Here is a 56583-nt window from a genome sequence, read left to right on the forward strand (position 1 = left end):
TAGCTTCTTCTTCATCGTAAAGTTGGTCAGCACCTCACCGCGAAGGGGCACTTGGTTTTCTTGCTTAACTTTGAATCCGTGCCGCTCAAAGAAAGCTCGCGTCGTTTTACTAGCCTGGACGACGAGCGCGGTGGCTCCACGCGTCCTTGCCTCTTCTTGCACCTGGGCAAGCAGAGCGCTGGCAATCCCCTGCCCCTGATAAGGCGGGCGCACAAAGAGCATCTCGATGAGAATCTCTCCCAACAGGGTCTGTCCCGAGCCTTCAATGAGATCAGCAAAACCCGCGCTAATACCATCCACGGTAGCCACAAAGGTATCTGCTTTAGAACGCTGAGCCGCCCACTGCGGCAGGTTATAGTCAACCGGCGCCCAGGCATCGAGCTGCGCCGGCGAATAATCGTTAGTAGCGAGTTCGTGAATAGACTGGTAGAAAATAGCGCGCGTGACCGCGGCATCGGCGGCGGTGAACGGGCGAATGACGAGCTTCATGTTTCCCTCTCGAAAGGTTTCTCCCTTGATTCTCTCTCACGATGACCGCTGCCCCTGCGGAACCGGCGAAATTTTCGGCGCATGTTGCGGTAGATTCCACCAGGCTTTTGCCGAGGGCGCTGGCATCGCTGCTCCAACCCCTGAAGCGTTGATGCGCTCACGCTTTACTGCTTTTGCAACGGGAAACGAGCCTTATCTGCTCGCCACTTGGCACCCCAGCACCCGCCCGGCGTCACTGGAGTTAGACCCTACTTTGTGCTGGTACCGCCTAGACATTCTGGCTACCTCAGGCGGCGTCTTCGACTCCACAGGCACGGTCGAGTTCGCCGCCCACTACCGCTCGCAGCCGGGTACGCCCGAGGACAAGCGCGTACGCGGCGTCCAGCGGGAGAACTCGCGTTTTGAACGGGTCAGCGGGGAATGGATGTACGTGGATGGAGAGGTTTTGTAAAGAAACAGACCAGACAGAAATTAATCTGCACAGGTGAACATTTCCGCAAGGGTCGTACTCTTTCGAAAGAGTACCTCATATGAAGTACTAGAAAAGTTCACGAGGTATCGTCTCAAAACGGTACCTCGTGAACTTTTCTGGTATCTCGCGCGGGAAAGGCAAACCCACGCAACGAACCTCTTTCTTAACTCTTCGCAGACCGAACCGGCAACTCCTCATACGCAAATTTCGCACCCGGGCACGCTTCTTCGGCTACCTCCACCAAGTTCTCAGCGGCTATTTCTAGGGACGACATGGCGTCCTCTCCTGCCGATTCCAGCACCACGCGCATAGGCGTCTGAGTGAGGGACTCGGCGCTCAAAAGGCAAAGGCTCGCTCCGCCGTCAAAATAAATGTAGGCATAACCGCGTACGGCGGCGTCCTCGGGAGAAGAGCTCTGCAAACTCTCAAAATAAGAACGCAAAGCAGTAGAAAGCGCACTCTCCTGCTCCTGGGGCACCGTAATCTCAGCGCCCACACGGCCCACGGCGTCCTGCCGGAAAATTTCGTGGGCGTATTCCTCACTACCGGCATATAAATTACTCATTGCTCACCCTTTCGTAAGTCTTCGTCAAGAGCTTTCAAATCCACGAGATCCACGCCGTCCCTACGCGGACGCGCGCCGCGAGCAAAGTTTCGCACCCACGCGTCGTCCTTGTATTGGGCGGGCACGCCGCCACCGAGAAGGCGTTTGGTAATCTGCGCTGTGATGTTCTCGCCCGTCACGGGTAGCGGAGCATGAGAGCCAGCGATGATGACGTTACCGCGACGTCGACCCTTGAACATCGCCGAATCGGCCACAGCGCAGGTATGCTCAAAAACTTCAGCAATCGCAGCAGCTTCAGCGCGAGCGCCCGCCAGATCCCGGTTGTCGCCGCAGTTAATGATGTAAAGCCCCTCCGGCGAGAGCGCTTCAGAAACTATCTGCGTAAATTCCAGAGTGGTCAGCGGAGTGGGGGTCACGTAGCCGGCAAAAACGTCGCGAATAATAATGTCCCGGGAGGACGGCGCGAACGTCTCAGTCACTTCACGAGCTTCCCCCACACGAATCTTGACCCGCGGCGCTTTAGGCAGCTCGAACCATTCGCGCACCAGCTCGGCAAGTTTGCCGTCGAGCTCAACCACGGTATTGCGGGAGTTCGGGTAAACATCGGCGAGATAACGCGCCATCGAACAGGCACCTCCGCCCAGGTGGGTGATGCGGAGTTTATCGGGGTCAAGCGTGGTTTCAACGTGCGCCTCGACTACAGCAACCAACCAGCGCATGTACTCAAAATCGAGTTCGCGCGGACACCCCACCACTACGTGCGACGATTCCATGCCATTGATTTCGAGTACCCAGCCGTCGGAGGTGTAGTCGTCAGCAATCAGCTCGGCAACTCCGGTTGAAATCTCGTATTTGCCCTCTTGAAGAGCGCTATTTTCTGGTTGCACCTTGGGTGTTTTTCTGCGTTTAGCCACGGTTTCTAGGGTACTTCAGGTTAGCGTGGAACTAGATACTTGCAGATGAGAGGGAGAATTATGGGTTTTGTGTGCAACGGGCGGTACGTGCTGGAACCGGCATCTGCCGACGACGCCGAAAAGTACGTGAATCTTCTGCACGATTGTATGGAGGAAACCTACTCAGCTATGGCAGATCCAGGGTTTATGGTGCGCCGCCGCGCTGCTAGAGACGAATCCATTGAGGAATTCATGGAAGAGGTCAATGGCCCCGGCGTGCGCTGTTTTCTCGCCTACGAAGTACCCAGTTGGACAAGCCAGGGCGGTCTTTCCTGTGCTGTAGGCGCTGATATTGAGTGGGACGCGCCCGTCGGGCTGGCGCTGTCTTCTTTAGGACCCCAGGAGTGGGAATCTGAGATGCCCGTTGTGCCGGTGGTAGCGGGAACTCGCGATTTGAGCCAGCTCTACACCCGCGCGTCTACCCACGGAACGGGGCTAGGTGAGGCGCTCTTGCGGGCGGTGCTTGCAGACGACGAGCCGGCTTACCTCTGGTACATCGGCGGTAACGAGCGTGCCAAGAGATTCTACGAAAAGTTCGGCTTCCAGGACGAAGGTATCTTTGGTGAATGCGGCGGCACCTGGGGCGTGCCCGACGGCGAACCCGGGCAGCCGTTGCAGACCGCGCGGATGTTCCGCGGCGACGTCGTCCTTCAGTAACCCCGCCACCTCCGCCGAGTTTGTATTAAACTTTCCTAACACACGCTCTCTATTCGCTTCCTGAAAGCGGCACACTCAAATCAAAAGCAAACACCACTGCTCTAGCCAGTTGCTTCTCCTGCACTGGGGTAAGGTAACCGACGGTTCGCCCCAACGCTGCGACGGGAATCGTCAATGTATTATCAATCGATACCGCACACTCGTGGTCGAGCCCATTGCGGGCGTCCAAAATGACTTCGCTCGAAAGCCCCTTAATAGTTGAGGTAATAGGGGCAATGGTTACTTTAGACATCACAAAGCGAGTGGGCTCACGAGTCAAGACGAGCGCGGGGCGAGTTTTGTCCACATGAACCAGGCATATTTCGCGCATTAGTCGCCCCATGGCTTTTGCCGGGCGCTCCACGCAACCAGGTCATCAAGGTCGTCTTCGGTACCGGCTTCTCCGAGCAGACGTACGTCGTGGATAGCTGCTTGACGGCGCCGTTCTGCTTCGAGGGCTTCAGTAACTATTGCTGCTCGGCTAGGAGCATCACCGTGGGAAACTGTTTTATCGAGAAATTCAACCAGGTCATCGGGTAACCGTACGGCAATTTGAGTAGTCATACCGAAAGAATACCATTTTGGGATTCACTCAAATAGAGCCCCACAGAGTTTGTATCAAACTTTCCCCGCTGTACTACGAAAATCCTGGTAGACAGCTAAAAGTTTGATACAAACTCCGAAGGTACAGAGAATCCAGAACCCTAGTCGCGCTCTTCCAGCGCCTTGTTCAAGCGTTCAACCTTGCCTGTAATCTCACCGGAATCATGGCCGGGACGGATGTCTGCCTTCAAAACCAGAGCGACGCGCGGGCCGTGCTTCGCGACCGCAAAGGTGGCGCGCTTGATGACATCCATGCACTCGTCCCATTCACCCTCGATAGTGGTGAACATAGAGTTAGTTTCGTTCGGCAAACCCGAATCTTGAACAATCTTCACGGCATCTGCAACCGCGTTGTGTACTGAACCGTCTTCGGGGCCGCCGCCTGTGGGCGCAATAGAAAATGCAAATAACATGTTTTTAGCCTATCGGCTCAAATCGCCTTGTGAACAGGGTAAGGGTCAAAATTACCTTCTGATTCACACTCGATATTCACTGTGAGTTATCAGACATACCACCCTATACGGTACAAAACCTGCCTCTAAAACACATAAAATCGCACATGTAGCCACGGCCAAATGCCGCGCCACCCACGCACAGCTGGGTGCCAGCCCAAAGATAAGTAGAAACGCATATGACTACCGGTATCTACCTTTCCGCAATGACCCAAAATTCAGGCAAATCCCTAGTTGCCCTGGGTCTGGCAGACTCCCTGATTAAGCGAACTGACCGCGTGGGTTACTTCCGCACCATTTTCAAGGGTGATTCAGAAGCTAACGATCCCATGCTGCAGCTTATTCGCCGTAATTTCGGCTTGAGCGCTCTTCAGGCGCGCGGCGGTGTTTCGCTAGAACGCTGCCGCGAGTTGCTGGCCGAAGGCAAGCATGACGAAATGTCCTCCACGATGGTTTCTGTCTACTCTGAGATGACTGATAACTGCGATGTCATCATCGTAGATGGAACCGACTTGCTGGCGCATAACGCCGCAACCGTAGAGTTTGACCTCAACGCACAGTTTGCCCGTGACCTAGGCATTCCCGTAGTGGCTATCATTGGCGCACAGGACTCCACCGTGAACGATGCCGTCAATGCAGTAGATGTTGCCCGCACCGAACTCACCGGCGCCAAGGTAGATACCATGGCGCTTATCGTGAACCGCTGCGCACCTGAGCAGCGCGAGGAGTTGCTGAACTCAGTCAAACGTGGGCCTTCGCAGCGCCCTGTGTACGTTATCCCTGAGATTCCTGAGCTGGCTGTCCCTTCGGTCAGCGAAGTAGTAGATGCCCTTGATCTCAACGCAGAAGGCGTAAATAGCGACAAGCTCAACCGCGACATTCACGACATGAAGATTGCTGCTATGACTGTCAGCAACTTCCTCGACCAGTTTGCTGACGGCGACTTCGTCATCGTTCCCGGCGACCGCGCCGACGTCGTTGTAGCATCGCTGGCCTCTGCACTTTCACCGAGCTTCCCTGCCCCTTCCGGCATGTTGCTGACCGGCGGTTTTGAGAGCATTTCGGGTTCGGTCATTGGCTCGCTGATTGAGCGCTCGCCCTTCCCCGTTTTCGATACTCCCCTCGATACTTTCAAAGCAGGACGCGCAGTTTCCCGCGTTACTAGCGCGCTCTCTAATGGCAACCCCCGTAAGGTGGCGGCTGCCCTGGGCGAATGGTCCCGCTCTGTTGATGCCGGCGAGTTGCTTGAACGTATGGAACTCGAACGCCCTGCGTCGATGACTCCCCTGCGTTTCTTGCACAACCTCATCGAAAAGGCACGCTCGGACCGTCGCACCATCGTGCTCCCTGAGGGTTACGACGTCCGTATCCTACGCGCAGCAGAAATTATCGCCCGCCGCGACTTCTGCAACTTGGTGTTGTTGGGCAACCCTGAAAAGATTGCCGAAATCTGCCAGAACGAAGGCATCACACTACCCACCGGTGAAGATGGCAAGTCATCGATTCGTATTATCGACCTCGATAACAATGAGTACGTCGAAGACTTCGCTTCCACTTACGCTGAGTTGCGTGCACACAAGGGCGTCACCATCGAAGCCGCTCGTGCCCGTATGCATGACGATCCCTCGTACTTTGGCACCATGCTCGTGTACAAGGGCATCGTGGACGGTATGGTTTCCGGCGCTGTCAACACCACCGCCAACACTATCCGCCCCTCACTGGAATTCGTCAAGACCCGCCCCGGTGTCAAGATTGTTTCCTCTGTGTTCCTTATGCTCATGGAAGACCGCGTTCTAATCTTCGGTGACTGCGCTGTGAACCCCAACCCCAACGCCGAGCAGCTCGCAGACATTGCCCGTGCATCGGCAGAAACCGCACGTCAGTTCGGTGTTGAACCCAAGGTCGCCATGCTCTCCTACTCCACCGGTTCCTCAGGTGCTGGCGAGGATGTCGAGGTTGTTCGCGAGGCAACCGAAATTGTCAAGAATTCAGAGCACGACTTCGCCGTTGAAGGTCCTATCCAGTTCGACGCCGCATCCAACATGTCCATCGCATCTTCCAAGATGCCCGATTCTGAGGTGGCAGGCCAGGCGTCAGTCTTCATCTTCCCCGACCTCAACACCGGCAACAACACTTACAAGGCTGTGCAGCAGACTTCCGGCGCTGTGGCTGTTGGTCCGGTCCTGCAGGGACTGCGTAAGCCTGTGAACGACCTTTCCCGTGGCTGCACCGTTGATGACATCATCAACACCGTAGCCATCACGGCAATTCAGGCGCAGACCCTCTAACTCTGACCGCGGCAAAAGAATACCGCCGCGTATGGCTTCTCAACAGACACACTCCAAACAAAGGAAAGTATCATGCTAGTTCTTGTTATCAACTGCGGATCTTCATCCGTAAAGTACCAGGTTCGAGATACCGATCAGCAAGGCGAAGGCAACCAGGTAATTGCCAAGGGCCTTATTGAAAACGTAGGAACCAAAATTCCTGACCACACTGCAGCGCTTGCCATCATGGCAGAGGAACTCAAGACGCCTTTGCACGGTAAGACTATCGACTCTATTGGTCACCGTGTAGTCCAGGGCGGCGACGTCTTTACTGAGCCTGTATTGATCGACGATCAGGTGCTTCAGCAGATCGACGACCTTTCGCCTTTGGCTCCTTTGCACAACCCTGCGCACGTCTTGGGCATTAAGGCTGCTACCGAAACCTATCCCGGTGTGCCTCAGGTTGCTGTTTTCGATAACGCTTTCCACTCCACCATGCCCGAGTACGTGTACCGCTATGCTGTGCCCGAGGAATTGGTAGAGAAGTACGGCGTTCGCCGCTACGGTGCGCACGGCACCAGCCACGATTATGTAACCGGTGTTGCCGCTGAATACCTCGGTGTGGAGCGCGATCAGTTCAACGCTGTAGTTGCTCACCTGGGTAACGGTGCGTCCATTACCGCTGTTGAGGGTGGCAAGTGCCTGGATACTTCTATGGGCTACACTCCCCTCGCCGGTCTGATTATGGGTACTCGTTCAGGCGATATTGATCCTTCAGTTTTGACCAACCTGATGATGCGCGACCCCGAGCTCACTCCTGAGCGCATGGACCAGATGCTCAACAAAGAATCCGGCCTACTAGCTATTGCGGGCAACAACGACATGCGTGCAGTAGTTGAAGCTATGGAGGGCGGCGACGAGCGCGCCAAGCTAGCTTTGGACATGGCGTCCTACCGCTTGGCTAAGTACATTGGTGGTTACCATGTTGCTGTGGGCGGCATGCAGGCGCTGATTTTCACCGCGGGTATTGGTGAAAACTCCTCGCCGTTCCGCGAGCTGACCGTGAGCCGTTTGGGTGCTTTGGGCATCAAGCTCGATATGGCAGCAAACCAGGTGCGCAGCGATGAGCCCCACCTAATTTCTACCGAAGATTCAGCGATTCCTGTACTGGTTGTTCCTACCAACGAAGAAAAGGCTATTGCTGAGGCAACCGAAGTTATCGTAGCTGGCTAAGGTTCACGAAGTACAAAATAAAGCCCGTTGGGGGCTAAGCTGGTGTAGAAGAATCACAACCGTCATCATCAAGGATGGTTCATGAGCGACACCCCCAACGGCAATTTTCCACCCGGCCCACCGCCACCCCCTCCGCAGCCGGAACAGCAGGGGCAGCCTGGACAATCTGGGCCGCAGAACTTTGGTTCTGTAGATCTACACCAGCCTCTACCGGATGATCTTTCGCAAGGCTGGCTACCGGAGGACATGCGTCAGCACCCGGTCTCACCCTTTCCTGAGCCCAGGCTTTTCCGCTTTCAGAGCCTCTTGCCGTTCAAGTTCATCAACGCGCTACGGCATCCGGGGGAAATTCCCTGGCTCCTAGCCGCCTACATGGTCACGCTCTTTGTGTACCTCGCTGGAGCTCTTTATCTGATTACCTTGTTTATCGCGATTTTTACCGTGGATGACTATGTGTTCTCTCCCGGTGAGCTTGTTCAGCAGTTGTTAGTGATTGGTCTTTATCTGCCCCTAGCTATTTTTTGGGTTCGAGCCCTGATGTACGCGCAGATGCGCATTACCGGCGTCCGTATTTCACCCACGCAGTTCCCTGAGGCGTACCAGATGCTGGTAGATGCCGCCCGTGCAGCAGGTTTACGCCGTGTGCCCGATGCCTACGTCGTGGTAGGTAACGGCCAGATTAACGCGTTCGCTTCTGGCCACGGCCACCGTCGTTTTATTGTAGTTTTCTCTGACCTATTCGAAATCGGCGGCAAGGCGCGTAACCCTGAGGCCCTTAAGTTCATTATTGGTCACGAGGTAGGGCATATCGCCGCAGGTCATGTGGGTTATTTCCGGTTGATTTTTACATCTTTTTTCCAGCAGATTCCTTACCTGGGTGCTACGCTTTCACGCGCACAGGAGTACACCGCAGACAATTTTGGTTTCCGCTTGGCTCCTGGCGGAGCTATGCAGACCATGGGCGTGCTTTCTGCAGGCAAGTACCTGGTCAATGAGGTTAATACTGACGAGCTGGCTAACCGCGCCGTCTTTGAGGATGGTTTCTTTACGTGGCTTGCGAATTTGAATATGTCTCATCCAGCGACGACGTGGCGTGCCCATGCACTGCGCGATCGTTCGGAACCCGGCCGTCTGGTGTGGCGTCCTAAGTTCAATCCGCCGTACCCACTGTCCATGATCCCTGCGGCTGAACCTGCTGCGGCATGGGCTGATCCGCTACAGGCAAGTGATTTCATGGCGACCTACCCTGAGCGCCCGGGCAATAATAACCACTTCGGCATCGTGGTCACCGACCAGAAACCTCCCGCACGCGAGAGGGACCGCCGTGTGGGCGATACGCTCTTCAACGGCTGGATTCCTCCGCAGATGCGCGGATTCTGGAACACCGGCGGTTCGCCACTGCCTCCGCCCCATGAGGATGGCGCGGGGCAGAACTCCCAGCACTCGATTTAGTGCCTTCCCGTTTGCTTCGTTCCATCAGCTACTTCCCGGACGCCAACACGGCTCCCCAGTGGATTACCCTGCTGGTATGGTGCGCGGTTGGTTTGGCTCTAGCCTTTGCCGGTTACGCAATCGCGAAGAAGAACAAGCACAAGGCTGAACCGATGGTGGTTGAGGTTTAGGGCTGAGTCAGCCCCCGACCCCTAACTGCTAGTCAAAGTGGGGTTCTGAAGTGTAAAAATGCACCCTAGAACGCCACTTTGGCTGTATCTAGGGGTAGAGATCGCGGGGATTCGTATAATGTAAGCCATGTTACTCGACAGAATTGGGGTTCTTCATGTTTTTGCGGTGGTGGCGACCGGACGATGCCGAGGCTCTGCTTGAAATTTATCGGCAAAATTCTGATATGAAACGCCAGATGTCAGCTTTGGATTCTCTCGCCGATGCCGAAAAATTTATTCAGCACCACTATCTTCCCGCCGAGAATCATGCGGTTTTCTGTCTCGACGATGGAGGAAAACCTGCAGGTTGTGTAGCCGTTAAATTTACTGCTCGCAATGACGACGGCGCGTGGGACCGCGGCTGGGTTTCTTACTGGAATGCGCCATTAGTGCGGAGCCGCGGGCTCATGAAAATAGCAGTGCGCGCGGTATGCGATTGGGCGTTAGGAGAATATTCAGCTGATTCTGATTCAACTCTGGTCGATACTGAGCTACTGTGCGAACTTAATTCGCCCCAGCTCCGTCGTCTGGAATTGGGGTAGCGAACAAATAATCCGGCGTCGGGCAAGGTCGCCGAAGCAGCCGGCTTTACGATGGAAGGCATCGAACGCGAAAAGTTCTTCTACGACGGGCAGACCTTCGACGCGGTCAACGCGGCGCGACTGCGTGGGGACATCTTACGGGTGAACAACCAGAAAAACGCTTTGGATAGTGTGCCTGTGGCATCGAGCGTTATGGTTCATCACGTGGAACTGTGGACCGCTGATTTTGAGAGTGTCCTTGCCGAATGGTCACCGCTGATGAATGCATTAGGGGCAAGGGTGGACGCCGAGTGGGAGAAGGGCATTTCGTGGAAAGGTACGGATGGCTCCTACCTTGTTTTGGAAGAATCCCCGGACGTGCGGGGCGGTCTGTGCCGCTCTAATCCGGGTATGAATCATCTGGCGCTAAATGTTGGGAGCCGCAAAAAGCTGGACGAAATCCGCCAAAATGCACTTGGTTGGGGTTGGCAGGAATCGTTCGCAGAAAAATACCCGCATGCCGGCGGGGATGAGCATACTGCCCTTTACCTTGAAAATTCAGAGGGTTTCGAGGTGGAGCTTGTAGTGGAAAATTAGGTTCTGGCGTCCTGCCATTCACCCCTAAAGTACAGTCAACGTGGCGTTCTGAAGTGTAAAAATGCACCCCAGAACGCCACTTTGGCTGTGCTTATCGGGGATTGCGCCAAGCAAAGTTAACTGGACGCGCGGCGTGCAACCCGCCGGTCGTCCCAGCGCCGTCATCAAGTAGAACCCGCGGTCTTATCCTACAACTTAGCCCCGAAGGAGATCATGAATACTTTTACAGTTACATTAGAGGGGCTCACCTCGGAAGCGCTAACGAGACGTCTTGAATCAGCGGGAATTCAGCCCAATACGCACGCTCAAACGCTTTTGGAACCGAAGTTTTTTGATTTCTCTAAGACCGGTAAATATCGGGTTCAGCTAGTCACGGTAGCGGACCTGGGATTTACTGAGCCTGCAAATTTGCCTGCAATCTATCGGCGCATCAGGGAACGTGGATTCGCATTATGTCCTCTTGAGCTCGCACCGTATTTACGCCTATCGTGGCGCACCCAGCCGACCAGTAGAAACTCGGCGCTGACGGGGCAACATAAGTCTCCAGATTCCGCGGTGAATGTCTCCACACCGCCACTTTCCTCCGATCCCTACGTGCCCAAGGGGTTCTACCTCCGCAACGTGGATGGCACACTATGGCTACGCGGTTATATTTGCGACGACGAACATGAGAATGCCTTGGACACGGTATTCGCAGTCTTAGCTACCTAGATGTTCATTTCGTCCCGGACGCGCCGGAAGGGAAACGTACACTCATTCGGTTGAATGCTCATCTTTTTGAGCGAGCATTCAACGTTTTGAGTGTACGCAGCCAGTACCCCTAAACCCTCTCCCCCGTCCTCTCCTCAAACTCTGCAGCGGTGGCGTAGGAGGTCTGTGTGCCTAGCCGGGTCACCGAATCGCCGGCGTACACGTTCGCCACGCGGATTGCCTCAGCGATGTCGCCATTTTTCATCCAGCTGTGACTGAAGCAGCCGATGAATGCGTCGCCCGCGCCGGTAGTGTCTTTGGCGTCCACTTTGCTTGCTTCGATGAGCCGCTCGTCCTCCTGGCTAATCCACAGCACGCCGCGAGCGCCGAGCGTCACGATTACGTTCTTGATACCTACGTTCAGGAGGACGTGCGCGGCGTTCGAGATATCGTCGAGGCTCTCCACGGGCATTCCCGAAAGTAATGAAAGTTCAGTCTCATTAGGCACGATGAACTCCACACCCTTCACTCGTTCAAGAGAAAGTTCGGGGGTTGCAGGTGCAGGGTTCAACAGGACGGGGATGCCTAGCTCCTCCCCCAACTCGACGACCGCGTACACAGTTTCGAGCGAAATTTCGAGTTGCAACACTATCAGCTGGCATTGGGCGATGTCCTCGCGGGCGTTCTCTAAATCCTCGCGCGAAAGCAGGGCGTTAGCGCCCTTGACGATGATAATTGAGTTGTTCGATTTTTCGTCCACGAAGATGGGCGCGACGCCGGAGGTTGCCTCGGTGCGCAGGATGTATTTGTCGTCGATACCGTTAGCGCGGAAGTTTTCGATGGTGTTTTCGGCAAAAATGTCGTTACCTACGCGCGTTACCATCAGCACTTCGGAGCCAAGACGCGCGGCAGCAACCGCCTGGTTCGCGCCTTTGCCGCCGCATCCGAGACGAAAATCGGGTGCCTCGATGGTTTCGCCGAGCTCTGGCATGCGGTGGATGTAGGAAATCAGATCGACGTTGTTTGATCCGATGACGGCAATTTTCATGATGTTTCCTCTCAGCTTTTCTCCCAATATCCTTCTTTGTGCGTTGAGGTGCAAGAAAGGGCCAACTTTTTTGCCGAAAAGTTGACCCTTTCTTGCGCCTCAACGCGCGAAGGAGCTAATCCCCACACCGATACACTGGTGTACATGCCCTTTCGCCTTCCTCAATTGAAGCTAGACCCGCTCATCGCGCTGATTCTCACCGCCGTGGTGATTGCAATCTTTTTCCCTGCGCGCGGGGATTTCGCCGAAGGGTTCTCGGTCGCCACTAAAATCGCTATCGCCTTCCTGTTTTTTCTTTACGGGGCGAGGCTTTCCCCGCAGGAGGCTGTCGCCGGTTTCAAACATTGGAAGCTGCACGCCACAATCCTCAGTTTTACCTACCTGGTGTTCCCCCTTGTCGGGCTGGCGCTGTTCCCGCTGAAATACCTTCTGGGCAACGAGCTTTACCTGGGTCTGCTGTACCTCATGCTGGTGCCCTCCACCGTGCAGTCATCGGTAGCGTTCACCTCTATTGCCCGCGGAAACGTACCCGGTGCGATTGTGTCAGCCTCGGCATCGAACCTGCTAGGAATTGTAATTACACCTTTGCTGGTCATGCTGCTGATGGGTTCTGGCGGCATAAAAATTAGCGGCAACGTGTTTCTCGATATCGCCATTCAACTCTTGTTGCCCTTCGTCCTGGGGCAACTGACCCGCCGCTTCACCGCGTCATTTGCCAAGAATCACCTGGTCAAACAGATAGATCGACTCTCCATCGCGATGGTTGTTTATGCGGCGTTTTCAGAAGGAATGGTGGACGGCATTTGGACGCGCGTGAGCTGGTGGCAGATTATTTTCCTGGTTGCTTTGGCGGTCGCACTGGTTGAAGCCATGCTTTGGTTCACCGGGTTTGCAGGCAAAAAGCTGGGCTTCACTCGCGAAGACTGCATAGCTATCCAGTTCTGTGGCACAAAGAAGTCGCTGGCGACGGGGCTGCCGATGGCCGCCGTCATTTTTGGTGGCGCAGGAGTAGGTTTACTGATTCTGCCGCTCATGGTTTTCCATCAGGTTCAGTTGATGATTTGCGCCGTTCGCGCCTCGAAATACGCGCGAGAATCAGCCTAAAAACTCCTAAATCCCCAGCGCCTGCACCGCCCGCACCAGCGCAATATGCGCCAGAGTATGCGGGAAGTTACCCGTCTGGCGATTTTCCACGAACGAATACTCGGAGCTCATCAGACCTAAATCGTTAGCGGCACTCAGGACAGTATCGAGAAGGGCACGACCGTCAGCCTCTCTGCCTGAACGAATGTAGTGTTCCGCCAACCAGAGGGATGCGGCAAAATGCAGGTTATCTTGATCTTCGAAACCGTCAAACCCACGCACGTTGATATAACGATAAATCATGCCCGATTCATGCTGAAGCTCGCGTTCAATGCGTGCGACGGTGCCCATCATGCGGGGGTCGTCCCATGTCACCATACCTATTTGCGCCAGTTGCAACAGCGAAGCATCGACGTGCGTACCCCCGTAGGTTTGCACAAACGAGTTCAGTTCAGTGTTGAAACCGTGCGAAAGAATATCCTCTGCAAGCCGGTCGCGGCACTGAGCCCAGAGTTCGACGTCGCCGTCCAACCCGTGCTCTTGCACCGCCGAAATTCCCGCATTGAAAGCCGCCCAGAGCATTGCCTGTGAGTGGGTAAATACATGGGGGTCACCCTTGATTTCCCACATGGACTGGTCAGGTTGGCCAATTCGTTCAGACGCCGAATTTAGGAGGGCTTTTTGAAGCGACCAGGACAGTTGGTCCTCTCCCACACCGTTTTCGCGAAGATGCGCAAAAGTGACGAGCACCTGCCCTAGCGCATCACCCTGGAAGCGGTCATCTGAGCCATTACCTGCGCGAACCGGCTGCGAATTTTCATAGCCTGGCAAGGCAAGACGGCGTTCCAAGTCGTCTTTCTCACCCGCCACGCCGTAAACCGAATGTAGGTTATAGGGGCTATTTGCCACCGCCCGCATAATCCAGTTACGCAACTGAGCAGTTTCACGTTCGTGACCGTGGGCAAGCGTTACTTCCATTGCCATGGCAACATCGCGCAACCAGGAAAAGCGGAAGTCCCAGTTGCGGCGTCCACCGACAGTTTCGGGCAGCGACGTCGTTGCAGCCGCCACCAAACCGCCGGTTTCGCGGGAAATCAGGGCGCGTAGCACCAGCAGTGAGCGCAGGCGAGCTTCGCGGTATGACTCATCATTTTGCGTTTGAATCTGCTCGGGGGTGCTGGGCACAATCGGATGCATAGCGGTCTGCGCCAGCTCGTGATAGGTGGCAAGGTCAATTTCGGGAAGCTGCGTATTGGTGATGGCTTCGCCTTCGCGATTTGTCGACGGGAGTCCGATGCTGGACGACGTCGTGCTTTCGGCACTTATCCCTTCATTCGGCACGGTGCGGGTGGCTGAAATCTCGTTTTCGGTTGCCTCTGCAATGGCTGGCGGAACATAGAGGTCTGACCATTCGGTCCACTGCGCGGTGGTGTAGGTGATGGCTGTGGAGTAGTCGATGGGTGCCGGCGGGTTGTGGTTGGAAGCAAAATAATTCAGCGAAAAAACGTAGTTCTGACCTGCTGAAACAGTGAAGGTATCGGTGTGGTTGCCGTACTGACCTTCTGGGATAGTGTCTCCGCGGAAGACTAGTGCGTGAGGCCCTGCCATACCTACCAGCATGGATTGGGAGACATCAACAGCGCCGGTGGAGTCTGCGGGGCCGTCATACTGGGTCACCCACGGCGTCGTCTTTCCACTATCGAATCGCATGTTTAGCTCTTGGAGCATGGTGACTTCGCCGGTGAGTCCTTCCACACTGCGAACAATCGCGGTTCCGCCGGCAAGGGGCATGAAATCTGTGACTCGCACGCTCGCTTCGCCCACGTGCCACACGGTTTGCAAGATAAAAGTGTTTTCGCGGTAGGAGCGTTCAGTACGGACTTCTTCTACAGGGGAAGGATTGACTGATTCCAGGGGTGCCAGAAGCCAACGTCCGTTTTCGCGATCGCCCAACAGGGAGGCGAAGACTGCCCCCGAGTCAAAGCGGGGTGCGCAGAACCAGTCGATTGATCCTGCGCGAGACACGAGCGCGGCAGTGTTCATGTCTGAAAGCAGGGCGTAATCCTCGATAAAAGAAGCCATGCTTTAACACTAACGTAACCCTAAAAGTAACTCGACTTAGTTTTAAAGATGAACGATGCGAAATCACCCCTTGAAATATACCCCCTAGGGGTATATGTTTAACACAGAACGACGAAAGGCAACAATGACCATCGAATCTCCCGACGCAATCGTCCCCGATTCCTGCGACTGCTGCGCCGAAGGCAATCACGGCTACTCCGCCAGCAAAGAGGCATATCTCAAACGCCTCCGCCGCATCGAAGGCCAAGTTCGTGGGATTCAGCGAATGGTTGATGAAGATAAATACTGCATCGACATCCTCACCCAGATTTCCGCTATCAATAAGGCAATGCACGCGGTATCCATCGGGCTCCTCGAAGAACACATCGCCCACTGCGTCGTCAACGCCGCCAACGAATCACGCGATACCGGCAACCCAGAAATTGTCCAAGACAAGGTCATCGAAGCCACCGCCGCCATCTCAAGACTTCTCCGCAGCTAACCTGCGCGGAGCACCCCAAAAATACAACAACCAAGGAGAAACACCATGTCAGCAACCGTTGTACACGCCACCGGACTCACCTGCGAACACTGCGCAGCATCCGTCACCGAAGAAGTTCAAGAAATCGAAAACGTCAACGAAGTCAACGTAGAAGTAGTCAAGGATGGGCAGTCCACCATCACCATCGACCACGACGGAGAGCTGGACGACGCCAAGGTTGAGGCTGCGATTGCCGAAGCCGGATACGAGCTCGTCAAGTAGGCGTTGCCCCCTAGCAGTAGCTCGCGCTGGGAATTGGGCGCCACGGGCGCTGTAACGAACTGCCGCTTAACGAGCAAGGCGCCCCAGCGCCGTAGCGAGTTTTCTAAGGCAGTTCGTCAGCGGCAGGGCACGGGCTAAGGCGTTCTGTGATACCCATGGCGCCCGATTCACACCGCCAAATCTTCACGAAAGGATCCACACATGCAAACCCAGGCCCCCGAATCTGAACGCATCCTCAATCTCGATATTAGCGGGATGACATGCGCATCCTGTGTTGGCCGCGTGGAACGTAAGTTGCGCAAGATCGAGGGTGTGGATCCTTCGGTGAACCTTCCCCTGGAGTCGGCGCGTGTGATTGTGCCGGCAAATGTCTCTGATGAGCAAATTATTGAGACCGTGAAAAATGCCGGTTATGAGGCGAAACTTCAGTCAGCCGAGGGCACCGCGGATAAGGAAGAAGCAGAGACTGGTCTTCGGTCTCTTTCTTCGTTCCGCAAGCGCATTTGGTTCACGCTTGTTTTTGCGGTTCCGGTTTTTCTGATTTCGATGTTTAGCACGTTCCAGTTTCCGCACTGGGGCTGGGTTGTAGCATTGTTGGCGTTGCCGGTGGCAACGTGGGCGTCTTGGCCATTCCACAAGTCGGCTCTAACCAACTTGAGGCACGGCAGTTTTACGATGGACACGCTCATTTCTTTAGGCGTGGCGTCGAGTTATCTTTTCTCGTTGTGGCAGCTTCTTACTGATCCGATGATGACCGTGCACGCCGGGATGGGCGGTCATGGCATGGATCATCTGCTTTATTTTGATTCGACCACCATGATTGCGCTGTTTCTGCTGATTGGTCGCTATATTGAGGCGCGTACTCAGCGGCAGTCGTCGGAGGCATTGCGTAAGCTTCTGAATCTTGGGGCGAAGAACGCCACTGTTATCCAGAATGGTCGCGAAATTAGTATCCCGGTGAAAGATTTGCGGCCCGACGACGAGTTCGTCGTTCGTCCTGGCGAAAAAATCGCTACCGACGGCGTCGTCATTTCTGGTCGTTCCGCCATCGATACTTCTCTGCTAACCGGGGAATCTGTGCCGGTAGAGGTGGCAGAGGGCGATACCGTTACCGGCGCCACGATTAATACATCGGGTGCGCTCACGGTGAAGGCAACTCGGGTGGGATCCGAAACCACGCTGGCACAGATGGGCCGCATGGTTGCTGAAGCGCAGTCGACCAAGGCGCCTATTGCCCGTCTGGCAGATAGAATCTCAGCGGTTTTCGTACCCGTGGTAATCGCTATTGCTCTTGCAACTTTCGTTGGCTGGTGGGTGTTCACTGGCGATACTAATGCGGCTTTTGTGGCAGCGGTATCCGTTATCGTTATTGCCTGCCCCTGCGCGCTCGGGCTCGCAACTCCTACCGCACTGTTGGCCGGTACCAGTCGTGGTTCGCAACTCGGTATTTTGATCCGTTCGGCGCAGGTTCTTGAAGACACGCGCGGGGTGAACACTATCGTTATGGATAAAACCGGTACTGTCACCGAGGGAAAACTTGAGGTGGTCGACGCCGTAGAATTCTCCGATAACCGCAATTTAATGGTTCGCGCGGCAGCGGCTGTCGAAGCTCGTTCGGAACACCCGATTGCGCAGGCTATCGCTACTTTTGGTCAAAAATCTGGCTCCCTCCCTGCTGTACAGAACTTTGAGTCCGCTCCCGGCGGCGGGGTACGTGGCAACGTTGAGCTAGACGGTGCAACCCACACCGTAGTGGTAGGTCAGCAGTCCTTCTTGGAAGCCGAAGGTATTTCACTCACTTCTGACCAGCAGGGGAAACTTCGCACCCAGCAAGAGCGCGGCTTCACCACGGTCATTGTGGCACTAGACGGTAATGTAGCCGGATTGCTTTGCCTGCAAGATACGCCTAAGTCAGACGCCATTTCAGCGATTGAAAAGCTCAAGGGCCAGGGATTACGCCCGGTTCTCTTGACGGGCGACGCCGAGCCGGTTGCGCGCGCCGTCGCCACCCAGGTGGGCATTGATCCGCACGATGTTTTCGCCGGCGTCTCCCCTGAGGACAAGGTGGAGAAAATTAAGCAGCTTCAGAGCGAGGGACGCGTTGTGGCAATGGTGGGTGATGGCGTGAACGACGCCGCCGCTCTTGCTCGCGCAGACCTCGGCATCGCGATGGGTTCAGGCACCGATGTTGCGATGGAAGCCGCCGACCTCACCATCATGCGCTCTGATTTGGAATCAATCCCCACTTCTATCCGTCTTTCAAAAGCAACCCTCAAGTTGATTAAGTCCAACCTGTTCTGGGCATTTGGTTATAACGTTGTCGCTATTCCTGTGGCGGCTGCAGGCTTACTCAACCCCATGATTGCCGCTGCGGCAATGGCGTTTAGCTCGGTCTTCGTAGTGCTGAACTCCATGCGCTTGAACCGTTTCGAGCGGAATTAGCCACCGCGCGTCGTCCACCGGGGTTTCTCTCGGAAAAGATTTTTAAAAAAGTTTTAAGAATTTCGTGAGGAACCCGGTGCCACCCCCCGTCTTATTCGTGACGGTACCCTTTTGACGCTTCGACCAATTACCTCATTAGAGGTACCGTCACCCTAAACTTCGCAGTATGAACCCCTGAGGAGCAACGGTTTGATAGATTATCGCTTCCCTAAAAGCGAATCATCGAGGAGCCGTAGCGAACATGCTGGTGGCACCACAACCATCTCATCGCAGGCACTCACACAAATAGCGAGCCTAGCTATCGACAACACTCACAATATTTCTTCTCCTCATCCCTATCCCGGTCAAGAAATCAACTCTCCGCTCCCGTTTCAGATTGAGACAGAGGGGCAGACCCGCGAAATCATCATTGTTATAGATGAGGGTACGAGCGAGCGCACCGTTGCTTTGCCCGTGGAAATCCATGATGATGAGCAACTACCCCAAGAACTTGAAAACGAGGTCAAACAGAAAATTCGCCAGACCCTAGAAACCACAGCTGGCGTCAAGGTATCAGACATAAAAATTGTTCAAACCATCCCGAACCATTAAATAAGTTCCCCTCTCTATGTAAAAATTGTGTAGATACGTATCGCAGGGTTAACCTGCCGGTACTGTGCACTTATCACGACTCAGGGAAAGGGGATGGGTGGCACCTTTTACTCGCGAAGTTTCTCACCTCTCGGACGCCATTCTTTGCGAACGCGCTGCCACCGGCGATTCAGCTGCTTTTCAGAGCCTGATTCGCCGCTATGCTCCTCTCATGCGAGCGTATGCGATTAGGCTGACCGGTAGCGCCTCTGATACTGACGACGTACTCCAAGAAACTTTCATTAAAGCGTGGGAGAAGATAGATACTCTTCAGAATCCCGAGAAGGTCAAAAGCTGGCTGATGACTCTCACCAGTCGTAAAGCTATTGACCTGATGAGAACCCGCAAGTTAACCGTTGATTTAGATTCAGCGGCAAATACCGCACATCCTGGGATAAACCCTGAGGATAACGCCATTACAGACTCGCAGATTGTTCATTTAAGTGAGCTGCTCAAAACATTGCCGCTAGAGCAGCAGCAGGTATGGGTCATGCGTGAAATAGGTGGCTCTACTTATAAAGAAATTTCTGAAACGTTGAAGATTTCCGAAGGAACCGTACGAGGAAGATTAGCGCGCGCACGTGCAGCTTTAGTCAAAGGAATGGAGGGATGGAACTAATGAATAACGATGAACCCACCCTCGATACTTTGAGCATGTGGTTGCAGGACCAGCAAGACGGGGTGCAGACCCCTGAGCACCGCGAACTCACCCGGCATATCAACGAGTGCCCTTCATGTTCTCAGCGGATTGCTGCCCTCAAACGGGTGGATCAGGTCAGCGCTGATTTGGTATCAACAGAGGTTGCCGTTCAGAAAAAAGATACGACGTGGCTTGATGACCTCATGGCTAACCTCGTATTTGAGACTTTGGCAGGTCGTTCCATCCCCTTAAGTGCGGAGTACGACGTCGATAATTTCTCGATTACCGAAGGCGCTATCCTTGCGGCAATCCGCGGCGTTGCAGATTCTATGGAGAATCTCATTATTGGTCGCTGCCGTTTAGTGGGCGATGTTGAAGAGCCCACTTCACCGATTATTGTTCAAGTGAGTGCTACTGTGCGTTACGGTGCAGTGATTGCTGAGGTAACAGATCGACTGCGGGAACTCATCACAGCTGAGGTTCACCGTGTATGCGAGCTGAATATCGAAGCAATCGACATTGAAGTACAGGATATTTTTGGCAGCCCTCTAGAAGCAGGCGAATAATGACTTCCACTCATCTGGTAATTGGGCCTGGTTCAGGCGAGGACGCAGAGGACTCCGCAGAGCTTTCGCCGTTGCGGCAAGCCATTTTAGCGACTGAGGGTGTGGCACGCATCTACCCTCCTGCCAATGTACCGAGCAAGATTGTGCGCGCGGTGGGGGTCGCGGCATCGAGCGTACGCGCGGTAATCGAAGACTTTTTGCCTTCTGCGGAGGAGGACGCCGTGGCACACCGTAGTGTTGCTGTAGCTGAGAATGATGAAGGTTCCTCGGAGATTCGCGATGAAAAAATCCTAGACTCTGCGAGCTCCGAAGTAACCAGCATCTCGGTACGAATTGGCACCACTGCGCAGGCAAATGTGCCGCAGACAGTGCGTGCAGTGGCTCAGGCATTACGCAAAATCCACGGTGAACATGTAGCTGTCACCGTGGACGTAGTGCATATCTAAAGGCGGGTCTTAGTCCCTGCGTTACTGCTTGGGGCGGGATTCCTTCTCACCAGTGTTAGCGGCGTCTTCAGCTTTTTGCTGACGAGCTTGTGCCTCGCGGCGTGCTTTTGCCTCAGCATAAAGCTTGGAGGACGAGCGGTTGATGCCGGTGCCCTGACCTAATTCGGGGCTGTTAGGCTTTTCCACCAGGATGAGCGTGGCGCACACTACCAAAGTCACCACAAAGACACCGCCGGCGAAAGTGAGCGCCAGAAGCACGTTGGGTTGGTTGTTGGTACCGCCGGTAGCGGTAATAAAGGTTCCCAAGAAAGTGATGATTGCCAGAACAGCTGCAATAATCAACGGGGCGGTTACCTGTTCTTTGAAACCACTCGGACGCTTTTCAGCCACTAAATCTCCTCCTGAAACATGTTCCGTACCAGTCTACGCGCCACGCCTGAATTCGGGCAGGGGTTGAGCCGGGGGCGGGTGCTAATTATCTGTGGTGTTGGGCGCTTTTGTGTGATTGCCCCGGAGCGTAATCGCGCCAATGAGCAGAAATACTCCGGCAATGATTGCTCCCCCACCGAGGGTGCCGAGGATTGCTTTATCGCCAATTTCGCCAATAACGACGAGCGCCACGGCAGAAATAGTCATAACCAGACCTTCAAGCTGCCAGTCTTTCCCCAGGTCCAAGATGTGTTTGGTGCGCATACCGAGCAAAATTTTCAGAATACTCGCAACCCCCAACGCCAAGGCAACAATCACAATGAACATGAATTCACTCTGGGCAATGAGCAAAAGAAGAACGGCAGCTCCCGCCAGCACCAAACCTGCCGAGGTCAGCGATTGCCCAGCAGCGGCATCGAAAAATCGAATCTTCTGCGCGGTAAATACCTGCGCCAGCCCAAGCGCCAGCAAAAAACCACCGGTCAGGATTTTCAGCGTGCCCAGCGTTGGCTCCTGTACGAACACGGTGATCAGACCAAAAATCAGGTAAATCGCAGCGGTAACGAATGCTGGCATAGCGAGCGCACGATGAGCACCTTGTTGATCTCCCGGCTGGACGCGCGGCGTAACTCCCGCATGCGGGGAAGAGACGTGTGCACGAGAGCGGTCTGAAGGAGTGGGGGTTTCTGAAAAATTATCTTGCGGTGAAGTCACAGGTTCTACCCTAGCGAAGAAAGCTGATGGTCTAAAAGGTAGAGGGCTTATTTATGAAGCTTAGCTTTCCCGCCTGGCACAGGCAGTCGAAATGTTTTATAAAAAGCCAAAATGTGTCTTTTCAGGTTCTCTTAACGTAAAGTTCAGTCTTTTTCCAGAAACATATTGCCCCTTGTGGGATAAACCACTTAGATAAGAGTAGTTGGGTTTTGAAATACTCAATTCACGCATATCAGCTAGTAAGGAACCCAGATGAAAACATCAGCTCTTTTCTCCCCTGCCCGCACCTGCAAAGCAGGCGTAGCGCTCTTCGGAACCACCGCAGTCCTCGCCGCCGGCGTCATCGGTTTGGCACCTGCGCAGGCAGAAGAAACGCCCGCCGCGCCAGTTGCCACCGCTACCGCAGAACCTACCGTGGTTGAATCAGCACCCCCCGTTGCCGAGCAGACCGTCGTAGCCACCGAAGCTCCTGCTGCAGCAGAAACTCCTGTAGCTCTCGAGGCCCCCGCAGCTCCTACCGCCGCAGAGCCCACTGCAACTGCTACGCCCGCTGAGTCCACCCCTGCAGCAGAAGCACCTGTCAAAGACGCCGCTGCAGCTACCGCGGCAGACCAGTTCAATCCTTCCTGGGCTCCCATAACCATTGCAGCAGGTGGAACCGGGACTGCCGCTTACACCGGCGATAACATTACCGTTCCTGCAGTTGCTCTCGCCGCCAAGCCTGAAGGCTGGCAGGGTTCCTACGACGACGCCAACAAGTCTTTCTCCTTCACCGTTCCCGCAGATTTGGCACCCGGTGAGTACACCGTGCCAGTAGCAGTGGGTTATGGGGACGGCAGCGTGGATAAAACCTCCATCGTTGTGACCGTAACCGGCGCTGCAGCAGCTACATCCGACAGCGAGAAGTACTCTCCCTCATGGGATAAAGGCACCATCACCCCCGGAGGAACTACCACTCTCAAGTACACTGGCGACGAAATTCTGACCCAGGCAGAAGCTAACGGTCAGATTCCTCAGGGCTGGAGCATTACCCGCGCTCCCGATAGCCGCGATTTCATTGTGACTGCCCCTGCCGATGTTCAACCTGGCTTTCAGCTGGTTCTGCCCATCACCGTAACCTATGGCGATGGCACCACTGACAGCGCAACCCTCACCGTAGACGTCGTCGCGGATGCCGTTGCACCTGCCCCCGTTGAGACTGAGCAGCCCGCCCCTGCCCCCGTTGAAACTGAGCAACCTGCAGCGCCTGTAGCTCATGAGACTTCTGCGCCCACTCAGCCGGCAGCTCCCGTAACTGAAACCCCTGCCGCACCAGCTCCTGCGCCTACCCAGGCAGCTCCTGCTGTTGCAACTCCCGCGCCGGCTCCCGCCCCCGCGCTTGCCCACACCGGCGCAACCAGCATTGCAGTTCTCTCCGGTGCCGGTCTGCTACTGCTAGTCGGCGGCGCGGCACTGCTGTGGGGACGTCGTCGTTCGGCATAAGCTAGTTGGCTCTTGCACCCAACACAGCATCGGGCAATGAGCTCATGTAGAAGTCTCCCAGGTAGCTGAACCTCCCCGCGAGGTTTAGCTCCTGCGTTTAAGCGCCGAGATCAGCAACAGGAGCCCGCGTTGGAGCGCCCGATCGCTGGCGGCGCCAAACCCCACCACAATACCGAATGCTCGTTCTTTTTCACTGGTTCCCGTATGCGACCAGTAGTCCCCCAGCGCGGCCGCTTTCACGCCGGACTCCTCCAGAATCTCTAACACTGCACGCTCGTCTGCCTCGGTTGCATAATCGCCAGAGAACTCCAGCACCACATGCAAACCGCCATCCATGGGGAGCACCTGCACCCAGGCGGGCATATCCCCGGTTGATAACGTGTCCAGGAGCAGATTCCGGCGCCCCTTATAGAGCCTCCGCATCCGCCCGATGTGGCGGCGCACCCCGCCATCGAGCATAAACTCAGCCATCGCGTCCTGCACCATGGCAGAGACGGGTGAGCCTAAATCTTCCCGCAGTTCCCACAGCGGACCGGTCAACGCATCGGGCGCAATCATGAATCCCAGCCCCAGCCCGGGGCTAATAGTTTTAGCGAACGACCCGAGGGTAATGACGCGGTCGAGCGCACCGGCACTTTCGCCGGCATCGCGGGCAAGAGCTGCAAGGGCAGGGAGGGGATCGCCCACGTAGCGCAGTTCCGAATCATAGTCGTCTTCCACAATGAAGGCGTCATTTTCTGCGGCCCAGTTCAGCAGTTCCAGACGGCGCGCCACAGGCATCGAGGCTCCCAGGGGGTACTGGTGGCTGGGGGCAACCAGTACGAGGTCAGGGCGATTTTCTGCTGGTAAATAGGCAGGATTCAGACCGTGATCATCTACAGGAATCGGCATAATTTCATGGTCAAAGGCCGCAGGAATTCGATGTAACGAAGGGTAGCCGGGGTTCTCCACAGCAATGCGTAGCGGGCGGTCATGAATTTCCCGTCGCAGGGCAGAGAGCACCAGGCGGAAAGCGTCACGAGCACCGGCAGTCACCATAATCGAGGCAGGTTCGCGCACCACCGACCGCATGAGCCGCAGGTGCTCGGCAAGCTGATATTGAAGTTCGGGGGAACCAGCCGCCGGGTGGGTTCGACCGGGGAGAGCAGCTGTATGGCGCCACGCCGATCGCCATGCCGAGGTAGCCAGCTGTGAGGTGTCGGGAATGCCCGGCCTCAGGTCAATGAACTGTCTCGTTGGCATAGTTTTGGGAATGGGACGGACACGCGGACTAGGAGACGGTTCCGGCATTGTGGGGCTCGTGGGTCGGGGTGGTGCGGAGGAATCAAACGCCACACTCACCGTGGTGCCGCCTTTTCCCGTAGACACATAGCCTTCACCCGCTAACTGCTCATATGCAGCGACCACCGAACCGCGCGAAACACCTAACCGCGCCGCCAGCGTGCGCGTGGCGGGCAGGGAGTCTCCTCCAGCTAACGTTTGGCTAACAATGAGCGCGCGAATTTGTTCCGCAATCTGAGAAGGCAGAGAAACAGTTGAATTTTTGTTGATCTGGAGCGGCAGTTCTGCCGAGGTGGATGAGCGAGCCATATCCTCAACCTACCGCGAGGGCGGGCGGGGCGTCGTCGTCTTTTCTGATGTTCACTCTCGGGTGGTCTAAAATTTTTATTGCTTTTTGGCTCTTTATTAGACCAATTTTTAGCGGCACTGTGGTGGTATGACTGAAAATAACAACGAAGTAACCGGATCCCCCCTCGTCAAGCGTGGCTTGGCAGACATGCTCAAGGGCGGCGTCATCATGGACGTCGTCACCCCAGAACAGGCAAAAATTGCCGAGGATGCCGGCGCAGTAGCCGTCATGGCACTCGAACGAGTTCCCGCAGATATTCGCGCACAGGGCGGCGTGGCACGCATGTCCGACCCAGACATGATTGAAGGCATCATCGACGCCGTTTCCATTCCCGTGATGGCAAAGGCACGCATCGGTCACTTTGTTGAAGCGCAGGTTCTCGAAGCGCTCAAAGTCGACTACATCGACGAATCAGAGGTGCTATCCCCTGCTGACTACGTCAACCACATCGATAAGCAGAACTTCAAAGTTCCTTTCGTTTGCGGTGCAACCAATCTCGGCGAAGCACTACGCCGCATCGCCGAAGGTGCCGCTATGATTCGCTCCAAGGGTGAAGCCGGCACCGGCGACGTTTCCGAAGCTACCAAGCATATTCGCACTATCAAGTCACAGATTGCTGAGCTTCAGGCGCTCTACGCAGTTTCCCCCGATTTGCTCTACGTCAAGGCCAAAGAACTCGCCGCGCCCTACGACATCGTGCTCGAAGTAGCCAAAACCGGCAAGTTGCCCGTCGTCCTCTTCACCGCAGGAGGCGTAGCAACCCCCGCCGACGCAGCCATGATGATGCAACTCGGCGCCGACGGCGTGTTCGTAGGCTCCGGCATCTTTAAGTCCGGAAACCCCGAAGCACGCGCCAAAGCAATCGTCAAAGCAGTTGCACAGTACGACGACGCCCTCGCAGTTGCCGACGCGTCCCGCGGCCTGGGCGAAGCAATGGTCGGCATCAACGTAGCTGACCTGCCTGCGCCTCACCGCCTTGCTGAGCGTGGTTGGTAAATTTCGCGGGTGCGAGCTAGCGAGCACGCAAAGAGCGGAATTTACCTGCGAGCATAGCGAAGCGGCGAGCAGTAAGAAACTGTGAGCGAAGCGAACTCCTATCTTGGGCTATGAGAAAGGGTTCGGGAGGGACTGCTCTCTTGCTCGGTTGGGTTATAGCTTTGTAGGTCATGCAGGCGCGGGAGTGCTCCCTTGCTCGCGCTGGGCGCTCACTGCGGACAGAGCCCTCGCTGACCTATTTCCCTTTGCAATTTTTACAGCGGCACGTTTCGTAACACCCTGCTCCTCAAACGCAGCATTGAGCTACGTTTTTTGTAATTACACAATTTTCTGCATTGAAGGTCCTTCACATGAGCAAACTTACCGGCGCCGGCAAGACCGTGGGCGTTCTCGCACTTCAAGGCGGGGTTTCCGAGCACGCTGAACTGTTGCAAGCTCTCGGTGCGGACGTGTTTTTGGTGAAAAAGGCTTCTCAGTTAGAGGGCTTGGATGCGCTGGTTCTTCCCGGCGGAGAGTCCTCCACGATTGATCGTTTGACGCGCATTTTGGGACTGCGCGATGCACTTATCGATGCTATTTCTGGAGGACTGCCCACGCTTGGAACGTGCGCCGGGCTGATTATGCTCTCGCGCGAAATCACTGACCCTGCGCCCGGTCAGCAGTCCCTGGGACTATTGAACGTGACCGTTGACCGCAATGCCTTTGGCTCGCAGGTTGCTTCTGCCGAAACAGTGCTCAATTGGAAGAGTCCCTCTGGCAAATCGCACCCCGTCAAGGCGGCGTTCATTCGGGCACCGCGCGTCGTTTCTGCAGGTGAGAGCGTAGAAATTACCGCCCACTACAACGGTGAGATTGTGGGCGTGCGCCAGGGCAATCTGCTGGGCATTTCGTTCCACCCCGAACTGTGCAATGAGACGGCGGTGCATGAGGAGTTGCTGGGGTTGATAAAGTAGGGACCTGCTCCCTGCTGTAGCTCCTATCGACGTTGCGCTACGCCCCGAGCTTGTATCAAACTCCGCGCCAGCCAGTTTTTCAGCAGTTTGTGCCAAATTAATGAAAGCGCACCGCACGTCATACGGTCTGTTTTTACATTTCTGGTTCGAACTTTTGGGGTGCAGTTAGAAGACGACAGAAATCCCCTCCCCGCTGCCCCGCAGAAATAATAGGACTTGTGTCTGCGTTCTGTGTGCAATGTAAAATCATTCAGTTCAAAACCGTAGGAGTGTTATGCATACTATCCTTCGATGTCTGGGGATTATTAAGACAGGATATTTTCAGAGGTTTGGTCATTGATTTTCGGTTATTTTCTATATCTCCTTATGAATAATTCTCATTTTGGGCAAGCCTCTATTAGCTATTCCTGAAATTCTTTGTGTAAGAACAAAAAATAATCAAGATTATAATAAAACTCGATGCAGTTACATGGACTTCTTCTCACTGGACCATAAGTTTTCAACCTGATCTTCTATCAGTTTCCAAAGGGTCAAAAAATCAGGGTCAATGTAGGACTCGAACGAACGCTCTTCCAATTTTAGATCGAAAAAATCAGGAATATTTTCATCTTTTTGAATTAGATCAATTTCAGGCTTACCAGATATCAAACGGTTTTTGTTTATATGACAAATCGCACTATTCACCGTATTTACTATTTCAAAATATGTATTCCTAGTAAGAGAAAATTTATCATCATCACCCACTAAGCCAGTAAATTGCTGCCTATTTGACAAGAAGTCTGGAATTTCACTATATTTTGAAGTAATTATATCGAATTCATCTACACCGCGAGTTGCCCATCCCGCACCGCCTTCGAATAAACAAAATGAACTCTTGTTAAAATTAGGTGAGGTAAAATACATCAAACGAGTCTTAGAATCTACAATTACAGATTTAATGACTTCTCTCAACTCGCTGACAGGCTTCTTATCTATTTTAGTTTGATCTCTACTTGTATAAAATATCTCATTCTCATGAACCCCTTTTTTGAGGAGTAATTTATAGACAAAATCTACAAATAATTTATCCGCCCCGGCATGTGACATAAATATTTTGTGATCCGTCTTCACCTCTACATCGCGTGAACTAGATTTTAGCTTTAAAGAAGCAGAACGGATGAAGTCATCGCGGACATCCTGAGGAGTCTGACTAAATTTATTTATCTCTTCATTTAATTCATTAATGAAAATTTTATTTGCCTGTGAAGATTTTCTTTTATTTTCTTTATCTATTTTATTAACTAAAGTTTCTCTCTTTCCAATTAAATCCCTAACCATTTGACGCACCTTTTCTAGCAAAAGGGTAAATCTCTTGTCATCTTCATCAAAACCTTGTCTATTAGTTGTTGCAATATCAGGTAAATTATCATCATCCAAAAGGTCAAAAGAAACTTCACCTTCAATATAATTTATATATGTTTTCTTAAGGTCTAGTAATGGGATAATATTTTCCATCGCCAATTTCCCACGAACATATAAACGAATTTGGTTACTATTTAGCTGGCGCGTAGAATTATTTCCAACATTCTTTTCTATCAGCTCCTTCTTTAGCGTCGAATGCATGCCAATCCAGCCATCTAAAGAATACTGTATTCCAGATTCTTCAAAATTACCTCTCAACATATGAGACTTCTCATCGTAAACATTCTCAAATTTTCTCCTTTCTTTACACTCCGATCCCTTGACTGGAACAATTATTTCCTCGCTAGAGTTAAATAATTCAGTGATACCTTCTGGAATTTCTTTCTGTGGCATAAAAGAGCTTAGAAATAGCATATTTTTAAATTGAATATTTTTTTCCACCAGTTTGAATTTTTGAAAATCATATTTACTTTCTTTTTGAACATAAACCCAAATATTTTTAAAATTAGGATTATCCAACGAAAACTGGTTAGCTAAAATACTCTGGAGGTTTTCAAGTTTTCTATCCCCAAACCCAGTCAAATTTATATTACTGATCCGTACTAATGTTCCGGAATTATTTTCATTCAGTTTTTCATATAAATTACTTTCTTCGAAATCTTCCACTAAAGCTATTTTTGGATGAACATCATTCTTTGTTATATTTTCATCTATATCCATTACCCAATTTTCAATCTTCCCATTTTTTACTTTTGTGCTAATCGAATATGAATTTGAAAGATACAGTGCCGCAAGTTTTCCAATTCCTTTCCTGCCCATCGGTTTATCTACTATCGGGGTGTCATGATTCCTTTTATCATGTCCAACCGTTAGATAATTGTTTAAACGGTCGGAGTTCATTCCTATTCCGTCATCTAGAATTTCTACTGTAGCTTTATCTTTTTCTTGGCTTAAATCAACGTAGACCCATACGTTTCCCGCACCCGCATCAAGTCCATTCGCCACCAGCTCCGAAATTGCAGACCAGGGGTTTGAATATAGACTTTTACCTAGCATCTTCATCATTTGCCAGGTAAAAGAAAATTCTTTTTCAATCTTATTCATAATTAATTTCCTTTAAATTCTAAATAATCATTTACAATAGTGTTTTCCAAACCAATAGATTTAATCAATTGGGATTGGGAAGTTGAACGATTTTTATTTCTTAGATATCTATATGATTTTCTTAATTCTTTTATAGTTGATTTATACTCATCTTTTGTCAGACCTTTCTGTTTTTGAAGAAATTTATAAAATTCATACTCTTCGCCAACATATGGTTCTTTTTTGCTATGATTACTGATTGTCTCTACTACTGCTTTAGCTAATAATGGCGGTACAGCATTACCAATCATTTGTTCTATTTCTGAAATATTCCCGACCCAGTGATATTCTTTTGGAAAAGTCTGAATTCTCGATCTTAAATCATAGGATAAAGAAACAACTTCATCATCTTTATTAGTATTCCCTATATGCTGCACATAGGTTTTAGGCTTAGGCCTATTAACCCCTCTAATCGTAGGGGAAGGTTCGTACACAGAAAATACTCCTCTTCTCTCATAGGATCTTGGATGAAGATAATAATCTGTAAGAGATATATCTGGCATGTATTCTTTTACCGTTAAAGGAAATATTGTTTGTCGCATTTCAAAATTTTCAGATATATCAAAATCAGGTTGATTTAAAGCGCCAATTAAAAATAGTCTTTTCCTTCTCTGCGGCACCCCATAATAATTAGCATCGAGGATAGTTTCTGTTACTCCATATCCCCCTTCTAAAAAATTTTTCTTCGCTTTTTGATATGAATTGCTTTTCCTAGCATTTGGAACATTTTCCATGATGAAATACTTGGGTTTTAGTATGCTGACTATCTTTGAGAATTCGAGGGTAAGATTTGCCCTCTCTCCTTCCACCCCTTTGCCAGCAGAAGAAAAATCTTGACATGGAGGGCCGCCAACTATCACATCGAAATCATAATCGGATATTAATGAAACAATATTTGAAACTGAACCTATATTTTCCTGCAAGAAGATATTCTCAAAATTATTTCTATAATTTTTGGCTGCAATACCCCAGTTATCAACCCCTAATGCTACCTCTGCATTTGCATATTTTATGCCTTGACTAAACCCGCCCGCTCCAGCAAATAAATCTATATACTTCAATCTATCTTCCATTTATATATGTAATTTTTATTCTAATATTTATAAATTATAAACATTTAGAGAAATTATTGAAAAAAATGATTATTTTATAGAGATGACTTAAATAATCATTAGAACCACCGCACCCATGGCAGGAACTTAGGAGAAATTATTGCTAATATTCTCTGCGCGAGGGAAAGCTAAACGAAAATTTCCTCAAGATTTCCGCCTCGTCTTGGAAAACATTCTTATCTATAAGATCATCATTATGATATCCACCATACTCACTTAACCCGCACCTTCCATCCACCTTTACTAAAAGGACTATACTGACTTCCTGGGTCGAAGATACCTCATCGAATCACAAGAACAAGTCATAAGACCCAGCCAACCCATATTCTAAGGCCATCGTGCGCTTGATATGGGGCACCAAAACAACCCGATTCCGTTCACCGCAACAACACCCACCACCACGGCACGAAACTTTCTAATTCCCGACGGCGAGGGTTCCGCTGGCGGGCGACCAGAAAGCCCCTTTGGGTCATGCAGCTGCCAAGGGTTGAGGTCGAGCGGCTCGTCAAACTCGAGATCGTCGTCGAAATCTTTGTCAGTCATATGCTTCTGCGCAACATCCCTAAATAAGATGCGGCAGAATCAGCAGCATGCCCAGGCTCCACGAAATGTGCAAAACACAAGCGGAAACAAGGGAGCCTGTACGGCGAGCTTCAAGCGCGGCAGGCACGCCAACGGCAATTGCCGCAAGTGCCAGCAGGGGTACGCCCATCGCCGCGGTAACCGCAATGTAGAGCACCAAACTGATTAAGGCGCGGGCACGCCAGGTGCCTGGCAAATAATCCATGGCTATACGTCGGAAAAAGACTTCTTCACCCACACCGTTGATGGCGGTAGTAAGAATTGTTACCCACAGCAGACCATAACGCGCATTATTCAAAAGCGAATCCACAGGTCCTGCCAGCACAGGAATATAGCGCACCAAAAATGCGCCTGCCAAAAAGATAAGCAAAAGACCAATGCCAATACCAAGACCTCGAAGGGCATCCTTGCCAGCGCGTTGTACCAGAAAAGCGGGATGAGACCGCGGGCAAAGAGCCCAGGTAATGAAGTAAACAGCGGCCACCGCAAAGGTAGCAACGTAGAAAACGAGGCCACCATCGGGGGCAGCCGAAGCAATCCCTAAACCTATAGCGGCGGCAAGAGCTGGTATGAGAACAGCTCCCAGAACTTGCTGTGGACCGGGTCGGTTGGAAACCTCGGAGAGGGATGTATGGGGAGTCGTCACAGTGCTAAAGTCTTTCTAAGTTTACTTATCTATTTAACCTAAGGATATGTTAGTGAAAGACCGGAAAGATAGAGTAGCGCTTGTAACGGGTTCAACCGGTTACATCGGCGGCCAGCTCATTATCGAATTACTCAAAAATGGCTGGACAGTTAAGGCTCTCTCGCGTGATCGAGCTAAGGCCGAGCATCAATCCTGGGGAAAACACATTGTGCCCGAGGGTTCTACCGCCAGAAGCGGTCAGGTAGAGGTTATTGAGGGAGACCTCGAAGATAAAGAGGCTCTCGACCGCGCCTGTGCAGGCGTGAACGTCGCATGGTATCTGGTGCATTCTATGAGCGAGGGTTCTGACTTCCGTGTTCAGGATAAGAAAATGGTCGAAAAGTTCGTGGAGTCAGCTAAACCTGCCGGCATTGAACGCGTGGTGTATCTGAGTGGTCTTCACCCAGAAAACGGTGAGCTCTCAGAGCATCTAGCTTCTCGCGTAGAAGTTGGCGACATTCTCTTGAATTCGGGCATCCCCACCGCCGTTCTGCAAGCGGGAATTGTGATTGGTGATGGCTCGGAGTCTTTCTCCATGCTTCGTCACACCGCCGAGCGTCTGCCCGGCATTGTTGGTCCTGGCTGGATGCGCAACAAAGTAACTCCGGTAGGTATAAAAGATGCTCTCTTTTACCTTCGCAAAGCAGCAGATTTCCCTGCCGATATCAACCGCACCTTCGATATTGGTGCCCGTGAGACGGTTCCTTATATTGAGATGATTCGCCGCTATAGCGAAATTGCTCTCAAGGTTCCCCGCGTTATCTTCATTGCCCCGGTGATTACGCAGAACTTAGCAGCTACCTGGATTTCTCTGATTACTCCCTTGAATAAGAAGATGGCTTTGCCTCTTATTCAGAGCTTGGAACATAATACGGTAGTAAAAGAGCGAGATATCATCGAGCTTGCCGGGGAACCCGAGGGCGGTATTTCTTCATTTGAGGACGCCGTCAAGGCTGCCCTCCGTACCGTTGATACAGGCTTATGGGCGCGCACGGCCTGGGGCACAACGGGAGCGGTCGTCGCTACTGCAATAGTTGGTTCTTTACTCACCGATCCTGAAAATCGTTGGTACAAGAATCTCAAGAAGCCAAGCTGGCAGCCTCCTGCCCTGGCTTTCCCCATTGTGTGGACTGCTCTTTACGCTGATATCGCTGCTATCAGTTCCCTCGTACTTGCAGATGCGCAGGAAAAGGCGCGCGCCGGTGAGCAGGACGGCACGAAAGAAGCTAAATCTTACGCGGTAGCCTTAGGGGCTAATTTGGTTCTCAATGCGGCATGGAGTGGACTCTTCTTCCGCTCCCGCAGACCGTGGTTGGCAGCAGTAGAGTCGATTGCGCTAGCAGCTAGTTCGATTGATCTTGCACGACGCGCGGGGCAGTCTTCTCCTGAACGTGGGGTAGCTCTTGCTCCCTACGGTGCGTGGACTTCTTTCGCTGTCGTTCTTAACTCTGCCATTGCTCACCTTAACCGTGATTCCCGTACTCCTTTGCAGAAAGTAGTAGACCACGGCTTGGTAGCTGGTCAGCGCAGTGCTGATTTTGCCCAGGAAGGTTACAACAGTCTTGGTAAGGGTGCGAAATTCGCGCTACGCAAGGGGGTAGGTCTGGCTCTTCGGTCTTTCCCGCCGTATGTGGTAGCTTCACGTGGCCTGAAGATTTATCGCACCGTGCAGCAGGGTCGAAAGACTTTCAAGAAATAGATGTAGAAGATTAGGGCTTCTTATTTCTGGTCAAACAATTAAGGAGAAACTGCCGCACTCCTCCAGAGAAATGAGGTGGAGGGGAAGACTCTGATAAGGGTTTTCCCCTCTCCCTTTTTGGGTCCTCGCCTAATTTTTTATCAGCTATTTTTAGAGTTGACCCGCGTTACAGAAAATGTGTTTCATATCATAAATTTAAGTCTCTTTTGGTCCGCAATAGAGCTTATTGCACTACAGCTACCTACGAGATTGTTGAACAACTAGGTGCGAGATCCTCTTACAAGAGCTCATCCTTGATAAATTGACGAGATGAGGACGGAGTGACCTTATCAATAAATAATTATCGTGTTGATAAAAAAATTTTCTAAGAGTAGTGTGAGACATATCAAACAACATAGTTGATCCGAGAAAAACGGGGATTGTTCAACAAAAATCGCTCTGACAAGCGATAATATTGAGAGAAATTTATCTCAACCGCCTCAAGGATGAGAAAACTGAGAAAAAATTTTTCAATCTGCCTTCGAGCACCTGCCCCATCTTCTTAGATCCTCTCGTTCTCACGCACTCGGAGAAAGAACATGTCACACACCCCTCAAGCTGCATCGGGTTCTGTTGCTGCAGCATCTTTACCAGAATCTCACCCATCTTCCGCAGGCGTAGCTAACGTCGACTCATCTCAGGCTCCTAAATGGAACAAGACTGATACCCTGTGGACTCTTAGCCTCTTCGGAACCGCAATCGGTGCCGGCGTGCTCTTCCTACCTATTAATGCTGGTATTGGCGGCATTATCCCGCTCATCATCCTGGCAGTTATTGCTTTCCCGATGACCTACTGGGCTCACCGCGGCCTTACTCGTTTCGTGCTTTCGGGTTCCAGCGAAGATGCTGACCTCACCGAAACCGTTACAGAGCACTTCGGACGTGGCGCAGGCGCCGTCATGAACGTCCTCTACTTCCTCTCCGTCTACCCCATTCTTCTGGTCTACTCGGTAACCATCACCAACACCGTCAACTCCTTCCTGGAGCACCAGCTCGGTGTGACGCCGCTTCCTCGCTGGCTTATGGCACTGATTTTGGTTGGTGGCCTCATCTTCATCGTTAGCCTCGGCAAAGACATCATCGTTCGCGTTATGTCCTACCTGGTCTACCCCTTCATTGCTGTTCTCGTTCTGCTTGGCATCTACTTGATTCCCAAATGGAACGGCGCACTTTTCAAGACCTTCGATCCTTCCGTTGCTGCTGAAGCATCTGGCCATGGTCTTGCAGTAACCCTCATGTTGCTTGTTCCCGTGATGGTTTTCTCCTTCAACCACTCACCTATGATTTCTTCCTTCGCCGTTGACCGCCGTCAGGCTTACGGCAAGTTCGCAGACTTCAAAACCGGTCAGATTTTGCGCCGCGCAGAAGCTCTCATGGTTGTCGTCGTTATGTTCTTCGTTTTCTCCTGCGCATTGGCTCTAAGCCCCGAAGATATGGCACAGGCAAAGGAACAGAACGTTACTATCCTTTCCTACTTGGCTAACCACTTCGATAACCCCATCATCTCTTGGGCTGCTCCCATCATCGCTATGGTTGCTGTTGCTAAGTCCTTCCTCGGTCACTACCTCGGCGCTGCTGAAGGCTTTGAAGGCCTCGTTATTAAGGGTGCAAACGCTGGCGGAAAGCGCAACATTACCCACAGCAAGAAGCTCTCCACCGGAACCCTCATCTTCATGCTCATCACCGCATGGTTGGTTGCTTGGTCTAACCCTTCAATTCTTGGCATGATCGAGACTCTCTGTGGTCCTACTATCGCTATCCTTCTCTTCCTCATGCCGATGTGGGCTATCCACACCGTTCCTGCACTGCAGAAGTACAAGGGTAAGGCTTCTAACTACTTCATCTTCTTTATGGGTCTAGTAGCTTTGGCAACCATCATCTACTCCATCGTTCAGGCTTTCTAAAACAGTCTCTGCGGCAGATAAAAAGTTTTACTTCAAGGAACAGAAAAATGTATATCAGCATCTTTGATATGTTCAAGATCGGCATTGGCCCTTCTAGCTCGCATACCCTTGGCCCTATGAAGGCAGGCAAAGCCTTCGTTGACCAACTCATTGAAGAGGGAAAACTCGATCAAGCAACCCATGTGCAGGTAAAACTCTATGGTTCGCTGTCCCTCACCGGAAAAGGCCACTCCACCGATAAAGCCGTGCTGCTCGGTCTTGCTGGTGAAGAACCTGAAACCGTAGATATTGACGGCATCGACAAGTTCATCGCGAGCGTCGTCCATACCGAAAAAATCAAGCTCAACGGTACTCACGAAGTAGATTTCCCCGCCGACGACGGCATGTACTTCTTCGACGAATACCTGCCCATGCATGAAAACGGTATGTGCATTGTGGCTTTCAACGGCGACGAAGAGCTTCTGCATAAAACCTATTACTCCATCGGTGGCGGCTTCATCGTCGATCAGGAAAACTTTGCAAAGCGCGGAGAATCTAGTGCGAAAGTTCCTTATGAGTTCTCCTCTGCCGAAGAGCTCTTGCAGCTTTGTGCAGAAAACAATCTCACTTTCCCCGAGCTAGCTTGGGCTAATGAGCTTGCACTACACAGCGAAGAAGAAATCAAAACCCATCTAGATAAGATCTGGAAGGTTATGAAGGACGGCGTAGAGCGCGGTTCGCATCGCGAAGGCCCCCTTCCTGGTAACCTGCTTCTTCCTCGTCGCGCTGGCCTGTTGCGCCGTCGCCTGGAAGCTCAGGAGACCAACAATGGTCTTACCATGATGAGCTGGGTCAACCTCTTTGCAATGTCTGTTTCCGAGGAAAATGCTTCTACCGGTCGCGTAGTAACAGCTCCTACCAACGGTGCTTGCGGTATCGTTCCGGCAGTTATTCACTACTATGACAAGTTCGTTGAACCAGTCACTGAGAAAATTTTTGCCGATTACATCATGGCAAGTAACCTCGTAGCAGGTCTGTACAAGATGAACGCTTCTATCTCTGGCGCTGAAGTTGGTTGCCAGGGCGAAGTAGGCGTTGCATGCTCCATGGCAGCCGCTGGTCTCGCTCAGCTTGAGGGTGGCACCCCCGAACAGATTTGCGTAGCAGCTGAAATCGCAATGGAACACAAGCTCGGCCTCACCTGCGATCCCGTAGGCGGTCTCGTACAGATTCCATGTATCGAACGCAACGGTGTAGCTTCACTCGATGCTATTAACGCTGCGAGCATGGCGATGGAACGCGAAAGTGTACCCACCGTATCGCTCGATAAGGTGATTGCCACCATGTACCAAACCGGTAAAGACATGAACTCTAAGTATCGTGAGACTTCCCTCGGCGGATTGGCAACAACGGTGCTACCCGTACCCCCGGTATGTGGCTAAAAATATAAATTCATATGTTTGTAGCAGCTGAGGGTGCCAACCACACACTTTGTGGCGGGCACCCTCAGCTATATGAAAAATCAATTTATAGACAACATCAGGAAACAGCAGGCAAGGTTTCTCTTGCTATCAGGTATCTAAGGAAGAGCATGGACCCCTCACCCCGTACGCATGCAGAATTCATCAATCAATACATTCCGCTTGTCGATTTTCTCGGTCAGGCGATGGGTCCAAACGTCGAAATTGTTCTTCACGACTTAGATATCCCCGATAAATCTATTATCGCTATCAGTAACAGCCATATCAGTGGTCGCCAGATTGGCGGGCCGGTAACGGACTTCGCCCTATGGTTTATGAAACAGGGTGATGCCACCCATGTACCGATGATGACAGGTTACCGAGCAGTGAACTCCGAGGGGCGCGTCTGCCGTTCCTCTAGTTACTTTCTACGAGATGAAAACAACGTGATGCGGGGAATGCTCTGCATCAACGTCGACGTCAGCGACCTTATTCAGATAAGAAACCTGACAAGCAAGATGATTGGCAACACCGAGACTACCGCCCATGAGAAAACCCAGGCATTCGGTGGCTATCCCGGACCCGGTGCTATTCCGCCGAATCCGGGCATAGACGAGAAGAGCGAATCTTTCTTCCCCAGTGACATCCAAACATTCATTCAGCAATCCTCGATTGCTCAAACTATTGCGGAGATGTCGAGCCCAAAGGTTCAGACAAGCAATATGGTGGAGGATGCCTCCACTGACTTCTCGCCTACAGATGAGGATCAGGGAGAGGTCGTTGAATCGTTGGGATCGAACGTCCAGCACCTCTTGGAATCCATGCTAGATAAAACGATCGCCGAACAGGGTATCTCCCCCGAACGCATGCAACGTGAAGAAAGAGTAGAGGCGATACGCAGTTTAGAAGACGCCGGCTTCTTCCTCCTCAAAGGTGGAATCGCCGCAGCAGCTAAGAGACTAGAAGTTTCCGAACCAACTATCTATCGCTACCTGGTAGAAGTACGCAACTAGACTTAGCGGTGGGACTGCACTTCCTCCGCCTGAATGATGCTGCGGGTAATATCATCTGAGGTCATGGAACGGTTTTGGCCGCTGAGATTGCTGCCGTCCATCATAATAACCTTGGCGTTGTTGCTGGAGGCGAGGGCAGAGTAAACCGCCATGCCGTCGTTGAATTTGAGCCACTCTACAGCCGCTTCAGCGGATAGCCCGGCGTCCTTGAGCTTGTCGATGCGCTCCTTCATGCCCTTGGCAATCTCATCGCCCTCTTGCGCAATACCTTCACCGCGCAGTCGGCGGGCGTCACGCTCAGCTTCGGCGTCCAGAATCGCTGCCTGCTTATTACCTTCGGCAGTGAGAATTTGAGCCTGGCGCTTACGTTCTGAAGCGTTGACCTGGTTCATGGCGTCTTTGACCTCGGGCGCAGGCTCAACGTCAATAACGTTCGTATCTTTAATGACGTACCCATACTCACCGATTTTCTCGGTCAGCTCGCCCTGCAGAGCCAGACCCACCTGGTGGAGCGAACCGTACGCTTCGTCCAAATCAAGTTTGGAGAGCGAACCTACAATGTTCTGCTGGATGTAAGAACGCATCTGATTTTCAGGGTTCGACAGCTTGTAGACGGCGTTTTTGACGTCCTGTTCATTCTCATTCACAAAATACTGCACGTTCACCGGAACCTGCACGAAGACGTTGTCCTGGGTCTTGGTGGCAACCAGCAGGTCTAGCTCGCGAATACGCAAGGTCTGCTTGTAAGCAACTCGCTCCACAAACGGCAAGCGGAAGTGAAGACCGGAAGACAGCGTGCGATTGTACTTACCCAGCTTCTCGATGACATAGACGTCCGATTGCGGCACCACCAAAATGCAACTCACCAGAAAGATCAGCGCAAGCGCAACAAGAATAATAAGTAAGACAAGTGATACTAAAGCTGCCGTCATGGGGGGGGTACTTTCTGTAGGGATGTGTGGTTTCTTCCACTGTACAAAGCACGACGCGCGGGCGGTACTTGCCGGCGAAATATTACTTGGCATCGGCGTCGGAATTTAAAGTTTGTATCAAAAAAGTCGGTTTGTACCACGAAATTCTTGGTACAAACCGACTTTTTTGATACAAACTCCCCTGCGGGAAAACTACCGCTTCTGATACAGCGATTTACGCTGGAATTTCGGGTCGGAAGTCACCAGTACACCAAGGTTGCGGAAGATACCTTCATCAACTGAACCGAGGATAGTGGTGGTATGAACGTCGCAACCGCGCAGGTTCTTGAGCTGCTCCAGTGCACGTTGGGCTTCTTCATTTGTCGCTGCAGAAACTGAGAGAGCAATCAGAACCTCGTCAGTATGCAAACGGGGGTTCTGGCTTCCCAAGTGAACGGTCTTGAGCTTCTGAATAGGCTCAATAGATTCAACGGAAAGCAGGTGGCTTTCATCTGAAATACCCGCCAGGTGCTTCAAAGCGTTCAAGAGCATAGCGGAGGAGCAACCCAAAAGATCGGTGGTGCGTCCGGTAATAATCTTGCCATCGGGCAATTCGATTGCTGCAGCGGGTAGCGAAGTTTCTTCTTCACGCGCACGAGCAGGTTCAATGACCACACGGTCTTCAGCCTTCAAGCCGGCCTTCGCCAGCACTACTGCGGCGCGGTCAGACTGAGTAGAATCCAGGCCGTCACGAGCTTCATCCACCAGGGTCTTGAAGTAGCGGCGAATAATTTCCTGCTCAGATGCGTGGCGGCAGGCGGCGTCGTCGGTAATGCAGTTACCCGCCATGTTTACGCCCATGTCAGTCGGTGACTGGTAGGGGGTAGTGCCGGTAACGCGCTCTAGCAGGGTTTTGAGAAGGGGGAAGGCTTCGACGTCGCGATTGTAGTTGACGGTCGATTCACCATATGCCGAGAGGTGGAAGTGGTCAATCACGTTGGCGTCGTTGAGATCCACAGTCGCTGCCTCGTAAGCGAGGTTAACGGGGTGTTCCAGCGGCAAATTCCAGATAGGGAAAGTCTCAAACTTTGCGTAACCAGCTTTGATTCCACGCTTGTTTTCGTGGTAAACCTGGCTGAGCGCAGTAGCTAGCTTGCCTGAACCGGGACCAGGAGCAGTGACCACAACGAGGTCGCGGGTGGTCTCTGCGAATTCGTTACGCCCCAGCCCCTCTTCAGACACAATCAAGTCCATGTTCGTGGGGTAACCGGGAATTACACGGTGGCGGGAAACCTTCATACCCAAACGCTCTAGGCGCTCTTTGAAGGCGACGGCGAGACGGTCATCGTCCTCCATCTGCGTAAGCACTACGTGTTCTACCAAGAAACCGCGATCGCGGAAAACATCTACGAGGCGCAGGACGTCATCTTCATAGGAAATACCCAAGTCAGCGCGCATTTTGTGGCGCTCAAGATCTTTTGCGTTAATGCAGATAAGGATTTCAACTTCATCGCGGATTTTTTCAAGCATCGCGATTTTGTTGTCCGGAGTGAATCCGGGAAGCACACGGGAAGCGTGCATATCGTCAAAAAGTTTGCCGCCCATTTCGAGGTAGAGCTTACCGCCTAATTCTTCGCGGCGCTCTTGGATGTGCTGAGACTGAGTCTCGATATATTTCTCACGGTCAAAGCCAATGTTGTTCACCATGGAACTTAAGCATACAACGGCTTAGGAAACTTACCTAAAAGCGTCCATCAGGATTATTGCCTTCACCGGTGTATAAATCGGGATTTGCTCGATACAGGGGCAACCATTCTTCAAAGTTATCGGCATACTGGGTGTATTCCTCATGGCTCTCTGCGGTCTTCGATTTTAACCGCGAATTATAGGGAAGAATACCTTCATCGGGCTTGTGATTATAAAAAGCCCGATACTTCCGATACGCCCTGCGCGTTTCGTCTGAGACTTCTAACTGGGGGTCTTTACTGACCGCATCATAAATCTGCGCATCGGCATACCGGTAAAATTTTTGACGACGGCGAATCCTATAGGTAGCAACACCTAGCAGGTAAAGCGAAAGTGCCCCGAGAACCCACCACACACCGTGAAGTTGCCGCGCGTACGCCTGATTTTTTTCTTCCTGCTGAACTTTTTCTGCCTGCGCAGCTTTCTGATAGATACTCTTGACGGCGTCGCCTATGCCATTTTTGAAGTCGCCCTCGCTCAGCTTGGGCAGAAGTACATACTGAAGAATCTCATTTGTCGAAGCATTATCTAACGTAGCGTTACGACCACGATAAATACGCATGTCTCCATTTCGCACATTTACTGCAAGAAGCGCCCCATTTCCTTCTTCACCACCTAAGTTCCATGCTTTGGAGACCTCGCCGGCGTAGTCCGCAATATTGCTCACTTCTGAACTGGAAAAAATATAGACCATGACACGCACACCGTCGGTATTTTTATTAGCGGCGTCAATAACGGCGTTGATATCTTGTTCGTCTGCGGGGGTTAAAAAGTCGACGTCGTCGCGAATGTATCCTTCCTTGGGAGCTGAGGGAATATCGGCGGACGTTGGAGATTCGGCAGCACGAGCAAATGAAAGATGAGAGAGAAATGCGCCCATAACAAGGAACAACACCAATATCAGCTTATGTTTAGCTATAACAGTGCTCTCACTCATGGACAACTCCTCTCTATTACCGCATCAGCTTTCTAGTGTGCCATGCCGTTCGCTCTAGCTCCACACTTAATAACCAATAAATTATTGATAAAGAAAATATTTCCGCTGGGGCGCTCTATTCTTTAAAAACTTCCGCCAGCTCCACCGCCGGAAAATCCGCCTCCCCCGCCGAAGGAACTACCACTGGTCGAGGAGAGGTCCTGGTGTTCTGCAGGGGTTACTCCGCTACCGGAATACAAGCTCGGCGCTACGGCGTACAGGGGAAGCCATGCCGCATAATGAGTGGCGTAGAGCGTGTATGCCTGGTCATCTTCGTCGGCTTTTTGCTGGATTTCAGCGTTATATTTATCCGCATCTCCCTGAGGAGGTTTGCGATGATTCCTCCGGTAAGAACGGTAGGCTTTGCGCATTTCATCGGTAGCCTCCAATGTTGGATCTTGCGCTAGAGCCTCTTCAATTTCTCGATCTGCAATCTTATTCCACTTGCGACGGTCAAGAAGCCACCACAGCAAACAACCCAGCAAAGCAAGCCCCACAAACGAAAACGCAATAATTCCTACTATATTTTCGTGGCGCTGGCTGTCTGCAATAGCCGCTGGTTTATTCCCCTCAGCGGTTGAGTAGAGATCTTCAGTGGCGTTCGTGAGCCCCTGCTCAAAATTATCGTTTTTGAAAGGAGGCTGGATGTCTTCTTCCACAATAATTTCGGCGTCGCTATCACTGATAGGCGAGCCATCTGCAGTGGCGATAAACATTTTGCGAGAGTTCATATCTACCGTAATCACCACGCCGTTTTTGCTACGGGCACCTACGCTCCAGGCGTTACCCACCTCAGTCGCATAATCCTTGACGTCTCCGTGGTCCTCCGCATAGGTGTAAACCGCCACTCGCGCAGCATCCGTTTCCGAATTACGTTCCTCGATAAGCTGATTGAGGCTTTGTTCCTGGGCATCTGTCAGAATATCGGCGTTATCGAGTATATTTCCCGACGACGGCGGTGCAGGCACCTGCGATGCGGCGTCGTTCGATCACCCCGCCAGAGTGAGAACTCCCAGCGTCAATATCCCCAGAGTAAGTATGTGGTTCTGATGTACAGGCATGTGGTTTCCTCCTAGGGAAAGCCTACCAATTAGTGAGAGGCTTCACACCATATCGAAAGCACACAATTTTTCCACCACACACGGATCTTAGCTGTGCTTTTGAACGAACCGCGTGTTCTCAAACCGGGAGCGCCTGCCCTCCCCTTACTTAATCCATACGTCCTGACGGGCGCGCACTCCCAACGTCAGCGCGCGAGCACCCATATAACCACCTGCGTACGCAGTCCAGATTCCAAGAAATGCCCACACCGAATCGGTCATACTGAAATACACGATGACTAGCAGAGGAGCGTAGAAAGCCAGTGTGAAAACCGAAGCTAGAGCCAAGTATCGAACATCTTGAGCGCCAATGAGAACGCCGTCGAGAATAAAAACGTAAGCTGCGATGGGCTGCCCTACCGCAACCACCAGCATCGCAAGAGCGAAGAGATGCTGAACCTGTGGGTCTGCGGTAAAAATCCAGCCACCCCAGAACCCAACGATGGGGCAGAGCAGACCCGTCACCGCTCCAAACCACAGACTCCACTTCACCAAGCGATTTTTAAGGTACCGGACAGCGCCTCGCCCCGCCGTTGTGGAAAGATCCCGTGCACCCATTTCCTTACCCAGTAATGCCTGGGCAGCGATAGCCAACGAATCGAGGGCAAAGGCGAGAAAGTTAAAGAATGTCATTGTCAGCTGATAAGCAGCAAGATTTGTGGCGCCTTGATGGGTGACCACAAAAACCGTAGAAAGTAGCGCAATTCTCATGGTGAGCGTACGCAACATGAGCCAGCCGCCCACTCGAAAAACACTGAGAGATCCACGGAGATCGGGCAGAAGGGAAACGCTATGCGCGCGCATACCGCGGACCACCATTGCACCCATAGTCAGCCCCATACACCACTGAATGAAGGCAGTCGCCACCGCTGAACCTGCCACACCCATGCCCAGCGGATAAACCAGAAGCCAGCTCAGCCCCAAGTTAAGGGCCGCGCCGACTCCCGCAACGTACAGCGGAGTTTTAGTATCTTGCAGACCGCGCAAAACCCCAACTGCGGCAAGCACCAGCAACATGCCGGGCAGACCGAGCAACGACGGGCGCAAATAAGCCACCCCATACTCCGCGGTGGTTCCGAAGGCTCCCATTGCCCGCAACACAGGTTCTGCAATAAACCACCCCACGATAGCGAGAACTACCCCCAGCCCTAGCGCTACCCACAGGCCATTGCGTCCGGCAGTAAAAGCTCGTTGCAAATTTCCTGCACCAAAAGCTCGCGCCACCGCAGGGGTGGTGGAGTAGGACAGGAAAACCATAATCCCCACGACCGTCTGAATAACGGTTGCGCCCAAAGTCAGACCCGCCAACGGCTCGGTGCCCAGATGCCCCACAATAGCGGTATCACCCAGCACAAAAAGCGGCTCGGCGACGAGCGCCCCAAAAGCTGGCACCGCCAGCGCGAGTATCTGCCGATTAAGGCTAGAAGAACTTGATGCGGACGGCGCAGGGGTAGGTGAGGAAGCCATGAAACTACTGTATCGAACCGAGCGACAGAGCTTGAAAAGGCAAACGCCACCGCCAATGCGCTACTGTATTCCTTGAGTTACCGCCCCGGATCAGTAATCTATTTGCCGCCCAGAGAAAAATTGAGAACGTGTCCTTCGTTTCAACTTTTATCTTTTGGTCTATTTCTTTGCTACTTGCCTACACCCCAGGCGCAGATTGGGCATACGTTCTGAGCTCAGCTATCAAACAGAAATCTCCGCGCCCCTCAGTGGCAGGGCTCGTTCTGGGATATCTAGGTCTGGTAGTAATCGTGGCGGTGGGGGCAGCGACGCTAATCGAGAGCATACCCGGTGCCCTAGAAACACTGACCATTGTGGGCGCACTCTATTTGATATGGGTAGGTACCTCTATTTTTCGTAACCCGCCGCGAGCGCACACTGCCAACGGCGCCGTCCCTACCTCTGCGCGGAAGGTTTTGACGTCCCGTCCCGGTATTTCAAAGACGATGGGACTGTTCTCCGGGGTAGTGATGGTGATTATTGGACTGCTCCTTTTGGGCGAGCAGACGTGGAGATAGACCGTATCTCCACAGATTTATATTGTGACCGGCCCTCGGTTGAACGAGTAAACCGTTCCATTCACCCTCACGCTACGTGTCGAATAGGCAGTAATTGAAGAGGTGCAGGTTGCATAAGAAATTTTTGCCGTGAATTTCGGGGGGACTTCAGCGATATATGTCTTATCAGTAGAGTTATAGGTCCAACCTCCACTGTATTTCATGGTGTACGCAGTGTAGCCGCTTCGCTGAGACGCAGTTGTATCAACTTTGGGAGTTGACCACAAAGGAACATAGGTAGGATCAGCAGCTAAACGAGTATTGACCCAGGCTAAAGATCCTAACGATGTGGGTAAGTAGAAAGTGATGGTGGCATTGGTGATTTTATCGGTGGTTTTAACACCGCCCACCCACAGCCCGCCGGTGGGATAGACCTCTTTTGTACCATCGAGTGAAACAACTGAGGTTCCTGCACCTGCCGTCGTGCAAGATTTACCCAGCAACAACTTTCCTTGGAGGGTTTTTGTAGTATTTTGAGATCCGGCATAGGCGGGTATAGCAGTAGTCGCTAAGATTACTGGGGCGGCCCATCCTATACCTTTCACGAGTTCCCTGCGCTTAGGGTTTATTGGGGGCATTATCGTTCCTATTAGTTCTGATAATTTAGGTGACCAGGGGAAATTTTGGTAGTAATTTATCTCCTATTTTATAGAATTCAACTACAAAAGTTACTCACAAAAGGTCTAAAGTCATAGAAAATTGATACCCGTGCTGAACCCCGTTTCCGAACCTAAGGCTAGGCAGGAGAGGAACAAGCAAAGTATGCGTACCTTTGCAAGTCCCCTCGCTGCCTAACAAACTCCGGCAGTATCTGCACAATAGCGGGAACGCTGAAATCAAAAATACTCGCGAAATTCTTGAAGAGGGTCTCGTCCCAGTTATAGTCAGGCTCTTACAAAAGACCTTTATGTTTTAAAGCTCTACAGTGTCACTAGTGCCGTTATGATCAGCACCGGTCAAACGGTTCTTCACAATCTCAGCCAGCGCCATAACCTTGCCGCCCGGGGTGCCCCAGAACTGCGCGGATTCGCTATTGAAACGAATCAAACCCAGATTAGGATCATTTACACCTTCAAAGTAAGCTTCCATACCCTTATTCCAGAGCTTTTCAGCCTGTGCGCGATCCTCTACAAATTCGATGGTGCCTGAAACTGATAGCCAGGAACCGGTTTCTGCGAACGCAAGATTAACCTCGCGATTCGCCTTGATTTGCCGCGCCTGATCAGAGTTCAATCCAATAAAGAACCATGCATCGGCGTCGTCGGTAATTTCCTGCGGGGTCATCGGATGGGTCTGGATTTTGCCTGATTCAGAGAGCGAGGCCATCATCACCAGTCGTTCCTCACGCATGATTTTTACAACTTGCTCTTTGGTGAAATCAGCCATTATTTCCTCCAAAAATAACATAAACAAATAACATAAACAGTACGCTTACTACTCTACGCCGGTTGAGGGATTCCTGCTAGCCACATCGCTTTTCTCCTGAAGATGCTCAGCAAATCTGTAAAAGTGCACTCAAATACATGCACTTTCACAGATTTAGTGACCCGCGCACCCGCAACTACTCCAGGTGTGCGGTATTTTTCTCCAGTTGCCGCTTGTACTGCCACTGGATGAGGTACGCCGTCAGACCCGTGACCGCGAAGAAAAATATCCCTCGCGGCTGCCAGCCCAGCACGGTGCTCAGGAATAAAAACGCGCAGTTGAGCAGTGACCACCAAATTGCCAGCACGTATTCTGAGCGCCGCACAATCTCATAGCGACGCCACCAGCCGCGTTCAGTCGTAGGTAACTCCCTGAGCCGAACTTTCCGAGGATTCATACCGCGCCGTATCGCCATAAACGGATAAAGGCATAGAAACAGCAACGCCATAAGGCTAAAATCCTCCTGGTCCCTACCTACCGTGACGAAAAAATAGATAGATGACCCTACATTCGCCACTAGCATGCCAACCGCCAGCTTGTGAAGCTGACGAACGTAGGACGACGCCGGCGGTGGCTCCGGATAGAAACTCGTATTGTTGGGGTCGTTGGCTTCCCAAGGATTTGGTCCGTGATTCTGGTTTTCCGCCACATACTCTCCTAACTTTGAAAAGCAATTTCCTGGCAGGCGACCTTATATCCAAACTGCTCGTTGATGGCGTTCATTTGAGTGTTCAGCGATGAATTGCCCGTCACCACCACCTTGATGTGAGGTGCTACTGCTTCTAGTTTGCGATGATTAGCCACCTTCATAGCCAGCCCTAGAGCATGCCCGCGATGGTCAGGCATCACCAAAGTGTTTGCTTGGAAACCGATAGAAGTTCCCTCATTGGTGTTATAAATAATTTCACTCTGGCCAGCAATTTCATTCTCTGGCGAGAATGCCACCGTAATGACGTCCCGGAAGCCCATTGCTTTTTGCTTCTCGCGAATTTCACGCACACGATCGGCAGAAAACTCAGGCGCTTCATTTCTATGGTCACCAGTGGGTTCGTCGAGCTCTAGCTGACGCAATAAAATCCCGTAGTTCTCTAGCTGATTTTCGGGAATGCCGTCGGTCCATGTTTCCAGGCGATAGTCGCCAATTTTTTCGGCAACCTGCGCTTCGAATTGCGCAAGTTTCCCTTCGGGGAGGGGAAGGTCTAAGGTCTTCTGTGCCGCCACGTTTTTCTTTTCCATCCCTAGACGGCGGGCAATAAGGTTCACAGGAAGCGTTGAATCATCGGCGTTGGCATCAGCAGGAATCTCACCCCACGAATCCAAGGTGGTTCGACCGGCAGACTGGGCAGTTTCTTTCAACCGCTCCGCCAAAGCCGAACCTATCCCCCGTCCACGGTATTCCGGGTGAACTGCTAGACCAATAAACGCCGTCTTTTTGTTCTCATACAAGGGCATTCCGCAGATAGCGATACCTACAACGCGCTCGGTATCTCCTTCAGAAACAGCCGCTACAAAACGTTCGGTTTCCTGGTAAGCGCTGGGGGCGAGCGCCGCGCGTCGTTCATCAACGGTAGACTTCTGGGACGCCCCATAAATGTCCTGCGCACATGCCTCGTCTAATTCGTTGAGCTGGCGCATTTCTTCATCGGAATCTACGTTGATTCCTCGGATAATAAAGTCTGTCATGAAAACAGAATACAGTTGCGGAGCTCACATTACTCATTGAAGCCGCGAAGTTTATCCAAGGCACGGCGTTCTTTCTTGGTGGGACGCCCCGCTCCTCGTTCGCGCCGCGGCACAGCGCCAGTGGTGAGGTAGGCAGGCTTGGGCTCAGAAAGATCTTCATAACAGGTGACCGCCACCGGCGCGCCCACGCGTTTGGTGAGGGTTTTGACTACCCTAAAGACCCGCTCGTACCCGGGGTAACGCACCCGGACGACGTCGCCGCTGCCGATTTTGAACGACGGCTTAATATGGGCGTCGTTGACGCGAACGTGACCTGCCTTGACCTCGTCATTAGCTAAAGAGCGAGTTTTGAAGACACGAACAGACCAGAGCCATACGTCCACGCGTACTTTAGGTTGCGGTGGCAACGCTTGATGCGTTGGGGTTGCGCTCTGATCTGTTGAGGTAGGTTGTTCGGTCATGTATTTAGGCTACCGAAAAGTCCTACTTGTTAGGCGCCTTTGCTGCTGCAAGCTCCTCGGGAGAAGACTTGGGAACAGTAATAATTACCGAAGCCAGCGCCAGAAGAAGCATGAAAATATTGACCGCAAAGGTCACCAGACCAGCTTCACGAACCGCTTTGTTATCGGGGCGACCTACAAAGAGGAAGGTTAGAAAGCGCGCCGTCGATCATGCCTACTCCTTTGTACAAGGGATGTTTGAATGTTCTTTCACCTCTATGCTATTCCTATGAGCACTTACTTATCAGAGGGCAAAAGCGGTACGCACAATAGTCCAGTATCGCGAACATCTGTAGCGTCAAATGTAACGACAGAGAAGGTTCTCTCCGCTATTCGCTTTCCTGGCGTTCCCCAGAATTCCTGCTCCACTTTTACCGAGGGAAACTTAGCGGGAACAGCAGCGCATGAACCCGGCTGGATTGCTCTGGAACAGCCCGGCGCCTGGGGAAGGGATATTTTCGACGGCGTTGCCTTTGATAGCACTGTAGCTCAGGCACTGGAGAAAAAACTTGCTGATGAGGGTGGATACCGCCTGCTTCTCATCCGTAAACCGGGCAGATTGGGGCAGGTGGTTCAGGACGGCGTGCGAAGGGTTTTTCTCGCCCGTCGGATTCACGGTCAAGATCAACTATTCACTTTCTGTGTGAAAGGACCTGCAGACTTACTCGAATTGTCGTTGAACGACCCCTCTCAGATTCCCTTTGCAGAGCGGCTCCCCGGAACGGTTCTCACCCTGGTGTGTGCCCATGCCAAAAGAGACCAGTGCTGCGCCTTGCGAGGTCGCCCCATTGCCCGCTTTCTCGATCAGATGAGACCCGGCGGCACCGTATGGGAGTGTTCGCATTTGAGCGGTCATAGGCTTGCCCCGACGGCGATGCTTTTGCCATCCGGTTACACCTACGGGCGAATCTCAGCAGAAAGCATGTTGGCTGCTACTAGTTGTCTTGAGGAAACCGGAGTGCCGCTGGTGGATAATTTGCGCGGACGTTCGAGCTTGCCAGCAGCTCATCAGGTAGCCGAGGTGGCGGTGCGAGAGTTGCTACTCACCGAGCAGATTGAGCCGGGAATTGAAGAACTAACTTTTGAAGATGCCCCTCAAAAATATTCCGATTCAGCTATATCTTCAGTGCACGTGAAATGGGGATCCGCCCGGGGAGCCGAGACTCGCGCCTGGGACGTCGTCGTCAAGCTGGGAAAAACAGCCGCGGTACCTGCCTCCTGCGGCAAAGAAGGTAAACCCGCAAAATCATACGACGTAGTAGAAATCCGCCCTCTCTAGTGAGCTGCTCGTTACCTAAACTTCTCGTGTCATTTAGCTTCATTTCCCCGCCCTGAGGCTCTAAGGTTTCCTGATTTACCTACAATGAAGACATCGCACACATCACTCGCGCCGCTGACGAAAGGAATTTTCGATGCGACGCATCATCGCTTCAGGAACCGGGCTTTTACTAGCCACCAGTGCTGTCATTATCGCCTCCCCAGCAATGGCGGCAGAGACAGATCTAGGTGATCTGACCGTTCTAGCTACCACCGATATCCACTCCCATGTGGCTGACTACGACTATTTCACCGGTCAAAACTACGGCGCTAAAGACCCCTCTAAAGCTCTGGGGATGGAGCATTTAGCAACTGCCATCAAGCAAGTGCAGAATGAGGGTGGCGACTCTGTACTAACCGTAGATAACGGCGACGCCAACCAGGGTTCGAGCCTTGCTAGCTACTACCAGCAGAACCGTGGCGCTGACACGGTAGACCCCATGGCAACAGTCTTTAACCAGCTCAACTATGAGGCCGGTGTGGTAGGAAACCACGAATTTAACTACGGTCTTGATGCGCTGAAACAGTATCAGGGCAACCTCAACATGCCGCTTCTCGGTGCGAACGTGATTGATGTCCAGTCCGGCAAACCAGCGCTAACGCCCTACACCATGATTGATAAAAAGGTCGGCGATAAAACCGTCAAGGTTGCTGTGGTCGGTGTCGTGACCCCCGGTGTCGAAACCTGGGATAAGGCAAATGTTGAAGGCAAATTAATTTTTGAGGACGCTGCCCAAACTGCTTCTCGCTATGCCAAGACGGCGAAAGCTGAAGGAGCCGACGTCGTCATTGTTCTAGCCCATACCGGTCTTGACCCCGAGGGCGTAGCCTACGACTCTACGGCAAAAGCAGAAAACGTGGCTCGTTCGGTAGCGGAACAAAGCACCGACGTGGACGTGGTGATTGGCGGGCACTCGCATGTCACCGATAAAGCCCAAGAATATTTTGTAAACAAAGAGGGCAAGAAGGTTCTCTTCTCTCAACCCGGGTACTGGGCTCGTTTCGCTTCAGAAATTACGGTTCCGTTAACCATTGACGATGCTACCGGAAAGGTCGAGGTTGAGTGGTCAGAGGAAGAGCAACCCAGGGTAAAGACCCTCAACGCCGCAGATTATTCTAGTGACCCCGCCATTCTGGCAGCTATTGAGCCCTACCATTCGGACACCAAAAAGTGGGTTCAGACCGTAGTTGCCCAGGCAACCGAGCCGATGTCCGGCGCAGAATCTGCGTGGAAAGATACCGCGATTCTTGACTTCATCAACCACGTGCAGACCGAAGAAGTTACCCGCGCCGTCGCCGGTACGAAGAACGAAAACCTGCCTGTAATTTCTGAAGTTTCGCCGTTCTCTCGCACTGCGCTGTTTGAAAAGGGCGATGTCACCATTGCAGATATGGCTGGGCTTTATGTCTTTGACAACACCCTCATGGGCGTCAAACTCACCGGCGCCCAGCTGCGGGATTACCTCGAATGGTCCGCCCGCTACTACAAGCAGCAGGAGCCCGGTGCAGAGATTAGCAACTGGGCGGATGTCACCAACGCCATGTATCCCGGTGACACCCGCGGAATCCCTGACTACTCCTACGATGTGCTCTCCGGCGTGAACTACCACCTCAATATCTCCAAGCCTGTGGGGCAGCGCGTAGAGAACCTCACCTTGGCAGATGGTTCGGCTCTAGCGGACGATCAGGAAGTCATTCTTGCTCTCAACAACTACCGCTGGTCTGGTGGGTCAGGCTACCCCCATGTAACCGATGCAGAAATTGTCTACAACGAGCAAAAAGCTGTTCGCGACCTGATGATTCAGTGGGCAACGGAAAACAAGATTATTGATCCCGCAGATTTCTTCACCGAAAACTGGAGTGTTTCAGCGGCTTCCGCAGTGGTTCCTTCTGAGACCCCCAGCTCTGCACCCAGCGAAGAACCTTCGGCTGCGCCTTCCGAGCAACCTCAACCTTCGGCAGAGCCCACCGCACCTGCGAGTGCCGTTGCGTCTCCAGCAGGCTCGCCTTTGGCTGAGCCCGCTGCACCAGCGAGCCAGGCAAGCACTCAGCCTGTAGACATAACTACTGGCTCTAATTCTGATGTTAAGAACTCGCGCGACGGCGCAGAAGCAAGTCAAGGTGCCGAAGCGAGCGAAAATACAACGGCGTCTTCTGCTGATTACCTGGCGCACACCGGCCGCAATCTGGTTCTGCTAGTGGGTGCAGGAATTCTGTTGCTTCTGATAGGCGGCACTGTCCTCAAAGCGGGCCGGGGAAAGGGCAACAGCTAGAAGAGACGACTGTCCAAGAGAAACCAAACGAGCGTAGCAACGGTGAACTAACCTTCTCGCCTGCTTCGCTAGCGCTCAGTAAGGCAATTCATGCCAGCCCCAGCCAGTTCACCTTACTGCTACGCTCGTTTGGCTTTTGCTTGTTGAACATATCCCTAGGGTTACCGTTCAGTAAGTAAACGCTAGTGAAATAGGGGACAGTAGCCCCACTTCTTCTAAAACCCGCTATCAATTAGCGATTGGGCTCACGCTAGCCGTAGAATATTTTTCGGTGATACAGGCAACATGGAACCGCCTTGAAGCTTGTCTCACTCCACTCGCGCCGCTTACGAAAGGAAATTTCGATGCGTCGCTTATTCGCAACTCTTGCCGGTATCGCACTGGCTACAGGAATGTCGGCTCTCCCCGCGCAGGCACAAGAACTTCCCACAACTTCATATTCCATCAGTGCTGAAACCTCTGTAGAGACTACTTCTCACGAATCCGCAGTAGTGCGCCAAGCGCCGCTTGCCGTCATCAACGCCGATGACGCCGCGCGTCCTACTACCGAGAATCAGCCCAGCATGTTCCTTTCTTCGAAGAACCTACTGATTCTAGGTGCTGGGCTCGTCATTGTAGCTCTGGTTAGCGGATTTAGTGTTCGCTCTGCCATGAAAGCAGCCGAAGAAAACACCATTCTTTAGATTTTTGAAGAGCACCCCGTAACCTCATCTGATAGAGGTGCGGGGGCGCTTTTGGTGCGTCTTGGGGGAAGCTAGACCCGTCTCTTTGCCCCTGCGGCTGAAGCGAGTGGCAGATTGATATAGCGCAATCATGCGATGTCATATAAAGAACACGACACCCTAAAATAGACAAGTTTCGGTAATCTAGGTTTTGTGACTCAGCAAAACAATATTCCAGAAGATCCGCGTGATTCTTCAGAGGATTACACACGTCCTCTAAACTCGCAGGATGATACTCTTCGCGCCCCCGACGCTTTCTCTGAATCAACGGAGAGCTCAGCTTCTCCCCGTACTTCTGAGACGCCGTCGCACGGCAGTGTAAGTTCTTCTTCCGCTGCCCCTTCAACCTATGCCCCTCAAGGTTCTCAGGGTCAAAACAACTACGACCAGCAGAACCCTTACAACCCTCACGCGCAGTCTGCACCCAGCGGTCAGTCCATGCAGAATGCTCAGAATGGTAACTACGGCCAGCAGTCCCCTTATGCAGGAGCGGCAGCGGGTTCTTCCGCGAACGGCTACCCAGCCTATTCCGCTGCTGGGGGTGCCAACAACGGTAACTACGGCAACGGCGGTTACGGTAACAGCGGTAACGGTTTCAACCAGAATCCTTATAACAACGGCGCACCTTACGGCCCCAACGGTGGCAAGCGAGCTAACAATATGCTCGGTTTAATTGCATTAGGCTCCTCAGTTCTTGGTCTGATTCTCGGTTGCATCCCGGTCGTTGCCATTTTAGGTTGGATTCTCCTCTTCGCGGGTTTCGTGATGGGCATCATCGCCCTTGTCCAGAAGAATAAGTCGAAGTGGGCCGGTATCACCGCAATCGTTATTTCGGTACTCGGCACCATTCTCTCGATGATTATTGTGTTCGTTGTGGCTTTTACGGCGTTGGCAGAGTCGACTGACGGGGAATACAGCTCCTCATCAGCGTCTCCTTCTTCCGCTTCGGCAACAGATTCCTCAGGTGAACAAGGATCCGATACAGGAAAAATTGGCGATACCTACACGTGGAACGACGGCGTGTCAGTAACTATTTCACAGCCTGAAGCTTTTAAGCCCACTGAATATGCGGCTGGAAACGACGATAAAACTCTCAAAGATTTTCAAAAGTACACCGTAACCATCAAGAATGACTCTGATGAAGCAGTTGATCCGTCGCTCTTCATGATGACAGGTAATTCAGGTGGGAAAGAAGCGGAACGAATTTTTGATTCTAACCTTTCCAATATTCCCACCACCAAGATTCAACCCGGAAAGTCTCTTTCTTTTGAGGTTGGCTACGCGATGGTGGATCACAAGGACGCATCCTTCGATGTTTCACTCGATTTCGACCGTGAAGAAGTTACTTTCATCCAGGAGTAAACCGTCCACGTTGGTGCACAAAGTTCTCTAATGACTGGTGCCAGATAACGCAAGTGGAAATACAAAAGCTGTGGATAACCTCCTTCTCGATGATGAGAAAAGGGGTTATCCACAGCTTTTTACTGTCATAAAAAAATTTTAGAAGACAGCGGTTGAGCGAGTCTTTAGCCTTGCCGTATGACAGAAGAAAATTACACACCGCAACAGCTTACTCAGCAGGTAAACCTTCACCATCTGCAGGCCTCTGCACCAGAAACTTTTCAGCCCTACCCCTACGGCACTGATGCGTCTGCACAGTGGGCGCCCGCGCGTCCTGCATCTCGCAGAAATGTACCGGGGATTGTAGCTCTCGTACTCGTGGGAGTTGCCATATCTTTTGCTTTATTCCCCGTAATTCGTCTCTTGAACACGGTGCTCATGTTGGCGACGTTCGTGCTGGGGATCATCGCGCTTTTTCGCGCCGGTGAAACAAAGTGGGAGGCAATCGTGGCGATTGTTATCTCGGTTATTTGGCTTACTTTTCATGCGGTGATGTTTATTCTCGTGCGGATCATGTTTCAGATGTAGACGAGCTGATATAGCGCCGCCGTCCTGAGCTGTGGTTCAGGACGGCGGTGTTTTAGGCAGCCAACGAAGCGAGTTTAGGACGACGCCCGGCGTCGTGCCTGTACTTTCTCCACGTTCTTTTTCGCTAGGGGCCAGAGAATAACCAACACAACGGTTGCGATCAGCGAGGTATAGACCTGTGTACGACCGTCTGCCGAGAACATCATGACCACAAAAACAAAGGCGATGCCGAGCATCAGAAGAATGTTCAGCCAGGGAGTTGCCCACATTTTTAGTTTGAGCCCAGCTAAGAACCGTGCGTCATGGGCAAATGGTGTGCTTTCGAAAACGCCTTATGAATAGGTCACTAGGCAAAACGCAATTTGACCCGGGCCTGTGAAATACGGTTGAGTTGCTTGTATCAACATCAAAGGAGCCAATATGCATCCCTATAAATACCAGTGCTCAACCGACGGCGTCTTCGAGCAGGAACACCCCGAAGGCAAGGCACCCGCCCAGTCGGCGTGCCCCGTCTGCCACGCGGACTCACCGCTCGTCCCCACCGACCTCGAAACTAAACAAAGCTAAGAAAAGCTAAAGAATGCCGCAGGAACGCTTGCTTCTGCGGCATTTTTTAAAGCCCTGTGTCACTCAATCCGTGAAAGTGCGTTCATTTGAATGCACTTTCACGGATTGAGTGACACAGAAGTTTTTAACGCCGAAAGATACCTCAGCGCCTACAGAAAGATTGTTTGCAGGAAAGTTACTGACCTACCGAGCGGATTCCAGCAACGAAGATATCCAGCGCCTCGCCCAAGAGCTCCTTTGAAATAGTCAGAGGGGGCAGCAGGCGAACGACGTTGCCGTAGGTGCCGGTAGTCAGAATCAGCACGCCGCGCTCCAGGCAGTAGGCTGCGATATCTTTTGCCGCAGTGGGGTGCGGATTCTTTGAGGTGGAATCGCTGACGAACTCAAGAGCCATCATGGCACCGCGACCACGTAGCTCACCCACGTAATCGAGCTCATCGACGAGCGGTTCCAGCTTCTCGCGCACGATTTCTTCAATACGGGTGGCACGGTCGTTGAGCTTCCACTCTTCCATGGTTTCAATAGCTGCCAAGGACGCCGCGCAAGCCACGGGGTTACCGCCATAGGTGCCACCCAAACCGCCAGCCTGCACCTTGTCGAAGAGTTCCGCGCGTCCGGTAACTGCCGAAAGTGGCATACCGCCAGCGATACCCTTGGCGGTAGTAATGAGGTCGGGCTCAATACCCTCGTGCTCCGATGCAAACCACTTGCCGGTGCGGCAGAAACCTGCCTGAACTTCGTCGGCAATAAATACGACACCGTGTTCGCGGCACCAGTTGACCAGCTCGGGCAAGAAGCCATCCGCAGGAACGATGAAGCCGCCCTCGCCCTGGATAGGTTCAATCAGGACAGCGGCGATGTAGTCAGCGCCAATCTGCTTTTCGATCTGCGAAATTACTTCTGCTGCCGCCTCTTTACCGCCGCGATTGCCGTCGCGGAAAGGGTAGCTCATAGGCACACGGTAGACCTCGGAGGCAAAAGGCCCAAAGCCCTGTTTGTAGGGCGCAGCTTTTGCGGTGAGCGCCATGGTGAGGTTGGTGCGGCCGTGGTAAGCGTGATCGAAGACGACGATTGCGTTACGCCCGGTTGCCGAACGCGCAATCTTGACAGCGTTTTCAACTGCCTCCGCACCGGAATTGAAGAGCACCGAACGCTTTTCGAAGTCGCCAGGAGTTAGCTCGTTGAGCTTTTCAGCCACTGCCACATAACCCTCGTAGGGGGTCACCATGAAGCAGGTGTGGGTAAAATGCGAGGCGGCTTCTTGTACCGCTT

The 56583-nt window shown here is 52.3% G+C and carries 57 protein-coding genes (1 of these 57 running past the window's edge); 31 read left to right on the top strand and 26 right to left on the bottom strand.

From position 1 onward, the window contains the following. Positions 1-489: GNAT family N-acetyltransferase (locus ACFR81_RS04000; RefSeq protein ID WP_145177402.1), on the bottom strand; the 489-nt coding region annotated here is incomplete at its 3' end. Here ACFR81_RS04000 and ACFR81_RS04005 point away from each other — a divergent pair. Next, the gene (locus ACFR81_RS04005) at positions 488-940 is read left to right on the top strand and encodes a YchJ family metal-binding protein (RefSeq protein ID WP_145177405.1); all 453 of its coding nucleotides are present in this window, start codon (positions 488-490) and stop codon (positions 938-940) included. The genes ACFR81_RS04000 and ACFR81_RS04005 overlap by 2 nt on opposite strands. Before the next feature lie 184 nt (positions 941-1124). Here ACFR81_RS04005 and ACFR81_RS04010 read toward each other — a convergent pair whose 3' ends face one another. Both ACFR81_RS04010 and ACFR81_RS04015 read right to left on the bottom strand, forming a co-directional pair. Further along, positions 1125-1526 (bottom strand): hypothetical protein, encoded by a 402-nt coding sequence (locus tag ACFR81_RS04010; protein ID WP_145177408.1) that lies wholly within the window; start codon positions 1524-1526, stop codon positions 1125-1127. Then, the gene (locus tag ACFR81_RS04015) at positions 1523-2440 is read right to left on the bottom strand and encodes a spermidine synthase (protein ID WP_343874502.1); all 918 of its coding nucleotides are present in this window, start codon (positions 2438-2440) and stop codon (positions 1523-1525) included. The genes ACFR81_RS04010 and ACFR81_RS04015 overlap by 4 nt, the downstream gene beginning before the upstream one ends. A gap of 60 nt (positions 2441-2500) precedes the next feature. On the opposite strand from ACFR81_RS04015, the gene ACFR81_RS04020 reads away from it, so the two are divergent. Next, positions 2501-3136, top strand: coding sequence for a GNAT family N-acetyltransferase (locus ACFR81_RS04020; protein ID WP_343874504.1), 636 nt, complete (start codon positions 2501-2503; stop codon positions 3134-3136). Between the two features lie 49 nt (positions 3137-3185). On the opposite strand, the gene ACFR81_RS04025 is transcribed toward ACFR81_RS04020, so the two are convergent. From ACFR81_RS04025 to ACFR81_RS04035, 3 genes are all read right to left on the bottom strand, one after another. Beyond that, entirely contained in the window at positions 3186-3506 is a 321-nt protein-coding gene (locus ACFR81_RS04025; protein ID WP_145177414.1) for a type II toxin-antitoxin system PemK/MazF family toxin, read from the bottom strand. After that, entirely contained in the window at positions 3506-3739 is a 234-nt protein-coding gene (locus tag ACFR81_RS04030) for a YlcI/YnfO family protein (protein WP_068173266.1), read from the bottom strand. Before ACFR81_RS04030 ends, ACFR81_RS04025 begins: the two co-directional genes overlap by 1 nt. Positions 3740-3879: 140 nt before the next feature. Then, complete coding sequence (locus ACFR81_RS04035; protein WP_068173268.1) at positions 3880-4191, bottom strand: thiamine-binding protein; 312 nt, start codon at positions 4189-4191, stop codon at positions 3880-3882. 218 nt (positions 4192-4409) lie between these two features. Here ACFR81_RS04035 and pta point away from each other — a divergent pair, with 218 nt between their 5' ends. The 7 genes from pta to ACFR81_RS04070 all read left to right on the top strand — a co-directional run bounded on the left by pta (position 4410) and on the right by ACFR81_RS04070 (position 11220). After that, positions 4410-6518 (top strand): phosphate acetyltransferase, encoded by a 2109-nt coding sequence (pta, locus tag ACFR81_RS04040; protein WP_343874513.1) that lies wholly within the window; start codon positions 4410-4412, stop codon positions 6516-6518. 72 nt (positions 6519-6590) lie between these two features. Beyond that, positions 6591-7730, top strand: coding sequence for an acetate/propionate family kinase (locus ACFR81_RS04045; protein ID WP_145177420.1), 1140 nt, complete (start codon positions 6591-6593; stop codon positions 7728-7730). A gap of 81 nt (positions 7731-7811) precedes the next feature. Next, positions 7812-9182 (top strand): M48 family metallopeptidase, encoded by a 1371-nt coding sequence (locus ACFR81_RS04050; RefSeq protein ID WP_343874517.1) that lies wholly within the window; start codon positions 7812-7814, stop codon positions 9180-9182. Beyond that, positions 9182-9352: a hypothetical protein gene (locus ACFR81_RS04055; RefSeq protein ID WP_158004378.1), complete on the top strand. Its 171-nt coding sequence runs from the start codon at positions 9182-9184 to the stop codon at positions 9350-9352. The genes ACFR81_RS04050 and ACFR81_RS04055 overlap by 1 nt, the downstream gene beginning before the upstream one ends. A 155-nt stretch (positions 9353-9507) precedes the next feature. Continuing rightward, on the top strand, positions 9508-9933 hold the full coding sequence (locus ACFR81_RS04060; protein WP_343874519.1) for a GNAT family N-acetyltransferase: 426 nt from the start codon (positions 9508-9510) through the stop codon (positions 9931-9933). Positions 9934-9984: 51 nt separating this feature from the next. Further along, on the top strand, positions 9985-10509 hold the full coding sequence (locus tag ACFR81_RS04065) for a VOC family protein (protein WP_343874522.1): 525 nt from the start codon (positions 9985-9987) through the stop codon (positions 10507-10509). 213 nt (positions 10510-10722) lie between these two features. Next, complete coding sequence (locus ACFR81_RS04070) at positions 10723-11220, top strand: hypothetical protein (protein WP_343874525.1); 498 nt, start codon at positions 10723-10725, stop codon at positions 11218-11220. Positions 11221-11329: 109 nt separating this feature from the next. Here ACFR81_RS04070 and rbsK read toward each other — a convergent pair whose 3' ends face one another. Continuing rightward, positions 11330-12247: a ribokinase gene (gene rbsK, locus ACFR81_RS04075; RefSeq protein WP_343874528.1), complete on the bottom strand. Its 918-nt coding sequence runs from the start codon at positions 12245-12247 to the stop codon at positions 11330-11332. Positions 12248-12391: 144 nt separating this feature from the next. On the opposite strand from rbsK, the gene ACFR81_RS04080 reads away from it, so the two are divergent. Continuing rightward, positions 12392-13351 carry a bile acid:sodium symporter family protein gene (locus tag ACFR81_RS04080; protein ID WP_343874531.1) on the top strand — a complete coding sequence of 320 codons (960 nt, stop codon included), beginning with the start codon at positions 12392-12394 and terminating at the stop codon, positions 13349-13351. Positions 13352-13357: 6 nt separating this feature from the next. On the opposite strand, the gene ACFR81_RS04085 is transcribed toward ACFR81_RS04080, so the two are convergent. Then, the gene (locus ACFR81_RS04085; protein WP_343874534.1) at positions 13358-15412 is read right to left on the bottom strand and encodes a glycoside hydrolase family 15 protein; all 2055 of its coding nucleotides are present in this window, start codon (positions 15410-15412) and stop codon (positions 13358-13360) included. A gap of 124 nt (positions 15413-15536) precedes the next feature. Between ACFR81_RS04085 and ACFR81_RS04090 the strand changes: the two genes are divergently transcribed. The 7 genes from ACFR81_RS04090 (at position 15537) to ACFR81_RS04120 (ending at position 20878) form a co-directional block, all read left to right on the top strand. Next, entirely contained in the window at positions 15537-15893 is a 357-nt protein-coding gene (locus ACFR81_RS04090) for a metal-sensitive transcriptional regulator (RefSeq protein ID WP_343874538.1), read from the top strand. A 45-nt stretch (positions 15894-15938) separates the two neighbouring features. Next, entirely contained in the window at positions 15939-16154 is a 216-nt protein-coding gene (locus ACFR81_RS04095) for a heavy-metal-associated domain-containing protein (protein WP_068168355.1), read from the top strand. A gap of 201 nt (positions 16155-16355) precedes the next feature. Next, the gene (locus ACFR81_RS04100) at positions 16356-18596 is read left to right on the top strand and encodes a heavy metal translocating P-type ATPase (RefSeq protein ID WP_343874541.1); all 2241 of its coding nucleotides are present in this window, start codon (positions 16356-16358) and stop codon (positions 18594-18596) included. Between the two features lie 189 nt (positions 18597-18785). Continuing rightward, a complete protein-coding gene (locus ACFR81_RS04105; RefSeq protein WP_068168361.1) occupies positions 18786-19187 on the top strand; it encodes a hypothetical protein in 402 nt (133 codons plus the stop codon). Between the two features lie 97 nt (positions 19188-19284). Then, positions 19285-19845 carry an RNA polymerase sigma factor gene (locus ACFR81_RS04110; protein WP_343874546.1) on the top strand — a complete coding sequence of 187 codons (561 nt, stop codon included), beginning with the start codon at positions 19285-19287 and terminating at the stop codon, positions 19843-19845. Next, the gene (locus ACFR81_RS04115; RefSeq protein WP_145177458.1) at positions 19836-20432 is read left to right on the top strand and encodes an Asp23/Gls24 family envelope stress response protein; all 597 of its coding nucleotides are present in this window, start codon (positions 19836-19838) and stop codon (positions 20430-20432) included. Before ACFR81_RS04110 ends, ACFR81_RS04115 begins: the two co-directional genes overlap by 10 nt. Next, entirely contained in the window at positions 20432-20878 is a 447-nt protein-coding gene (locus ACFR81_RS04120) for a hypothetical protein (protein WP_145177461.1), read from the top strand. The genes ACFR81_RS04115 and ACFR81_RS04120 overlap by 1 nt, the downstream gene beginning before the upstream one ends. A 21-nt stretch (positions 20879-20899) precedes the next feature. Here the strand turns inward: ACFR81_RS04120 and ACFR81_RS04125 are convergent, their stop codons facing one another. Then, on the bottom strand, positions 20900-21268 hold the full coding sequence (locus ACFR81_RS04125; RefSeq protein ID WP_068168373.1) for a hypothetical protein: 369 nt from the start codon (positions 21266-21268) through the stop codon (positions 20900-20902). A gap of 81 nt (positions 21269-21349) precedes the next feature. Then, positions 21350-22021 (bottom strand): hypothetical protein, encoded by a 672-nt coding sequence (locus ACFR81_RS04130; protein WP_343874555.1) that lies wholly within the window; start codon positions 22019-22021, stop codon positions 21350-21352. Between the two features lie 252 nt (positions 22022-22273). Here ACFR81_RS04130 and ACFR81_RS04135 point away from each other — a divergent pair, with 252 nt between their 5' ends. Then, positions 22274-23503, top strand: coding sequence for a Rib/alpha-like domain-containing protein (locus ACFR81_RS04135; protein ID WP_343874558.1), 1230 nt, complete (start codon positions 22274-22276; stop codon positions 23501-23503). Between the two features lie 84 nt (positions 23504-23587). Here ACFR81_RS04135 and pdxR read toward each other — a convergent pair whose 3' ends face one another. Continuing rightward, positions 23588-25093, bottom strand: coding sequence for a MocR-like pyridoxine biosynthesis transcription factor PdxR (pdxR, locus tag ACFR81_RS04140; RefSeq protein WP_343874560.1), 1506 nt, complete (start codon positions 25091-25093; stop codon positions 23588-23590). Positions 25094-25220: 127 nt separating this feature from the next. Here pdxR and pdxS point away from each other — a divergent pair, with 127 nt between their 5' ends. Further along, on the top strand, positions 25221-26129 hold the full coding sequence (gene pdxS, locus ACFR81_RS04145) for a pyridoxal 5'-phosphate synthase lyase subunit PdxS (RefSeq protein ID WP_343874563.1): 909 nt from the start codon (positions 25221-25223) through the stop codon (positions 26127-26129). 350 nt (positions 26130-26479) lie between these two features. After that, complete coding sequence (gene pdxT, locus ACFR81_RS04150; protein ID WP_343874565.1) at positions 26480-27082, top strand: pyridoxal 5'-phosphate synthase glutaminase subunit PdxT; 603 nt, start codon at positions 26480-26482, stop codon at positions 27080-27082. Positions 27083-27547: 465 nt separating this feature from the next. Here pdxT and ACFR81_RS04155 read toward each other — a convergent pair whose 3' ends face one another. From ACFR81_RS04155 to ACFR81_RS04165, 3 genes are all read right to left on the bottom strand, one after another. After that, complete coding sequence (locus ACFR81_RS04155; protein ID WP_343874567.1) at positions 27548-29587, bottom strand: ATP-binding protein; 2040 nt, start codon at positions 29585-29587, stop codon at positions 27548-27550. 2 nt (positions 29588-29589) lie between these two features. Beyond that, positions 29590-30699 carry a DNA cytosine methyltransferase gene (locus ACFR81_RS04160; protein WP_343874570.1) on the bottom strand — a complete coding sequence of 370 codons (1110 nt, stop codon included), beginning with the start codon at positions 30697-30699 and terminating at the stop codon, positions 29590-29592. Positions 30700-31300: 601 nt separating this feature from the next. Then, a complete protein-coding gene (locus ACFR81_RS04165) occupies positions 31301-31966 on the bottom strand; it encodes a CPBP family intramembrane glutamic endopeptidase (RefSeq protein ID WP_343874572.1) in 666 nt (221 codons plus the stop codon). 52 nt (positions 31967-32018) lie between these two features. On the opposite strand from ACFR81_RS04165, the gene ACFR81_RS04170 reads away from it, so the two are divergent. The 4 genes from ACFR81_RS04170 (at position 32019) to ACFR81_RS04185 (ending at position 38099) form a co-directional block, all read left to right on the top strand. Further along, entirely contained in the window at positions 32019-33704 is a 1686-nt protein-coding gene (locus tag ACFR81_RS04170) for a tryptophan-rich sensory protein (protein WP_343874574.1), read from the top strand. 578 nt (positions 33705-34282) lie between these two features. Beyond that, positions 34283-35647: an SLC5/6 family protein gene (locus tag ACFR81_RS04175; protein WP_343874577.1), complete on the top strand. Its 1365-nt coding sequence runs from the start codon at positions 34283-34285 to the stop codon at positions 35645-35647. Between the two features lie 47 nt (positions 35648-35694). Further along, positions 35695-37068, top strand: coding sequence for an L-serine ammonia-lyase (locus tag ACFR81_RS04180; protein ID WP_343874580.1), 1374 nt, complete (start codon positions 35695-35697; stop codon positions 37066-37068). Positions 37069-37217: 149 nt separating this feature from the next. Then, positions 37218-38099 carry a helix-turn-helix transcriptional regulator gene (locus tag ACFR81_RS04185; RefSeq protein WP_343874582.1) on the top strand — a complete coding sequence of 294 codons (882 nt, stop codon included), beginning with the start codon at positions 37218-37220 and terminating at the stop codon, positions 38097-38099. A 2-nt stretch (positions 38100-38101) separates the two neighbouring features. Here ACFR81_RS04185 and ACFR81_RS04190 read toward each other — a convergent pair whose 3' ends face one another. From ACFR81_RS04190 to ACFR81_RS04210, 5 genes are all read right to left on the bottom strand, one after another. Then, on the bottom strand, positions 38102-39031 hold the full coding sequence (locus ACFR81_RS04190) for an SPFH domain-containing protein (protein ID WP_068169029.1): 930 nt from the start codon (positions 39029-39031) through the stop codon (positions 38102-38104). Positions 39032-39223: 192 nt separating this feature from the next. Continuing rightward, positions 39224-40717 (bottom strand): DUF1846 domain-containing protein, encoded by a 1494-nt coding sequence (locus ACFR81_RS04195; RefSeq protein WP_343874586.1) that lies wholly within the window; start codon positions 40715-40717, stop codon positions 39224-39226. A 34-nt stretch (positions 40718-40751) separates the two neighbouring features. Beyond that, positions 40752-41693, bottom strand: coding sequence for a TPM domain-containing protein (locus tag ACFR81_RS04200; protein WP_343874588.1), 942 nt, complete (start codon positions 41691-41693; stop codon positions 40752-40754). A 122-nt stretch (positions 41694-41815) separates the two neighbouring features. Then, positions 41816-42700: a TPM domain-containing protein gene (locus ACFR81_RS04205; RefSeq protein WP_343874590.1), complete on the bottom strand. Its 885-nt coding sequence runs from the start codon at positions 42698-42700 to the stop codon at positions 41816-41818. 237 nt (positions 42701-42937) lie between these two features. Further along, a complete protein-coding gene (locus tag ACFR81_RS04210; protein ID WP_190617615.1) occupies positions 42938-44299 on the bottom strand; it encodes an MATE family efflux transporter in 1362 nt (453 codons plus the stop codon). 128 nt (positions 44300-44427) lie between these two features. Here ACFR81_RS04210 and ACFR81_RS04215 point away from each other — a divergent pair, with 128 nt between their 5' ends. Next, a complete protein-coding gene (locus ACFR81_RS04215; RefSeq protein WP_343874593.1) occupies positions 44428-44856 on the top strand; it encodes a LysE family translocator in 429 nt (142 codons plus the stop codon). Positions 44857-44873: 17 nt separating this feature from the next. Here the strand turns inward: ACFR81_RS04215 and ACFR81_RS04220 are convergent, their stop codons facing one another. The 5 genes from ACFR81_RS04220 to ACFR81_RS04240 all read right to left on the bottom strand — a co-directional run bounded on the left by ACFR81_RS04220 (position 44874) and on the right by ACFR81_RS04240 (position 48464). Continuing rightward, positions 44874-45473, bottom strand: a complete 600-nt coding sequence (locus ACFR81_RS04220) for a hypothetical protein (RefSeq protein WP_190617612.1) — start codon at positions 45471-45473, stop codon at positions 44874-44876. A 334-nt stretch (positions 45474-45807) separates the two neighbouring features. Further along, positions 45808-46281 (bottom strand): pyridoxamine 5'-phosphate oxidase family protein, encoded by a 474-nt coding sequence (locus ACFR81_RS04225; RefSeq protein ID WP_343874596.1) that lies wholly within the window; start codon positions 46279-46281, stop codon positions 45808-45810. Between the two features lie 175 nt (positions 46282-46456). Further along, positions 46457-46969 (bottom strand): hypothetical protein, encoded by a 513-nt coding sequence (locus ACFR81_RS04230; protein ID WP_145177342.1) that lies wholly within the window; start codon positions 46967-46969, stop codon positions 46457-46459. Between the two features lie 8 nt (positions 46970-46977). After that, positions 46978-48003 carry a GNAT family N-acetyltransferase gene (locus ACFR81_RS04235; RefSeq protein ID WP_343874599.1) on the bottom strand — a complete coding sequence of 342 codons (1026 nt, stop codon included), beginning with the start codon at positions 48001-48003 and terminating at the stop codon, positions 46978-46980. 29 nt (positions 48004-48032) lie between these two features. Beyond that, entirely contained in the window at positions 48033-48464 is a 432-nt protein-coding gene (locus ACFR81_RS04240; protein WP_083147143.1) for an RNA-binding S4 domain-containing protein, read from the bottom strand. Between the two features lie 268 nt (positions 48465-48732). On the opposite strand from ACFR81_RS04240, the gene ACFR81_RS04245 reads away from it, so the two are divergent. The 5 genes from ACFR81_RS04245 (at position 48733) to ACFR81_RS04265 (ending at position 54744) form a co-directional block, all read left to right on the top strand. Continuing rightward, complete coding sequence (locus ACFR81_RS04245) at positions 48733-49782, top strand: sucrase ferredoxin (RefSeq protein WP_343874602.1); 1050 nt, start codon at positions 48733-48735, stop codon at positions 49780-49782. A 133-nt stretch (positions 49783-49915) separates the two neighbouring features. After that, complete coding sequence (locus ACFR81_RS04250; protein ID WP_343874604.1) at positions 49916-52093, top strand: bifunctional metallophosphatase/5'-nucleotidase; 2178 nt, start codon at positions 49916-49918, stop codon at positions 52091-52093. A 344-nt stretch (positions 52094-52437) separates the two neighbouring features. Continuing rightward, a complete protein-coding gene (locus ACFR81_RS04255; protein WP_343874607.1) occupies positions 52438-52776 on the top strand; it encodes a hypothetical protein in 339 nt (112 codons plus the stop codon). Positions 52777-52968: 192 nt separating this feature from the next. Further along, the gene (locus ACFR81_RS04260) at positions 52969-54177 is read left to right on the top strand and encodes a DUF308 domain-containing protein (RefSeq protein WP_343874610.1); all 1209 of its coding nucleotides are present in this window, start codon (positions 52969-52971) and stop codon (positions 54175-54177) included. Positions 54178-54354: 177 nt separating this feature from the next. Next, the gene (locus ACFR81_RS04265) at positions 54355-54744 is read left to right on the top strand and encodes a hypothetical protein (RefSeq protein WP_343874613.1); all 390 of its coding nucleotides are present in this window, start codon (positions 54355-54357) and stop codon (positions 54742-54744) included. A 74-nt stretch (positions 54745-54818) separates the two neighbouring features. Here ACFR81_RS04265 and ACFR81_RS04270 read toward each other — a convergent pair whose 3' ends face one another. Beyond that, a complete protein-coding gene (locus tag ACFR81_RS04270; protein WP_343874616.1) occupies positions 54819-55013 on the bottom strand; it encodes a hypothetical protein in 195 nt (64 codons plus the stop codon). 151 nt (positions 55014-55164) lie between these two features. Here ACFR81_RS04270 and ACFR81_RS04275 point away from each other — a divergent pair, with 151 nt between their 5' ends. Next, a complete protein-coding gene (locus ACFR81_RS04275; protein ID WP_190617591.1) occupies positions 55165-55311 on the top strand; it encodes a hypothetical protein in 147 nt (48 codons plus the stop codon). Between the two features lie 175 nt (positions 55312-55486). On the opposite strand, the gene gabT is transcribed toward ACFR81_RS04275, so the two are convergent. Beyond that, positions 55487-56583 carry the 3' portion of a 4-aminobutyrate--2-oxoglutarate transaminase gene (gene gabT / locus ACFR81_RS04280; RefSeq protein ID WP_343874620.1) on the bottom strand. Its footprint extends 250 nt past the window's final position, so the window shows 1097 of its 1347 coding nt (coding positions 251-1347); its start codon lies beyond the right edge, outside the window; its stop codon occupies positions 55487-55489.

This window comes from Rothia amarae (assembly GCF_042677725.1).
GTDB classification, from domain to species: Bacteria; Actinomycetota; Actinomycetes; order Actinomycetales; family Micrococcaceae; genus Rothia; species Rothia amarae.

Excerpts from the sequence above, each read along its gene's own strand:
- ACFR81_RS04005 (WP_145177405.1), top strand. The coding sequence starts at position 488 with ATGTTTCCCTCTCGAAAGGTTTCTCCCTTGATTCTCTCTCACGATGAC.
- ACFR81_RS04010 (WP_145177408.1), bottom strand. The coding sequence starts at position 1,526 with ATGAGTAATTTATATGCCGGTAGTGAGGAATACGCCCACGAAATTTTC.
- ACFR81_RS04020 (WP_343874504.1), top strand. The coding sequence starts at position 2,501 with ATGGGTTTTGTGTGCAACGGGCGGTACGTGCTGGAACCGGCATCTGCC.
- ACFR81_RS04025 (WP_145177414.1), bottom strand. The coding sequence starts at position 3,506 with ATGCGCGAAATATGCCTGGTTCATGTGGACAAAACTCGCCCCGCGCTC.
- ACFR81_RS04030 (WP_068173266.1), bottom strand. The coding sequence starts at position 3,739 with ATGACTACTCAAATTGCCGTACGGTTACCCGATGACCTGGTTGAATTT.
- ACFR81_RS04035 (WP_068173268.1), bottom strand. The coding sequence starts at position 4,191 with ATGTTATTTGCATTTTCTATTGCGCCCACAGGCGGCGGCCCCGAAGAC.
- pta (WP_343874513.1), top strand. The coding sequence starts at position 4,410 with ATGACTACCGGTATCTACCTTTCCGCAATGACCCAAAATTCAGGCAAA.
- ACFR81_RS04045 (WP_145177420.1), top strand. The coding sequence starts at position 6,591 with ATGCTAGTTCTTGTTATCAACTGCGGATCTTCATCCGTAAAGTACCAG.
- ACFR81_RS04050 (WP_343874517.1), top strand. The coding sequence starts at position 7,812 with ATGAGCGACACCCCCAACGGCAATTTTCCACCCGGCCCACCGCCACCC.
- ACFR81_RS04060 (WP_343874519.1), top strand. The coding sequence starts at position 9,508 with ATGTTTTTGCGGTGGTGGCGACCGGACGATGCCGAGGCTCTGCTTGAA.
- ACFR81_RS04065 (WP_343874522.1), top strand. The coding sequence starts at position 9,985 with ATGGAAGGCATCGAACGCGAAAAGTTCTTCTACGACGGGCAGACCTTC.
- ACFR81_RS04070 (WP_343874525.1), top strand. The coding sequence starts at position 10,723 with ATGAATACTTTTACAGTTACATTAGAGGGGCTCACCTCGGAAGCGCTA.
- rbsK (WP_343874528.1), bottom strand. The coding sequence starts at position 12,247 with ATGAAAATTGCCGTCATCGGATCAAACAACGTCGATCTGATTTCCTAC.
- ACFR81_RS04080 (WP_343874531.1), top strand. The coding sequence starts at position 12,392 with ATGCCCTTTCGCCTTCCTCAATTGAAGCTAGACCCGCTCATCGCGCTG.
- ACFR81_RS04085 (WP_343874534.1), bottom strand. The coding sequence starts at position 15,412 with ATGGCTTCTTTTATCGAGGATTACGCCCTGCTTTCAGACATGAACACT.
- ACFR81_RS04090 (WP_343874538.1), top strand. The coding sequence starts at position 15,537 with ATGACCATCGAATCTCCCGACGCAATCGTCCCCGATTCCTGCGACTGC.
- ACFR81_RS04095 (WP_068168355.1), top strand. The coding sequence starts at position 15,939 with ATGTCAGCAACCGTTGTACACGCCACCGGACTCACCTGCGAACACTGC.
- ACFR81_RS04100 (WP_343874541.1), top strand. The coding sequence starts at position 16,356 with ATGCAAACCCAGGCCCCCGAATCTGAACGCATCCTCAATCTCGATATT.
- ACFR81_RS04115 (WP_145177458.1), top strand. The coding sequence starts at position 19,836 with ATGGAACTAATGAATAACGATGAACCCACCCTCGATACTTTGAGCATG.
- ACFR81_RS04120 (WP_145177461.1), top strand. The coding sequence starts at position 20,432 with ATGACTTCCACTCATCTGGTAATTGGGCCTGGTTCAGGCGAGGACGCA.
- ACFR81_RS04135 (WP_343874558.1), top strand. The coding sequence starts at position 22,274 with ATGAAAACATCAGCTCTTTTCTCCCCTGCCCGCACCTGCAAAGCAGGC.
- pdxR (WP_343874560.1), bottom strand. The coding sequence starts at position 25,093 with ATGGCTCGCTCATCCACCTCGGCAGAACTGCCGCTCCAGATCAACAAA.
- pdxS (WP_343874563.1), top strand. The coding sequence starts at position 25,221 with ATGACTGAAAATAACAACGAAGTAACCGGATCCCCCCTCGTCAAGCGT.
- pdxT (WP_343874565.1), top strand. The coding sequence starts at position 26,480 with ATGAGCAAACTTACCGGCGCCGGCAAGACCGTGGGCGTTCTCGCACTT.
- ACFR81_RS04155 (WP_343874567.1), bottom strand. The coding sequence starts at position 29,587 with ATGAATAAGATTGAAAAAGAATTTTCTTTTACCTGGCAAATGATGAAG.
- ACFR81_RS04160 (WP_343874570.1), bottom strand. The coding sequence starts at position 30,699 with ATGGAAGATAGATTGAAGTATATAGATTTATTTGCTGGAGCGGGCGGG.
- ACFR81_RS04175 (WP_343874577.1), top strand. The coding sequence starts at position 34,283 with ATGTCACACACCCCTCAAGCTGCATCGGGTTCTGTTGCTGCAGCATCT.
- ACFR81_RS04180 (WP_343874580.1), top strand. The coding sequence starts at position 35,695 with ATGTATATCAGCATCTTTGATATGTTCAAGATCGGCATTGGCCCTTCT.
- ACFR81_RS04185 (WP_343874582.1), top strand. The coding sequence starts at position 37,218 with ATGGACCCCTCACCCCGTACGCATGCAGAATTCATCAATCAATACATT.
- ACFR81_RS04190 (WP_068169029.1), bottom strand. The coding sequence starts at position 39,031 with ATGACGGCAGCTTTAGTATCACTTGTCTTACTTATTATTCTTGTTGCG.
- ACFR81_RS04195 (WP_343874586.1), bottom strand. The coding sequence starts at position 40,717 with ATGGTGAACAACATTGGCTTTGACCGTGAGAAATATATCGAGACTCAG.
- ACFR81_RS04200 (WP_343874588.1), bottom strand. The coding sequence starts at position 41,693 with ATGAGTGAGAGCACTGTTATAGCTAAACATAAGCTGATATTGGTGTTG.
- ACFR81_RS04210 (WP_190617615.1), bottom strand. The coding sequence starts at position 44,299 with ATGGCTTCCTCACCTACCCCTGCGCCGTCCGCATCAAGTTCTTCTAGC.
- ACFR81_RS04220 (WP_190617612.1), bottom strand. The coding sequence starts at position 45,473 with ATGCCCCCAATAAACCCTAAGCGCAGGGAACTCGTGAAAGGTATAGGA.
- ACFR81_RS04225 (WP_343874596.1), bottom strand. The coding sequence starts at position 46,281 with ATGGCTGATTTCACCAAAGAGCAAGTTGTAAAAATCATGCGTGAGGAA.
- ACFR81_RS04235 (WP_343874599.1), bottom strand. The coding sequence starts at position 48,003 with ATGACAGACTTTATTATCCGAGGAATCAACGTAGATTCCGATGAAGAA.
- ACFR81_RS04240 (WP_083147143.1), bottom strand. The coding sequence starts at position 48,464 with ATGACCGAACAACCTACCTCAACAGATCAGAGCGCAACCCCAACGCAT.
- ACFR81_RS04245 (WP_343874602.1), top strand. The coding sequence starts at position 48,733 with ATGAGCACTTACTTATCAGAGGGCAAAAGCGGTACGCACAATAGTCCA.
- ACFR81_RS04250 (WP_343874604.1), top strand. The coding sequence starts at position 49,916 with ATGCGACGCATCATCGCTTCAGGAACCGGGCTTTTACTAGCCACCAGT.
- ACFR81_RS04255 (WP_343874607.1), top strand. The coding sequence starts at position 52,438 with ATGCGTCGCTTATTCGCAACTCTTGCCGGTATCGCACTGGCTACAGGA.
- ACFR81_RS04265 (WP_343874613.1), top strand. The coding sequence starts at position 54,355 with ATGACAGAAGAAAATTACACACCGCAACAGCTTACTCAGCAGGTAAAC.
- ACFR81_RS04270 (WP_343874616.1), bottom strand. The coding sequence starts at position 55,013 with ATGTGGGCAACTCCCTGGCTGAACATTCTTCTGATGCTCGGCATCGCC.
- ACFR81_RS04275 (WP_190617591.1), top strand. The coding sequence starts at position 55,165 with ATGCATCCCTATAAATACCAGTGCTCAACCGACGGCGTCTTCGAGCAG.